This window comes from Sinomonas sp. RB5 (genome assembly GCF_054063535.1).
The window spans coordinates 113,219-153,732 of sequence record NZ_JBSSGJ010000010.1; the positions used below are offsets into that span (position 1 = coordinate 113,219).

The following is a 40,514-nucleotide window of genomic DNA, read 5'->3' on the forward strand; positions in this document are numbered from 1 at the left end:
CGACGGGCACAGCCTCGACGGCAGCGCAACGTCCGGCGGCACAGCATGCAGGTTTCCCCGAACGTCGCGCCGCGGCGGTATCCTCGCAATGGGTGTCCCGGTACTGCCCGGGACGCCCGTACCGACCGTTTCCCGTTCCCCCGTTCCCTGGAGCCTCCATGCTCGCGCGCCGACGTGTGCTCACCGCCCTGCCAGCACTGGCACTGGCCGCGTGCGCGCCCGCGCCGACCGCCTCGCTGTCCGCCGGCGCTCCCGACAGAGCGTCCGGTGCGGCCCCGGGCGGCGCGGCGCCGACCGGCCCCGCGGTCCGTCCGCGTCCCACCGCCGAGCAGATCGGCCGGCAGTTCGCCGGGCGCCTGCCGAAGGCGTGGGGGCTCCAGGTGCCCGGCGTCGTGACCCGCGGCGCCGTCGCGTCCGTCGCCCTCACCTTCGACGCCTGCGGAGGCCGCGGGGGCGGGGGATACGACGCCCGCCTCATCGCCGCCCTGAGGAAGCACCGCGTCCCTGCGACGCTGTTCCTCAACGCCCGCTGGATCGCGGCGAATCCCGGGCCTGCCGCCGAGCTGGCGGCCGACCCGCTGTTCGAGCTCGCGGACCACGGCACGGCGCACCGCCCGCTCTCGGTGACCGGGCGGGCGGCCTACGGCATCCCCGGCACGGCCTCCCTCGCCGCCGTCTATGAGGAGCTCCTCTCCAACAGGGCACATCTCGAGTCGCTCATGGGCACTCCCCGCCCTTGGTACCGGCCCGGCACCGCCTACTACGACGACGTGGCCGCGGATGTGGTCCGGGCCGTCGGCCTCGTCCCGGTCGGCTTCTCCCTCAATGGCGACGGCGGCGCGACCTTCTCGCCTGGGCAGGTGGCCACGGAGGTCGGGAAGGCGCGCGCCGGAGACATCGTGATCAGCCACATGAACCATCCCGAGGGCGGCACCGCGCGGGGCTACGAGGCGGCGCTGCCGCGGCTGACAGGGCAGGGGACCACCTTCACCACCCTCTCGAGGGCGGGCCTGCCCTGGGAATAGCGTCGGCCCGGAATCGGCTGCGCCATCTGCCCGGCACGTTTTGACCCCTGTTGGGACCGCCAATTAGACTGGTGGGGCGCGTAGTGCGCAGCACCACCACCAACACTTCAGCCGGACCGTGCGGCCGCACGCGTCTGGGTGACCGACCAACTATCCACATCGGAGCCCCTACTACATGACCATCACCTCCACGACCTCCTCCACGCCGCAGGTCGCCATCAACGACATCGGCACGCCCGAGGAGTTCCTCGCCGCCGTCGACGCCACCATCAAGTACTTCAACGACGGCGACCTTGTCGAGGGCACCGTTGTCAAGGTCGACCGCGACGAGGTCCTCCTTGACATCGGGTACAAGACGGAGGGTGTCATCCCCTCCCGCGAGCTCTCCATCAAGCACGACGTCGACCCGTCCGAGGTCGTCGCCGTCGGTGATCAGGTCGAGGCCCTCGTTCTCACCAAGGAGGACAAGGAAGGCCGCCTGATCCTGTCCAAGAAGCGCGCCCAGTACGAGCGCGCCTGGGGCGACATCGAGAAGATCAAGGAGGAGGACGGCGTCGTCACCGGCACTGTCATCGAGGTGGTCAAGGGTGGCCTCATCCTCGACATCGGCCTCCGTGGCTTCCTCCCGGCCTCGCTGGTCGAGATGCGCCGCGTCCGCGACCTGGCGCCGTACATCGGCCAGAAGCTCGAGGCGAAGATCATCGAGCTGGACAAGAACCGCAACAACGTGGTCCTGTCCCGCCGTGCGTGGCTCGAGCAGACCCAGTCCGAGGTCCGCTCCTCCTTCCTCAACAAGCTCGAGAAGGGCCAGGTCCGCACGGGCGTCGTGTCCTCGATCGTCAACTTCGGTGCGTTCGTGGACCTCGGCGGCGTCGACGGCCTCGTCCACGTCTCGGAGCTGTCCTGGAAGCACATCGACCACCCGTCCGAGGTCGTCGAGGTCGGCCAGGAGGTCACGGTCGAGGTGCTCGAGGTGGATCTGGACCGCGAGCGTGTCTCCCTGTCGCTCAAGGCGACGCAGGAGGATCCGTGGCAGACCTTCGCCCGCACGCACGCGCTGGGCCAGGTCGTCCCGGGCAAGGTCACGAAGCTCGTTCCGTTCGGCGCGTTCGTCCGCGTCGAGGACGGCATCGAGGGCCTCGTGCACATCTCGGAGCTGGCGGTCCGCCACGTGGACCTCGCCGAGCAGGTTGTCTCCGTCGGCGACGAGCTCTTCGTCAAGGTCATCGACATCGACCTCGAGCGTCGCCGCATCTCCCTGTCGCTCAAGCAGGCCAACGAGGGCGTGGACCCGGACTCGACCGAGTTCGACCCGGCGCTCTACGGCATGGCTGCCGAGTACGACGAGGAGGGCAACTACAAGTACCCGGAGGGCTTCGACCCGGAGTCCAACGAGTGGCTCGAGGGCTACGAGACGCAGCGCGCCGCGTGGGAGCAGCAGTACGCCGACGCCCAGGCCCGCTGGGAGGCGCACAAGAAGCAGGTCGCGCAGCACCTTGCCGACGACGCGGCCGCCGCGTCCGGCGGCCACGAGTCGGCGCCGACCACGTACTCCTCCGAGGCCCCGGCGTCCGAGCACGGCACGCTCGCCTCGGACGAGGCGCTTGCCGCGCTCCGCGAGAAGCTGACCGGCAACTGATCGTGACCGCGGCCCGCTAGGCCGCCGGTACCGACACCGCTGACGAGGGCGGGTCCTGCTCAGGCAGGGCCCGCCCTCGTCATGTCCGCACGTCCACCCACGAGGTCCCGAGCGCGACGGCCGCCGCGGTCCCGGCGGTCAGCCCCGCGAGCCTGGACGCGAACTCCGCGGCTCCCGCCTCGCTGTCCGCGAGCGCCACGCGCACCCTCGCCCCGGCGGCGCCGTAGTCCGTGCCGGCCACGAGCACGCCGCCCGCGCGCAGGTCGTTCTCGAGGCGCGGTGCGGCCGCATGCGGCACGTCGATCCCGACGAGCCGGAGCCTCTCGCGGCGCAGGAGCGGGGCGGTGTCCAGCGCCGCCGAGACCGACTCCGAGTACGCCCGCACGAGCCCTCCAGCGCCCAGGAGGATGCCGCCGAAGTACCTCACCACCACCGCAGCGACGTCGCTGAGGTCGGCCACGCCGTCGTGCGTCTCACGCCGCAGGAGCGCCTCCAGCATCGGGATGCCCGCGGTGCCCGAGGGCTCGCCGTCGTCGCTGCTGCGCTGGGTCGTGCGGTCGGGGCCGAGGACGAACGCGCTGCAGTGGTGGCGGGCGTCGTGGAACTCCCGCCGCAGCCCGGCGACGAGGGCGCGGGCCTCCTCCTCGCTCGCGGCCCGGCGCAGCACCGTGATGAAGCGCGACCGCTTGACCTCGAGCTCGCGGCGGTGCTCCCCGTCCACGGTCGTATAGGTGGTGGCATGGCTGGGCGTCTCGGTCACCGGGCCCAGTCTAGGAGGTCCACTAGGCTGGTGCCGTGCTGAGAGTGGGCCTGACGGGCGGCATCGCCGCAGGGAAGTCGGAGGTGTCGCGGCGGCTCGCCGAGCGCGGCGCCGTGATCGTGGACGCGGACGTCCTGGCGCGCGAGGCCGTGGCGCCCGGCAGCGACGGGCTCGCCGAGGTCGTCGAGGCCTTCGGCGAGGACGTGCTCGCACCGGACGGCACGCTCGACCGGGCCGCGCTGGGCGCCATCGTGTTCGCTGACCCCTCCCGCCGCGACATGCTCAACGCCATCATCCACCCCCGTGTGCGGGCCCGTGCCGCGCAGCTCGCCAGGGACGCCGTGGCCGCCGACCCGCACGCCGTCGTGGTCCAGGACATCCCCCTGCTCGTCGAGACGGGCCAGGCGGGCGCGTTCGACGTCGTCGTGGTCGTCGATGCGCCCGACGACGTGCGGCTGGCTCGGCTCCTCGCCCGTAACGGGATGGACGAGGCCGAGGCCAGGTCCCGCATGGCGGCCCAGGCCACCCGGGAACAGCGCCTCGCCGCCGCCGACCACGTGGTGGCGAACACCGGTTCCCTCTCCGCCCTGCACGCCGCCGTGGACCGGCTCTGGGACGATGTGCTCGCGCCCGCCGCCACACGCGAGGACTGAGCCCCGGCAGGCCGGCCCACCCCTGGGGACGCCTGCCGACGCCGGCCTTGTCAGCCCGTGGCGATCGCGCCGCCCTGCGGACACCCGCTGTCCGCAGCCCGGCGTAGATTGGGAGCATGAGCCTTGCCCAGGAGATCAACCGCGTCGTCGCGCCCTTCGAGGTGATCAGCGAGTACCAGCCGGCGGGTGATCAGCCGACCGCGATCGCCGAGATCGCCGAGCGCATCCAGAACGGCGAGAAGGACGTGGTGCTCCTCGGCGCCACCGGCACCGGCAAGAGCGCCACGACAGCCTGGGTGATCGAGAAGCTCCAGCGCCCGACCCTCGTGATGGTGCAGAACAAGACCCTCGCGGCGCAGCTCGCCAACGAATTCCGCGAGCTCCTGCCCAACAACGCCGTCGAGTACTTCGTCTCCTACTACGACTACTACCAGCCCGAGGCCTACGTGCCGCAGTCGGACACCTACATCGAGAAGGACTCCTCGATCAACGAGGAGGTCGAGCGGCTGCGCCACTCGGCGACGAACGCGCTGCTCACGCGCCGCGATGTGGTCGTCGTCGCGACCGTCTCGTGCATCTACGGCCTGGGCACGCCCGAGGAGTACGTCGCCGGGATGGTCACCCTGCGGCGCGGGATGGAGATGGACCGGGATGCGCTCCTGCGGCGGTTCGTCGCGATGCAGTACGTGCGCAACGACATGGACTTCCACCGCGGCACGTTCCGCGTGCGGGGCGACACCGTCGAGATCATCCCGATGTACGAGGAGCAGGCGCTGCGGATCGAGTTCTTCGGCGACGAGATCGAGTCGATCCACACCCTGCACCCCCTCACGGGCGAGGTGATCCGCGAGGAGACGGAGATGTACGTCTTCCCCGCGAGCCACTACGTCGCCGGACCCGAGCGGATGGCCAAGGCGATCCAGGGCATCGAGGACGAGCTCGCCGAGCGGCTGCAGCTGCTCGAGTCGCAGAACAAGCTCGTCGAAGCCCAGCGGCTGCGCATGCGCACCACCTACGACCTCGAGATGATGCAGCAGATGGGGTTCTGCAACGGCATCGAGAACTACTCCCGGCACATCGACGGCCGTGGCCCCGGCACCGCGCCGCACTGCCTCCTGGACTACTTCCCCGACGACTTCCTGCTCGTCATCGACGAGTCCCATGTGACCGTTCCGCAGATCGGAGCCATGTACGAGGGAGACATGTCGCGCAAGCGCACTCTGGTCGAGCATGGCTTCCGCCTGCCCTCCGCGATGGACAACCGTCCGCTGAAGTGGGACGAGTTCCTCGAGCGGATCGGCCAGACGATCTACCTTTCCGCCACCCCGGGCAAGTACGAGCTCGGTAAAGCGGACGGCGTGGTGCAGCAGATCATCCGGCCCACCGGCCTCGTGGACCCGGAGGTGGTGGTCAAGCCCACGAAGGGGCAGATCGACGACCTCCTCGGGGAGATCCGCGACAGGGTCGAGCGGGACGAGCGCGTGCTCGTCACGACCCTCACGAAGAGGATGGCCGAGGACCTCACCGAGTACCTGCTCGGCCACGGCGTCAAGGTCCAGTACCTCCATTCCGACGTCGACACGCTCCGGCGCGTCGAGCTCCTGCGGGAGCTGCGGCTCGGCACCTTCGACGTCCTCGTGGGCATCAACCTCCTCCGCGAGGGCCTGGACCTGCCGGAGGTCTCGCTCGTGAGCATCCTGGACGCCGACAAGGAGGGCTTCCTGCGCTCCGCGACGTCCCTCATCCAGACGATCGGCCGCGCGGCCCGCAACGTCTCCGGCCAGGTCCACATGTACGCGGACAGGATCACCGACTCCATGGCGCAGGCCATCGACGAGACGAACCGACGCCGGGAGATCCAGATGGCGTTCAACAAGGAGCGGGGCATCGATCCCCAGCCGCTGCGCAAGCGCATCGCCGACATCACCGATCAGCTCGCCCGGGAGGACCAGGACACCGAGAAGCTGATCAAGCAGTTCGACTACGGCAAGGGCAAGCGCGGGTACTCCGCCGCGAAGGTCGTCGCGACCGGGCAGGAGACCGTCCGCAAGGACGGGGTCGCGGCCGCCCCCGCCGAGGATCTGATCGGGCTCATCGAGCAGCTCACCGAGCAGATGCACGGGGCCGCCGCCGAACTCCAGTTCGAGCTCGCGGCCAGGCTCCGGGACGAGGTGGCGGACCTGAAGAAGGAACTGCGGCAGATGCAGGCCGCCGGCCATGCGTGAGGCAGCCCTGCCTGAGGCCGGCGTGCTGGAACCCTCCACGGCGCAGCGCCGCATGCAGCGCAGGACGGTCGGCGTCCTGGCCAGCGCTCAGCTCCTGAGCGGTCTCGGGAACGGGGCCACGCTCGCGATCGGGTCGCTGCTCGCCGTCCAGTACGGCGGCTCCGACGCCTGGGCAGGCTCTGTCACCACCGTGCTCACCCTGACGGCGGCCGTCGCCGCCCTCCCGTTGGCCGGCCTGGCCGCGGCGAAGGGACGTCGGAGGGCGCTCGTCGTGGGACTCGTCCTCGCCATGGCAGGCTCGCTCGCCGTGGTGCTCTCCACGGTCACCACGTCGCTGGCACTCCTGCTGGCCGGTGGGGCGCTGCTCGGGGTGGGGACAGCCGTGAACCTCCAGTCGCGCTTCGCAGCGGTGGACCTCGCCGGCGCGGCCCACCGCGGCCGGGACCTCTCGCTCGTCGTGTGGTCGATCACCGTGGGTGCGGTCGCAGGCCCCAACCTCATCCGGCCGGGCGCCGCCCTCGGCAGGGCCCTCCACCTGCCCGAGACCGCCGGGCCGTTCGTCATCTCGGTCACGGGCATGGCACTGGCCGCAGTGATCCTGCTCGTCGGCCTGCGCCCCGATCCGCTGCTCGAAGCCCGCCGCCGCGCCGGGATCCAGGACGCTGCCCACCAACCCGCTGCCGCAGGGCGTGCAGGGGCCCCGTGGGGTGCGGCGTTCAGGGGCGGCGTGCACGCGATCCGCACGTCACCCGACGCCGTCCTCGGCGTCCTGGGCGTCGTGGCGGCGCACGCCGTCATGGTCTCCGTCATGTCGATGACACCGCTTCACCTCCAGCAGGTCACGGTGGGCCCGATGGCAGCCATGGGGCACGAGGGCCACGTGAGCACCGATTCGTTCGCGCTGATCGGCTTCACGATCTCGCTGCACATCGCCGGGATGTATGCGCTCTCGCCGCTCATGGGCTGGCTCTCGGACCGGTACGGGCGCCGCCGCGTGCTCGCCGGGGGCCACGTGGTGCTCGTGCTCGCCGTCGCTGTCGCGGCAGTTGGCGCGCCCAGCCCACCGGCCGTTGCTGTGGGCCTCGTGCTGCTCGGGCTCGGATGGTCCGCGGCGACGATCGCCGGCTCCGCGCTGCTCGCCGAGAGCGTCGAGCCCGTGCACCGAGTCCAGGCGCAGGGTGCGAGCGACACCGCCATGGGCCTCGCCGGCGCCGCCGGCGGTGCGCTCTCCGGGGTCGCGATGGCGCTCATCGGGTTCGAGGGGCTCGCCCTGGCAGCCGGTGTCCTCAGCGTCGCCGTGCTCGTACTTGCCGTGACGCGGTCCATGGCGGGGCGCCGACGCTTCGATCCGGCCTGACGGACTGGCTGGCTCATGCCTTGACAAACCGGCTCGTGGGGACGGACCAGCTCATCGGGCGGGCCAGCTCATCGAGGGGCCTCCGGAGTGGGAACCGGCCAGCGCTCTCTCTGCCTCCTGCAGCTCAGAACCTCCTGCAGCTCAGCACCTCCTGCAGCTCAGAACGGGGGCGGTTGCGGAGGCCGGGGTGGTGGCGCCAGGGGCGTGCCGCGCGTGACATGGGTGCGGCCGAGGCGCGAGGTCCACACCGTGGTGCCCGCCGCGGCGTCGTGCTCCGCTCTCCAGTGCCCGAGCGTCTTGATGCGGTGGTGCTCGGGGCAGAGAAGGGCGAGGTTGTCCGGACCCGTGCTGCCGCCGCGTGACCACCCATGGATATGGTCTGCCTCTGTGCGGGGGTGCGGGGCGTCGCACCCGGGGAACGTGCAGCCAGTGTCTCTGAACGCGAGGTAGCGGCGCAGCGCGGCTGGGGGCGTGTAGCGGGTGCGGCCGAGCGCCAAGGGGACGCCGGAGTCCGGGTCGACGACAGCGCCCACCCAGGTGGCCGCGTGGGCCGCCAGCGACCGCGCCGTCTCGGCATCGACGAGCCCGTAGCCCTGGATCTCGGCGGGGGCTTCCGCGAGATTCAGCCCAGCGGCCGTGGAACCGAGCGCGTCGGGGCCGGGTGCGGCGGGACCGGGGGCGGGCAGCACGGTGCCGTACGGGATGGTCACGACGATCTCCGTGCGGACGCCGCCACGTGGCTCGCCCATGCCCCCCGGCCTCTCCGCCGCCGTATCCATGGGCGCCCTGCCGCGTCCCTTCACCGGCCCCAGGAGGAGGCCCGTGAATGCGTCCACGCGCTTCTGGGCCGTGGTGCGGGGGTCGTCGGCGGCCTGCGCACGGGCGATGGCCTGCAGCCGCGTGTCGATCATGGCGCCGTCGGCGAGCGGAAGATAGGCGGTGAGGCAGCACATCCCGTCGTCGCAGGGATCGATCTCGACACGGCGATGGTCGCGTGCCGCACGCGACCGCACAGCGAGGGTGTCGGCGGAGTATTCCTCGGCGAGCCGCCGCAGGGAACGGCGGAGCGCGGGCACCGATGGCCGCACCGCACAGTGGGCCGCAGCCCCGCCCGGCGAGCGCTCCGCCGAGGCGAGGCGGACGGCCCGCCCGATGAACTCCGCGGCCGCTGCTTCGGGCACCGAGCCCGCCGCGCCCAGGACTGTCCGAGCCCGCTCCCGGTCGAGCCGGCCATCCTCGAGCCCGGCCAGCACAGGGGCAGCCATGGGCTCGGTCAGGGCGAGGCACTCGGCGACCAGTGCCCGGGCGGCGCGCGCGGGCAGGGACAGCTCGGCGGCGACCTCGGCCGCGGTGAGCGAGAGTGCCTCAAGCCGTTCCAGGGGGCTGGCCGAGCCCGCGCCCAGCAGCAGGGCGATCCGCCGGATGCCCTTGGCCCGGTCGGCGTGCAGCTGGGACTCCATCGCCCGGCACACCGAGAGCCCGTCCACGAGCGAGTCGACCCGGAAGAGCCGCTCGGCCGCCCGACGCGCGGGCTCGCTCAGGGGCTCCGCGTCGGCTGCAGCGGGGTCCCACGCCTCCACCCAGCTCAGCGGAGCGTCCCCGGCCTTCTCCGTGGGGACAGCCCACGGCGCGCCGTCCGCCGACGGCGACCACTCGCCGTCGTGCGCCGAACCGCGGTATTCCCCCATGCACTGATCCCATCACAGGGGTCCGACAGTTCTCGCACCCCCCGTCAGCCGCCGGGCGCGCGGTCCGGGTCGGCCATCGCCAGGAGGCGCGCGAAGATGGCCTCGCCGTCGTCCGAGATCCCGTCGTGGTGGAAGTCGCCGGTCTCCCAGACGTTGAGCCCCCGCACCCGGCCGGCCGTCTCGAGGGAGAGGCCGCGGTCCACGAAGATGTCGTCGCGGTAGACGGCCGCGGCGACCGGCACCTCGTTCGCCGCGAGGCGGCCCGGATCGTACAGCGGCCCCCAGTCCGCCGTCTCGGTCAGGAGGCGCGCGGTCTCGGCGAGCGGCACGAGCGCGGGGTCCTGCTCGAAGTACCACGGCATGACCATCTCGCCGAGCAGCAGGGGCTCGGCGGCGTCGGGCCGGAACTCGGGGTGCTCGTCCAGGACCCGCCACGCGGCCCAGTCGGTGGCCTCGCCCTGGGCGTAGATGGCCTCGTGGAGCACGGCGTAGAGCGGGTTCGGGGCCCGCGTCACGAGGGTGTGCACCTGGGCCAGGAACCCGTCGGAGAGGTGCGGACCGTCCGTGCCGAGGGTGAAGGCGTCCTCGAGCAGGTAGTGCAGCTGGTCCACACGGGTGTTGCCGCCCAGCAGGCTCCCGACGAGCTGGAAGCGCTCCGGCGTGAGCCGCTCCCCGGACGGGAGGCGCTCGTCCGCCGCGTCCAGATGGGCCATCACCTCGGCCACCCGCGCCCGGTCGTCCGGATACCAGCCGAAGTACTCGGCATTGCGCGCGGCGACCCGAGCGTAGGTGGCGCGGTAGACGCGCTCCGCCGGGCCGTCGAGGGGCGCGAGTCCGCCGGTGATGATCGCGCGCCGGAGGCCCTGCGGGGCGAGGGAGAGATAGCTGAGGGCGCAGAACCCGCCGAAGCTCTGTCCGAACACGGTCCAGGGCCCGGACCCGAGCTCGCGCCGGATCACCTCGCAGTCGAGGACGATCGAGTCGGCCCTGAAATGCGCGAGGTACGCGGCCTGCGCGGCCGGGCCTCCACGGCGGGGGAGGGTGGTCCGGTCCGCTGGGGTCGACAGGCCGGTGCCGCGCTGGTCGAGCATGAGGATGCGGAAGTCCTGGGCCGCGGCCTTCATCCAGCCGCTCAGGCTCGTCACCCGGCCGCCGCGGCCACCGGGACCGCCCTGGAGGAAGACGAGCCAGGGCAGCCGCTCCACGGCGTCGGCGGGGTGGGCGGCGGCGACGTACTCCCGCGCGAACACCTCGATGAGCTCGCCGTCGGGGCGCCCGTGGTCGAGCGGCACCGCGAAGAGGTGCTCCACGGTGCGCATCCCGCGGAACTCGTGCGCTCCGACGATCCGGTGGGCGGACGACGGCGCCGCACCCGTCGTGCGCAACCGGCCGCCCGGCGTCGTGCTCACCCCGCCGACCCTGCCGCCGAGGCTCCGAACTCCGCGAGCGCCCCGCCGGTGAGGCGGAACGTGTCCCATTCCTCCATCGGCACCGCCCCGAGGCTGCGGTAGAAGCCGATCGAGGGCTCATTCCACTTCAGGACCGCCCACTCGACCCGTGCGTAGCCGCGCTCCACGGCGATGCGGGCGAGCTCGGCCAGCAGGGCCTTCCCGTAGCCGCGGCCGCGCGCGGCGGGGCGCACGTAGAGGTCCTCGAGGTAGATCCCGTGGGTGCCCTCCCACGTCGAGTAATTCAGGAACCACAGCGCGAAGCCCATGACCTCGCCGGCGCCGGCGCGGTCCTCCTCGATCACATGGGCGAAGATCGCCGGGTTCTCGCCGAACAGCTGGGCCGTGAGCGCCTCCACGGTGTTCTTCACCGCGTCCGGCTCCTTCTCGTAGACCGCGAGCTCGTGGATGAGGTCGAGGATCACGGGGACGTCGGCAGGCTCGGCGGCCCGGAGCAGTGCGGTGGTGGAAAGGCCCATGCCTTCCAACTTAGCCCCCGAGCCTGCCCACCGCGGTCAGACGGATCACGGCGCTGCCCGCGGCATCGCTCGCGGCGAGGTCCACGTCGGCGGAGAACCCCCAGTCGCGGTTCCCGGCAGGGTCGTCGAAGATCTGCCGCACGTGCCACACGCCCGGCTGCTCGTCGATGATGAGCAGCTGCGGCCCGCGCGCGTCGGGGCCGGTGCCGATGTCCTCGTGCTCCTCGAAGTAGGCATCGAGCGCGTCCTCCCACGCGGCGACCCCGAACCCTTCGTCGCCGTCCAGCGCGGCGAGCGCGTCGGAGTCCTCGTCCGCGAAGAGCTCGACCCGGCGGAACAGCTCGTTGCGGACCATGACCCGGAAGGCCCGCACGTTGGCGGTGAGCGCCGGCGGGGGAGGGGGTGGCGCGTCGTGGGCGTGCAGGTCCTTCCCGCTCGTGAGTTCCTCCCACTCGTCCAGCAGCGAGGAGTCGACCTGGCGCACCAGCTCGCCGAGCCACGCGACGAGGTCCTCGAGGTCCTCGCGCAGGGCGTCCTGCGGGACGGTCTGGCGCAGCGCCTTGAACGCGTCGGTCAGGTAGCGGAGCACGATCCCCTCGCTGCGGGCGAGGCCGTAGAACTGGACGAACTCGCCGAAGTCCATGGCCCGCTCGTACATGTCCCGGACCACAGACTTGGGGGCGAGCTCGAAGTCGCCCACCCAGGGTGCGTGCCGGCGGTACGTCTCGAAGGCGGCCTCGAGCAGTTCCTTGAGGGGCTCGGGGTAGGTGACGGCATCGAGCGCGTTCATCCGCTCGGTGTACTCCATCCCCTCGGCCTTCATGGCGGCGACCGCCTCGGTCTTGGCGCGCTTGAGCTGGGCCGAGAGGATCTGCCGCGGCTTCTCGAGGGTGGCCTCGATCACGGAGACGACGTCGAGGGCGTACGAGGGCGACTCCGGGTCCAGGAGGTCCAGGGCCGCGAGCGCGAAGGGGGAGAGCGGCTGGTTGAGCGCGAAGTTCTCCTGCAGGTCCACGGTCAGGCGCAGGGTGTGCCCGCTCGCGCGCTGCTCGGGGGTGAGCTCGGCGTCGGGAATCCGCTCGACCACGTCGGCGGCCATGAGCTCTCGCAGGATGCCGAGGGCCCGGCGCATGAGGCGCAGCTGGACGGGCCGGGGCTCGTGGTTCTCGGTGAGGAGCCGGTGTGCGGCGGTGAAGGGATTGCCGGGACGCGCCATGAGGTTCAGGAGCATCGCGTGCGTCACGGTGAAGCTCGAGCTCAGCGGCTCGGGGGAGGCCTCGACGAGCTTCTCGAACGTGGGCCGGCCCCAGGACACGAACCCCTCGGGCGGCTTCTTCTTCACGACCTGCCGCAGCTTGCGCGCGTCGTCGCCGAACTTGGCCCGTGCCTTCTCCATGGCCCGGTTGTTCTCCACGACATGCTCGGGTGCCTGCACGACGACGGTCCCCGCGGTGTCGTACCCGGCCCGGCCCGCGCGCCCGGCGATCTGGTGGAACTCCCGGGCGTTGAGGTGGCGGGTGCGCGTCCCGTCGAACTTGCTCAGGGCGGTGAGCAGGACGGTGCGGATGGGCACGTTGATCCCGACGCCGAGGGTGTCCGTGCCGCAGATGACCTTGAGCAGGCCCGCCTGCGCGAGCTGCTCGACGAGGCGGCGGTACTTGGGCAGCATGCCCGCATGGTGCACCCCGATGCCGTGCCGGACGAGCCGGTTGAGGGCCTTGCCGAACCCGGCGGCGAACCGGAACCCGGCGATCAGCTCGGCGATCCGGTCCTTCTCCTCCCGCGTGCACATGTTCACGCTCATGAGCTGCTGGGCCCGCTCGATCGCCTCGAGCTGGCTGAAGTGCACCACGTAGACGGGGACCTGCTTCGTCGCGAGCAGTTCCTCGAGGGTCTCGTGGACGGGCTTCTCCTCGTAGTAGTAGTGCAGCGGGATGGGCCGTTCCGCGTGGGCGACCACCGTCGTCGTCCGCCCCGTGCGCTCGGTGAGCTCGCGCTCGAACCGGCTCACGTCCCCGAGCGTGGCGCTCATGAGGAGGAACTGCGCCTGGGGGAGCTCGAGGAGCGGGACCTGCCACGCCCAGCCGCGCTGCGGGTCGGAGTAGAAGTGGAACTCGTCCATGATCACCGGCCCGAGCTCGGCGGCGTCGCCGAGGCGGAGGGCATGGTTGGCGAGGATCTCGGCGGTGCAGCAGATGATCGGCGCGTCGGGGTTCACCGAGGAGTCGCCCGTGACCATGCCGACGTTCTCGGCGCCGAAGATCTCGCATAGCGCGAAGAACTTCTCCGACACGAGCGCCTTGATCGGGGCGGTGTAGTAGCTGCGCTGGCCCGTCGCGAGCCCGTGGAAGTGCGCCGCGACCGCCACGAGGGACTTGCCCGAGCCGGTCGGCGTCGCCAGGATCACGTTCGAGCCGGAGACGATCTCGAGCACCGCCTCGTCCTGGGCGGGGTAGAGGGAGAGTCCGCGGGCCTCGGCCCAGCCGACGAACGCGTCGTAGACCTCGTCCTGCAAGGACCCTCGGGAGTCGGAAGGGGAGGACGGCGCGGGGATCAGGGTGTCGAGTCGCATGGCGCCCCCAGACTATCCGGATTAGCGTGGTCCCATGAGTTCGCCCACGTGGGACCCGGCCCTCTACACCGCGTTCGGGGACCATCGGTCGCGGCCGTTCTACGACCTCACCGGACGCATCGCCGCCGAGGCGCCCCGCCGCGTCGTCGACCTCGGCTGCGGCCCGGGGGAGCTCACCGCCACGCTGGCCGAGCGCTGGCCGGGCGCCCTCGTGGAGGGGCTGGACAGCTCGGAGGAGATGCTCGACGCCGCCCGCTCGCGGTTCGCCGGTCGCGACCGGCTCTCGTTCCGGCACGGTGACATCCTCCATTGGGAGCCGGAGGACGACGTCGACGTGGTCGTCTCGAACGCTGCCCTCCAGTGGGTGCCCGGGCACCAGGGCCTCATGGGCCGCTGGCTCGAGCAGCTCGCCCCCGGGGCGTGGCTGGCGGTCCAGGTGCCGGGCAACTTCTCGGCCCCCTCCCATGCCCTCATGCGCGAGCTCGCCGAGTCCTCCCAGTGGGACCACCGGCTGCGCGGCGTCCTCCGCCACACCGACCCCGTGTCCGAGCCGCGCGCCTACCTCGAGCTCCTGCTCGACGCCGGCTGGGACGCCGATGTCTGGGAGACCACGTACTGCCAGGTCCTCACCGGGGAGGACGCCGTCCTCACCTGGGTGCGCGGAACGGGTCTGCGCCCCGTGCTCGACGCCCTCTCTCCCGCTGAGGCCGCCCAGTTCGAGGAGCAGTACAACCAGCTCCTCTACGACGCATACCCGTCCGCCGAACGGGACGGAGTCCTCACGACCGTCTACCCCTTCCGCCGGATCTTCTGCGTGGGGCGCAAGCCGGAGCGGGCCTAGCCCGCGGCCGGCTCCTCGAGGCTGAGGAGCCGGGCCCCGTTGTGCCACAGGACCTTGCGCATCCACTCGTCGCCGAGGCCGAGCCGCGCGAGCGCGGCGAGCTGGTGGGCGTAGGGGTACGGGATGTTCGGGAAGTCCGAGCCGAGGACCACGCGGTCCGCCAACTCCGCGAGGCGGCCAGGGAAGCCGTCCGGCAGGGGCGCGAACCGCTCGGTGAAGTCGGTCGCCGACATGGTGGTGTCGAGGTGCACGTTCGGGTACGCCGCGGCGAGGTCGGGGAACTCCCAGTACTCGGGCATGCCGAGGTGCGCGATCACCAGGGTGAGCCGGGGGTGGAGGTCCAGGAGGGCCCGGACCCGCTGCGGGCCGGTGAACTGCCCGGGGAGCGGCTTGGACCCGGCGTGCATGACCACGGGGACGGCGGCGTCCTCGAGCAGGGCCCACGCCGGCTCGAGCAGCGGATCGTCCGGGCCGAACCCGCCCACCTGCAGGTGGACCTTGAAGAGGCGTGCCCCCGAGGCCAGGGCGTGCCCGACGTAGTCGGCGGCGTCGGGTTCCGGGTACATCGTGCCGCAGTGGACCGCGTCGGGGACCCGCCGGGCGAACTCGGCGCACCAGGCGTTGAGCCAGGCGGCCATGCCCGGCTTGTGGGGATACGTGAGCGCGGGGATCGCCGCGAGGCCGAAGCTGCGCGCGAGCCGCAGCCGTTCCTCCTCGCTGACGCGGTAGGCGATGGGCCACGGCCAGCCGTACCGGTCCTCCGCCGCGTCGAAGTAGGCCCAGACCTTCTCCAGCATGGCCGACGGGAGGAAGTGCACGTGGATGTCCGCGAGCGCCGGGATGCCGAGGCGTTCCAGGTAGGCGGGGATCTCGGCGTCCGAGGCCGGGCCGGCAGTGGTCCGCACGTCGGCTACCAGCCCCGCTCCTTCCACTCGGCGAGGTGCGGGCGCTCTGCCCCGAGCGTGGTGGGCCTGCCGTGCCCGGGGTGGACCTCGGACTCGTCCGGGTAGGCGCCGAAGAGACGCTCGACGACGTCGCCGTAGAGCAGCGCGAAGCGGTCGCGGTCCTTCTGGGTGTTGCCGACGCCCCCGGGGAAGAGGGAGTCGCCGGAGAAGATGAGGGGCGCGGAATCGGGCTCGGACAGCACGTAGGCAATCGATCCGGGCGTGTGCCCGCGCAGGTGGACGGCGGTGAGCTCGAACCCGTCGAAGGTGCCCACGTCGCCGTGGTCGAGGACCATCCCCACGGGCGCCGGGATGCCGGAGACATCCTGCCGGCCCGCGGCGACCGGTGCGCCCGTCTCCTCGACGAGCCCCTCGAGCGCCCGGACATGGTCCCAGTGCTGGTGCGTCGTCGCGATCAGGGCGAGCTTCGCCGGGGCATGCGCGTCGGCCGCGCCCTCGGCGAGCAGCGCGCGGATGGCCGGAAGGTCGTCGGCGGCATCGATGAGGACCTGGGCCCCCGAGGACTTGGAGGTGATGAGGTAGACGTTGTTGTCCATGTCGCTCACGGAGATCCGGCGCACCGTGACGCGCCCGAGGTCTTTCACGAGGGTGCTCATGGACGCCACCCTAGGCGGCTTGGTTACGCTGGGCCAATGGCAGTGGGTGATTTCCCGGGGCGCTGGCGCCCGAACGCGGAGCTGGCAGTGCCGCTCTTCGAGCAGCTTCGGCGGCGCATCCTGGAGCTCGTGGAGAGCGGGAGCCTGGAGGTCGGCGCGAAGCTGCCGTCGGTGCGGGCTCTCGCGGGGGAGCTGGGGGTCGCGCCCCATACCGTGGCGCGCGCCTACCGCGAGCTCGAGGAGGCGGGCGTCCTCGCGACGGCCGGGCGCGCGGGTACCACGGTGGCCCCGAGGGACCAGCGCGACTCGGAGCTCGCGGCGGCTGCGGCGGCGTTCGCCGGCGCCGCGGCGGCCCGGGGGTGCTCGCTCGAGGAGGCCGTGGCCCTCGTGACCGCGGCGTACGCCCGGGAGCGTCCGCAGGCCGGGTGAGCCCAAGGTCACATCGAAGACATTTTCGAATTTCGATCCTGTCCACTAGCATAGACAGGTGCAGAGTCTGCCCACACTCAACGAGTCCATGTCCGAGCAGGAGAACGTCCTGGATGGCGAGCGGCCGGGGCCGGCCACGGCCGCTGCCGTGCTCCAGGACACGCTGATGCCGCATGACCAGTCCCGCCTCGTCGTCAAGGGGGCGCGCGAGCACAACCTCCGCAACGTCGACCTGGACCTGCCGCGCGATGCGATGATCGTCTTCACCGGGCTCTCGGGTTCGGGGAAGTCCTCGCTCGCGTTCGACACGATCTTCGCGGAGGGCCAGCGCCGGTACGTCGAGTCCCTCTCGGCCTACGCCCGCCAGTTCCTCGGCCAGGTGGACAAGCCCGATGTCGACTTCATCGAGGGCCTCTCCCCGGCCGTCTCGATCGACCAGAAGTCCACGAGCAAGAACCCGCGCTCGACCGTGGGCACGATCACCGAGATCTACGACTACATGCGCCTCCTCTGGGCGCGCGTGGGCCGCCCGCACTGCCCAATCTGCCATGAGCCGGTGACCCGCCAGACCCCGCAGCAGATCGTCGACCAGCTCCTCGAGATGCCGGAGGGCACCCGCTTCCAGCTGCTCGCCCCGGTGGTGCGGGGCCGCAAGGGCGAGTTCGTGGACCTGTTCAAGGAGCTCGCCGCCAAGGGCTATTCCCGGGCCAGGGTCGACGGCTCGCTCGTGCAGCTCTCCGAGCCGCCCAAGCTCGGCAAGCAGTTCAAGCACACCATCGAGGTCGTCGTCGACCGGCTCGTGGTGAAGGAGGGGATCCGCCAGCGCCTCGCCGATTCGGTGGAGACGGCGCTCGGCCTCGCCGAGGGCCGGGTCCTCGCAGACTTCGTGGACCTCGACGAGGACGACGACGTGCGGCTGCGGGCGTTCTCGGAGCACCTGGCGTGCCCCAACGAGCACCCCCTCGCGATCGACGAGATCGAGCCGCGGTCCTTCTCCTTCAACAACCCGTTCGGCGCGTGCCCGGCGTGCACCGGCATCGGCACGAAGCTCGAGGTGGACGTCGACCTCGTCGTGCCCGACGCCCAGCTGAGCCTCTCCGAGGGCGCCATCGCCCCCTGGTCGCTCGGGACCGCGACCCAGGAGTACTGGACCAGGCTCCTCGCGGGCCTCGCCGACGACCTCGGGTTCTCGATGACCACCCCGTGGCACAGCCTCCCGGAGTACGCCCGGGACGCGGTGCTGTACGGCAAGGACCACAAGGTCGTCGTCCAGTACCGCAACCGGTTCGGCCGCGAGCGCAAGTACAGCACCGGGTTCGAGGGCGCGATCGCCTACATCCAGCGCAAGCACCTCGAGACCGAGTCGGACTCCGCCCGCGACCGGTACGAGGAGTACATGCGGGAGATCCCGTGCCCCGAGTGCGGCGGCGCGCGCCTGAACCCCGCCTCGCTCTCGGTCCTGGTCGGCGGACGCTCCATCGCGGACGTCAGCAGGCTGCCACTGCAGGAGGCGAGGACCTTCCTGGCCACGCTCGAGCTCACGCGCCGCGAGGAGCAGATCGCCGCGCAGGTCCTCAAGGAGATCGACGCGCGCCTGCGCTTCCTGCTCGATGTGGGCCTCGAGTACCTCAACCTCGAGCGGGCGGCCGGCACGCTCTCCGGCGGCGAGGCCCAGCGGATCAGGCTCGCGACCCAGATCGGATCCGGCCTCGTCGGCGTCCTGTACGTCCTGGACGAGCCGAGCATCGGCCTGCACCAGCGCGACAACCGCCGCCTGATCGAGACCCTGACCCGCCTGCGCGACCTCGGCAACACGCTCATCGTCGTCGAGCACGACGAGGACACCATCCATGAGGCGGACTGGATCGTCGACATCGGTCCGGGCGCGGGCGAGCACGGGGGAGAGGTCGTCCACTCGGGCACGCTCGAGGACCTCAAGGCGAACACCGCCTCGCTCACCGGTGACTACCTGTCGGGGCGGCGTTCCATCGAGGTGCCGGCCAAGCGCCGCAAGGTGGACCGCAAGCGCCAGCTCAAGGTCGTCGGGGCCCGCGAGCACAACCTGCAGGGTGTCGACGTGACCTTCCCCCTCGGGGTGCTCACCGCCGTGACCGGCGTGAGCGGCTCCGGGAAGTCCACGCTGGTCAACGACATCCTGTACAAGGTGCTCGCGAACCGCCTGAACGGTGCCAAGCAGGTGGCGGGGCGCCACACGCGCATCGAGGGCCTCGAGCACCTCGACAAGGTCATCCACGTCGACCAGAGCCCGATCGGACGCACTCCGCGGTCCAACCCGGCGACCTACACCGGGGTGTTCGACCACATCCGCAAGCTCTTCGCGGAGACGAACGAGGCGAAGGTCCGCGGCTACATGCCGGGCCGCTTCTCGTTCAACGTCAAGGGCGGCCGCTGCGAGGCGTGCAGCGGTGACGGCACGCTCAAGATCGAGATGAACTTCCTCCCGGACGTGTACGTCCCCTGCGAGGTGTGCCACGGGGCACGCTACAACCGCGAGACCCTCGAGGTGCACTACAAGGGCAAGACGATCGCGGACGTGCTGAACATGCCGATCGACGAGGCGGCCGAGTTCTTCGCGGCGTTCAGCCCGATCGCCCGGCACCTGAACACCCTCGTCGACGTGGGCCTCGGCTACGTCCGGCTCGGGCAGCCGGCCACCACCCTGTCCGGCGGGGAGGCCCAGCGCGTCAAGCTCGCCGCGGAACTGCAGAAGCGCTCCAACGGCCGCAGCGCCTACGTCCTGGACGAGCCGACCACGGGCCTGCACTTCGAGGACATCCGCAAGCTGCTCCTCGTCCTGCAGTCCCTGGTCGAGAAGGGCAACACCGTGATCACCATCGAGCACAACCTCGACGTGATCAAGAGCGCCGACTGGATCATCGACCTCGGCCCGAACGGCGGCTCCGGCGGCGGCCGGATCGTGGCCACCGGAACGCCCGAGCAGGTCTCGCGGGCGGAGGGCAGCTACACGGGCATGTTCCTCGCCGAGATCCTCGGCAGCGAAGGGTAGCCCCCGGCCGCCCGAACATGAGCGCCGCGGCATGGATCGACCGATCCATGCCGCGGCGTTCATGCCCTGCCCGTGTCCGTTTCGGTCCCGCGCGGGCGATGTGCGAGACTGTCCCGGTGACTGACAGCCCCGCGCTCGCGATCTTCGATCTGGACGGAACCCTCATCGACCCGGCGGGGAGCATCACCGGCGGCATCGCGTTCGCGCTGCAGGCTCACGGGCTGCCCGTCCCCGACGGCGAGACGCTCTCGAGCATGGTGGGACCACCGCTCCTGGAGTCGCTGCACCGGCTCGCAGACGTGCCCGAGGAGACGCTCTCGGCGGTCGTGCACACCTACCGCCAGCGCTACATCTCGCACGGGATGGGCCAGAGCCGGCCCTACCCGGGCATCCCCGAGCTGCTCGGCCGCCTCCGGGCCGAGGGGGTGCACCTCGCCGTCGCGACCCAGAAGCCGCAGAACCTCGCCGAGCGCCTCCTGCGCACGCACGGGCTCGACGTCCACTTCCACAGCATCCACGGCGCCCCCGACGACGAGACGCTGCCGCCTGCCCAAGACGGGAAGGCGGGGATCGTCCGCGCCGCCCTCGTGACGAACCACGGCCGGGCCGAGCGCTCGGTCATGATCGGCGACCGGCGGCACGACGCCGCCGGTGCCGCGGCGAACGGGCTCCCCTGCATCGGCGTGCGGTGGGGCTTCGCGCCCGCGGGCGAGTTCGCGTCCCTCGACCTGGCCGCCGCCGTCGGCGACGCAGACGAGCTCGGGCGCGCCATCGACGTCGTGCTCCACCGCGCACCGGAGGCTGCAGCATGCTGATCTACTCCATGACCCGGCAGAGCATCCGCGGCCTGATCGGCGGCCTTTGCCGTCCCACCGTGACAGGGCTCGAGAACGTGCCCGAGAGCGGCCCCTTCATCGTCGCCTCGAACCACCTCTCGTTCCTCGACTCCGTGATCATCCAGGCGCTCATGCCCCGCGGCGTCGCGTTCTTCGCGAAGGCCGAGTACTTCACCGGCAAGGGAGTCAAGGGCAAGCTCATGAAGGCCTTCTTCGAAGGCGTGGGGTCCATCCCCGTGGAGCGCGGCGAGCAGGCCGCGAGCGTGGCGGCCCTCAAGACGCTGCTCGACATCCTCGATGAGGGCAAGGGGATCGGGATCTACCCTGAGGGGACCCGCTCCCGCGACGGCCTGCTCTACCGGGGCCGGACCGGCGTCGGCTGGCTGGCGCTCACCACCGGTGCCCCCGTGGTCCCCGTCGGGCTCGTCGGCACGGAGAACCTCCAGCCCGCCGACACGAACTCCATCAGGCCCCAGCACTTCGAGATGCGCGTGGGCGAGCCGCTGTGGTTCGAGAAGACCGGCCCGGACCACTCGCTCCCGCTCCGGCGCGAGGCCACCGATCGGATCATGGATGCCATCGCGGCCCTCACGGGGCAGGAGCGGGCGGCCGGCTACAACAAGCCGCCCTCGCACTAGCGCCGGCGGCGGGCCCGAGGGCCGTCGCCGCGGACGGGAGGCCCCGCGGACTCTCCTAGACTGGAGCGGTGGCAGATCCAGCGAGCTACCGTCCCAGGACCGGGGACATTCCGACCGACCCTGGCGTCTACCGCTTCCGGGACCCGCACGGGAGGGTCATCTATGTCGGCAAGGCCAAGAACCTCCGCCAGCGCCTGACGTCCTACTTCGCGCGGCCGGCGACGCTCCTGCCCAAGACCTATGCGATGGTGCACACGGCCGCCAGCGTCGAGTGGACCGTGGTCGGGAGCGAGCTCGAGGCGCTCCAGCTCGAGTACACCTGGATCAAGGAGTTCAGGCCGCGGTACAACCTCGCCTTCCGCGACGACAAGACCTACCCGTACCTCGCCGTCACGATGGGGGAGAAGTACCCCAGGGTGATGGTGATGCGCGGCGAGCGGCGCAAGGGCACCCGCTACTTCGGGCCCTACACGGCCGGGGCCATCCGGGAGACCATGGACACCCTCCTGCGCGTCTTCCCGGTCCGTTCCTGCAGCGCGGGCGTGTTCCGGCGGGCCGAGCAGAGCGGACGGCCGTGCCTCCTCGGCTACATTGACAAGTGCTCCGCGCCCTGCGTGGGCCGCATCAGCGAGGAGGACCACCGCGCCCTCGCCGATGACTTCTGCGCCTTCATGGGCGGGGAGGCCAGGCGCTTCATCACGGGCCTCGAGCGGAAGATGGCGGACGCGGTCTCGGACCTCGACTATGAGAACGCCGCGCGGCTGCGGGACGACATCGTGGCCATGCGGAAGGTCTTCGAGCGCAACGCCGTGGTCCTCTCCGAAGAGACCGACGCGGACGTCTTCGCCGTCGAGGAGGACGAGCTCGAGGCCGCGGTGCAGGTGTTCCACGTCCGCGGCGGCCGCATCCGCGGCCAGCGCGGGTGGATCGTGGAGAAGGTCGAGGACACCACCCCCGAGGCCCTCGTGGGCCACCTGCTCCAGCAGGTCTACGGCGACCAGGAGGAGACCAACGGGAGGCTCCCGCGCGAGGTGCTCGTCCCGGTCCTGCCCGAGGACGCGGACGATCTCGGCATCTGGCTCACGGGCCTGCGCGGGGCGCGGGTCGAGCTCCGCGTGCCGCAGCGGGGCGACAAGGCGGCCCTGCTCAAGACCGTGCACGAGAACGCGGTCCAGGCCCTGCGGCTGCACAAGAGCCGCCGCGCGGGGGACATCACGACCCGCTCGCTCGCCCTGCAGGAGCTGCAGGAGGCGCTCGAACTGCCCGAACCGCCGCTGCGCATCGAGTCCTTCGACATCTCCCACGTCCAGGGCACCAACGTCGTGGCCTCGATGGTCGTGGTCGAGGACGGGCTCACCAAGAAGAGCGAGTACCGCAAGTTCACCATCACGGGCGAGGCCGCCCGCGACGACACGGCGGCGATGCACGACGTCCTCACCCGCCGCTTCCGCAACTACCTCGCCGAGCGCGAGCGCCCGGTCGAGGAGCGGGACAGCGGAAAGTTCGCCTACCCGCCGAACCTCGTGGTGGTGGACGGCGGCCAGCCCCAGGTGACGGCCGCGGTCCGGGCCCTCGCGGAGCTCGGCATCGGGGACGAGGTCCGCGTGGTGGGCCTCGCGAAGCGGCTCGAGGAGGTCTGGCTCCCGGAAGGCGACTTCCCGGTCATCCTGCCGCGCGCCTCGCAGGGCCTGTACCTGCTCCAGCGCATCCGCGACGAGGCGCACCGCTTCGCCATCACCTTCCACCGCCAGCGGCGCGCGAAGTCGATGACCGCCTCCATCCTCGACGAGGTCCCCGGGCTCGGCCCGGCACGGCAGAAGGCCGTCCTGGCCCACTTCGGCTCGCTCAAGCGGCTCCGCGCCGCGTCGGTGACGGAGATCACGGATGTCAGCGGGGTGGGCCCGTCCCTCGCGGCCGCCATCCACGCCCGCCTCCATGGGGTGGATCAGCCCGCCCCGGCCGTCAACTACGCCACCGGCGAAATCGTGGAGTCTTAGCTAGGCTGGCACCATGACCGAGACGAGCGCCGCCGAGACCGGCCACGAGACAGACCTGACCCCGGTCAGGCCGCCCGCCTCCGAGCTGCTCATCGTCACGGGCATGTCCGGCGCCGGCCGCAGCACCGCGGCGAACGCCCTCGAGGACCACGGGTGGTACGTCGTGGAGAACCTCCCCCCGCAGCTGCTCGGGACCCTCTCGGACCTCGTGCGCCACTCGCCGGACCGGATCCCCAAGCTCGCGGTCGTCATGGATGTGCGCGGCAAGGCGCTGTTCGCCGACATCCGCGATGCGCTCGCCCAGCTCACCTCGAGCGGCACCGAGTACCGCCTGCTGTTCCTCGACGCGAGCGACGACGTGCTCATCCGCCGGTTCGAGCAGGGCCGCCGGCCCCACCCCCTCCAGGAGGGCGGCCGCATCTCGGACGGCATCGCAGAGGAGCGGACCCTCCTGCGCGAGCTCAAGGACCACGCGACGATCGTGCTGGACACCTCGGACTTCAACGTGCACGGCCTCGCGACGGCCATCACGGAGCTCTTCTCCGAGAAGGGCCCGGTGACGGTGCGGCTGAACGTCATGAGCTTCGGCTTCAAGTACGGCCTCCCGGCCGACGCCAACTTCGTCGCCGACGTGCGCTTCCTCCCCAATCCGCACTGGGTGCCCCAGCTGCGGCCCCACACCGGCCTGGACCCGGACGTGCGGGACTACGTGCTCGTGGCCAACGGGGCGCAGGAGTTCGTGGAGCGGTACGTCAACGCGCTCGAGCCCGTCCTGGCGGGCTACCGCCGCGAGAACAAGCACTACGCGACGATCGCGATCGGCTGCACCGGCGGCAAGCACCGCTCGGTCGCGATCGCCGAGGAGATCTCCAAGCGCCTCGCCCAGCAGCCCCGGGTCACGGTCACCACCGCGCACCGGGACCTCGGCCGCGAGTGAGCACGCTGTTCACAGGGCCGCTGCCCCTCATCCGTCCGGGCGCGGGCACCGACGGCGGCAAGCCCAAGGGTCCCTCCGTCGTCGCCCTCGGCGGAGGCCACGGCCTCGCCGCGTCGCTGTCCGCCCTGCGCCTGCTCACGACCGAGCTCACCGCCGTGGTGACCGTCGCGGACGACGGCGGCTCCTCCGGCCGCCTCCGGGCCGACTTCGGCGTCCTCCCGCCCGGCGATCTCCGGATGGCCCTGGCCGCGCTGTGCGACGACACCGACTGGGGGAGGACCTGGCGGGACGTCATGCAGCACCGGTTCCGCTCGCCGGCCGGAACGAGCGGGCTCGACAACCACGCCATGGGCAATCTGCTCATCGTCACCCTGTGGGAGCTGCTCGGAGACGTCGTCGACGGCCTGCGCTGGGCCGGTGCCCTGCTCGGCGCGCGCGGCCAGGTGCTGCCGATGTCCAGGGTGCCCCTCACCATCGAGGGCGACGTCGTCGTCACCGGCGGGGGAGCCCACGGCGGCCCCGCGCGGGTGGAGACCATCCGCGGGCAGGCCGCGTGCGCGGTCGCCGGCCGCCTCGAGGACGTCCGGCTCGAGCCTGACGACGCCCCCGCGTGCCCCGAGACCCTCAGCGCGATCGAGCTCGCCGACTGGGTCGTGCTCGGCCCCGGCTCGTGGTACACCTCGGTGCTGCCGCACCTGCTCCTGCCGCAGCTGCGCCAGGCCCTCGTCGACACCCCGGCCCGGCGCTGCCTGACGATGAACCTCGCGGTCGACACCAAGGAGACCACGGGCATGAGCGCGGCCGACCACCTCCGGGCCATCCAGCGCGTCGCACCCGGGTTCCGGGTGGACGCGGTGATCGCGGACCACGCCTCCGTGGCGGACCGGGCCGAGTTCGAGCGGGTGGCCGGTGAACTCGGGGCGCAGGTCCTCTTCGATAGAGTGAGGTCCTCCGGCCGACGGCCGGTACACGACGCGCTCCGGCTGGCCGGTGCGTACCATGAGGTCTTCACCGGGGGCGGAGCCCCCGCTGCGGGCCGTTGAGCGTGGGTCCGGTGCGGACGCCGCGGGAGCAGGAAGGACCGCCATGGCATTGACCCAGAGCGTCAAGGACGAGCTGTCGCGGCTGACGGTGAAGAAGTCCTCCGAGCGCAAGGCAGAGGTCTCGGCCATCCTGCGGTTCGCCGGCGGCCTCCACATCATCTCGGGCCGGATCGTCATCGAGGCCGAGGTCGACCTCGCCGCGACGGCCCGGAGGCTCCGGGCCGCCATCGCGGAGGTCTACGGGCACCCCAGCGAGATCATTGTCGTCTCCGGGGGCGGGATCCGGCGCGGGAGCCGGTACGTGGTGCGCGTGGTGCGCGACGGCGAGGCGCTCGCCCGCCAGACCGGGCTCCTCGACAACCGCGGGCGCCCGGTCCGGGGCCTGCCCTCCACGGTCGTCAACGGGTCCGCGGCGGACGCGGAGGCCGTCTGGCGCGGGGCCTTCCTCGCCCACGGCTCGCTCACCGAGCCCGGCCGTTCGAGCTCGCTCGAGGTGACCTGCCCCGGCCCGGAGGCCGCGCTCGCCCTCGTGGGTGCCGCACGCCGGCTGGGGATCGCCGCGAAGGCGCGCGAAGTGCGGGGGGTGGACCGCGTCGTCGTGCGCGACGGCGATGCCATCGCCGCGCTGCTGACGCGCATGGGCGCTCACGACGCGCTCATGGCGTGGGAGGAGCGGCGCATGCGCAAGGAGGTCCGTGCGACGGCGAACCGGCTGGCCAACTTCGACGACGCCAACCTCCGCCGGTCCGCGCAGGCCGCCGTGGCCGCGGGCGCCCGCGTGGAGCGTGCCCTCGAGATCCTCGGCACAGACGTCCCGGAGCACCTGCGCTATGCGGGCGAGCTGCGGGTCGCCCACAAGCAGGCCAGCCTCGACGAGCTGGGCCGGCTCGCCGACCCGCCCATGACCAAGGACGCGATCGCGGGACGGATCCGGCGCCTGCTGGCCATGGCCGACAAGAAGGCGGCCGAGGAGGGGGTCCCCGGAACAGAGGCCAATGTGACCCCGGAGATGCTCGACGGTTGACCGGCCCTGGACGCGGGTACCGCAATGATCGGTATCCCATCCGGCGCATCTGCTTAGGATGGAGCCGTCACCAGCCCGCGCGCCGCGACCAGCGCGTGCGGGGAGCCAACCGATGGAGGATGTTGTGACCTACGTACTGCCCGAGCTCCCGTACGACTACGCCGCCCTCGAGCCGCACATCTCGGCCCGGATCATGGAGCTCCACCACGACAAGCACCACGCTGCGTACGTCGCCGGCGCCAACACGGCCCTCGAGAAGATGGCCGAGGCGCGGTCCAACGGCGACGGCGCGGCCGCGGCCAAGCTCTCGAAGGACCTCCAGTTCAACCTTGGCGGCCACCTCAACCACTCGATCTTCTGGAACAACCTCTCCCCGGACGGCGGCGACAAGCCCGAGGGCGAGCTGGCCTCCGCGGTCGACGAGTTCTTCGGCTCGTTCGACGCCTTCCGCAGCCACTTCACGGCGGCGGCCACCACGATCCAGGGCTCGGGCTGGGCCATCCTCGCGTACGAGCCCATCGGCGGGAACCTGGTCATCGAGCAGATGTACGACCAGCAGAACGGCGTGCCGGTCGCGACCACCCCGCTCCTCCAGCTGGACATGTGGGAGCACGCCTTCTACCTCGACTACCAGAACGTCAAGGCTGACTACGTCAAGGCCTTCTGGAACATCGTCAACTGGGCCGACGTGGCCCGCCGCTTCGAGGCCGCCCGCTCCGGCGCCAAGGGCCTCGTCACCTTCTCCTGATCGGAGACCTGCGTCACATTTTGTGACTTTCGGTGCGAAAGGGTCCGTCTGTTCCCGGACGGGCCCTTTCGCCGTAGGATGGGGGACGGAAAGGCCCGTGCGGCCTTTCAGCCATGACAATGGAGACTTGGGCTGTCGGCCTTTCCCTGTGCAAAATCTCTGCCCAACGGCGTGCGGGACCGTCTAACAGTTCGAGCAGTCCTCGCGGATGCTCGACTGAGCATCAAGGAGATCGACCAGAGTGACCACTCGAATTGGCATCAACGGCTTCGGCCGCATCGGGCGCAACTTCTTCCGCGCAGCTCTCTCCCAGGGCGCAGACCTCGAGATCGTGGCCGTCAACGACCTGACGAACCCCGAGACGCTCGCCCACCTGCTCAAGTACGACTCGATCACCGGCCGCCTGGCCGAGTCGGTCGAGGTCCGCGAGGGGATCATCGTCGTCGGCGGCAAGGAGATCAAGGTCCTGGCGGAGCGCGACCCGGCCAACCTCCCGTGGGGCGAGCTCGGCGTGGACATCGTCATCGAGTCCACCGGCTTCTTCACGAAGGCGGAGGGTGCCAAGAAGCACATCGCCGCGGGCGCCAAGAAGGTCATCATCTCCGCCCCGGCCACGGACGAGGACGTCACGATCGTCATGGGCGTGAACGACGGCCTCTACGACCCGGCGAACCACAACATCATCTCCAACGCCTCCTGCACCACGAACTGCCTCGGCCCGCTGGCCAAGGCGATCAACGACGCGTTCGGGATCGAGCGGGGCCTCATGACCACGGTCCACGCGTACACGGCCGACCAGAACCTCCAGGACGGCCCGCACCGCGACCTCCGCCGCGCCCGCGCCGCCGCCGTCAACATGGTCCCCACGTCCACCGGCGCCGCCAAGGCCATCGGCCTGGTCCTGCCGGAGCTCAAGGGCAAGCTCGACGGCTACGCGATCCGCGTGCCCGTCCCCACCGGCTCCGCCACCGACCTGACCGTCACGGTCTCCCGCGAGGTCACCAAGGACGAGGTCAACGCAGCCGTCAAGGCCGCCTCCGAGTCCGGCCCGCTCGCCGGCTTCCTCACCTACACCGAGGACCCGATCGTCTCCTCCGACATCGTCGGGGATCCGGCGTCGTCGATCTTCGACTCCGGCCTCACCAAGGTCATCGGCAACCAGGTCAAGGTCGTCTCCTGGTACGACAACGAGTGGGGCTACTCGAACCGCCTCGTCGACCTGACCGAGCTCGTCGCGTCCAAGCTCTGACCCGCGCCGTAACGCACGCAGAACTCGGATAGCCTGAGTCCATGACTGCACGCACTCTCGACGACCTGCTCGCCGATGGTGTCCGTGGGCGGCACGTTCTGGTCCGTTCGGATCTGAACGTGCCGCTCGACGGTTCCACCGTGACCGACGACGGACGCGTCCGCGCCTCCCTGCCCGTGATCCAGAAGCTCGCCGAAGCCGGCGCCCGCGTCCTGGTGATGGCCCACCTGGGCCGCCCCAAGGGTGCCCCGGACCCGAAGTACACGATCAAGCCCGCCGCCGACCGCCTGGCCGAGCTCGCCGCGGCCGCCGGCGTGACCGTGCTGCGCGCCGAGGACACCGTGGGGGAGCGCGCCAAGGCGCTCGCCGCCTCGCTCGAGGACGGACAGGTGCTCGTCCTCGAGAACGTCCGGTTCGACCCCCGCGAGACGAGCAAGGACGACGCCGAGCGCGCCGCCTTTGCCCGCGAGCTCGCCTCCCTCACGGGGGAGCGCGGCGCCTACGTGGACGACGCGTTCGGCGCCGTGCACCGCAAGCACGCCTCCGTGTACGACATCGCGGGCGTCCTGCCGGCCTACCTCGGCGAGCTCGTCCGGACCGAGGTCGAGGTGCTCCGGCGCCTCACCGACGGCGCCGAGCGTCCCTACGTCGTGGTCCTGGGCGGTTCCAAGGTCTCCGACAAGCTCGCCGTCATCGCCAACCTCATCGGCAAGGCGGACAAGCTCCTGGTCGGCGGCGGCATGCTCTTCACCTTCCTCGCGGCCCAGGGGCACAAGGTCGGTGCGAGCCTGCTCGAGCAGGACCAGATCGCCACGGTGCAGGACTACCTCGACCGCGCCACCGCCGCCGGGACGGAGTTCGTGCTCCCGACCGACGTGGTGGTCGCCTCGAAGTTCGCCGCCGACGCCGACCACGAGGTGGCCGCGGCCGACGCCATCGAGGACACGTCCTTCGGCGCGGCCGGCATCGGCCTCGACATCGGGCCCGACACCGCCGCGGCCTTCGCGAAGGAGATCGCCGGAGCGAAGACGGTGTTCTGGAACGGCCCGATGGGCGTCTTCGAGTTCCCGGCCTTCGCGGCGGGCACGAAGGCCGTCGCCCAGGGCCTCGTCGACGCGACCGCCGCGGGCGCCCTGACCGTCGTCGGCGGCGGAGACTCCGCGGCAGCGGTCCGCACCCTCGGCTTCGACGACGCCCAGTTCGGCCACATCTCGACCGGCGGCGGCGCAAGCCTCGAGTACCTCGAAGGCAAGGAGCTCCCCGGCCTCACGGCCCTCGGAGCCTGAGCCCCCGGCCCCGCCGCCCCCACAGGCGGCGGGGCCTCCCTGTGCCCACCACACCACCTCGTCAGGAGCCACCCACCGTGACCACCTCCGCGAACGGCGCCTTCGAGCGCACCCCCCTCATCGCCGGCAACTGGAAGATGAACATGGACCACGTCCAGGCCATCACCCTGCTCCAGAAGCTCGCCTGGACCCTCGACGACGCCAAGCACGACTACGCGCGCGTCGAGGTCGCGGTGTTCCCGCCCTTCACCGACCTCCGCGGCGTGCAGACCCTCGTGGCCGGCGACGACCTCGCCATCGCCTACGGCGGCCAGGACCTCTCCCAGTTCGACTCCGGCGCCTACACCGGCGACATCAGCGGCGCCTTCCTGGCCAAGCTCGGCTGCCGCTACGTCCTCGTGGGCCACTCCGAGCGGCGCACCGTCCACGGCGAGACGGACGAGACCCTCAACGCGAAGGTGAAGGCCGCCTACAAGCACGGGCTCGTACCGATCCTCTGCGTCGGCGAGGGGCTCGAGGTCCGGCAGGCGGGGACCCACGTCGAGCACACCCTGGCCCAGCTCAGGGCAGACGTCGAGGGCCTCACCGCCGACCAGGCCGCCCAGCTCGTCGTGGCCTACGAGCCCGTGTGGGCCATCGGCACCGGCGAGGTCGCCGGCCCCGGCGACGCGCAGGAGATGTGTGCCGCGCTGCGCGCCGAGCTCGCCGCGCTCTTCGGCGAGGAGTCCGCCCGCGCGACGCGCCTCCTCTACGGCGGCTCGGTCAAGGCGGCCAACGCCGCGGCGATCCTCGCCGAGCAGGACGCCGACGGCGTGCTCGTGGGCGGTGCGAGCCTCGACGTCGCCGAATTTGCTAGCATTGTCAGGTTCGAGAGCCACGCCGGCGCCTAGCAGCGCCAGCCGCGCCGCGACCACGCACGACAGCTGACGGAAGGCCACGAGGCAAACCTGTGCAAGTACTCCAGATCATCCTCCAGATCATCCTGGGCATCACGAGCCTTCTGCTCACCATGCTGATCCTCATGCACAAGGGCCGCGGCGGCGGCCTGTCGGACATGTTCGGCGGCGGAATGTCCTCCGGTCTGGCGTCCTCCGGCGTCGCGGAGAGGAACCTCAACCGCTTCACCATCATCCTGGGCGTCACCTGGGGCGTTGTCATCATCGCGCTCGGGCTCATCATGCGCTTCTCGAACGCCGGCGGTTCCTGACCGCCGCAGCGCGCTTTCGACCTCAGCAGAGAAGGAGGCCGGGACCAGCATCTGCTGGTCCCGGCCTCCTTCTCTGCGCTGTCGCGTCGGCGTCAGGCCGACGCGGGCTCCTTGCGGACCAGCTCCTGGGGCACCTTCGCGGCGGCGGCGGCGTCGATGAGCCAGAGCGTGCGGGTGCGGCCCCTCGCTCCCGCGGCCGGCACGTGCACGGCGCCGGCCCCGGCCAGGGCGAGACCGACGGCGCCCGCCTTGTCCTCGCCCGCCACGAGCATCCACACCTCGTCCGCGGACTTGATCGCCGGCAGCGTCAGCGAGATGCGGGCTGGAGGCGGCTTGGGCGCGTTCTCGACGCCGACCACGGTGCGCTCGGTCTCCCGGATTCCCGCCATCTCGGGGAATAGGGACGCGACGTGCGCGTCGGGCCCAACCCCGAGGAGCAGCACGTCGAACCGCGGCACGCCGCGCACGCCGCCGGGCAGCTCGGACTCGTGCTCGGCGGACGCGGCCTCGGCCAGCCTGCGCGCGTAGTCCGCCGCCGCGTCGTCGGCCGTGGCGAAGTCTCCCGCCGCACCGGGGCGGTGCACCCGCGCCGGGTCGAGCGGCAGCCGCCCCAGCAGCGCCTCCTCGGCCTGGACCGTGTTGCGGTCGGAGGAGTCGGCCTCGACGAAGCGCTCGTCGCCCCACCACACGTTGACCTTCGACCAGTCCACGGCACGGCACGCGGGCGAGTCGGCGACGGCGCGGAGGGTGCCGATGCCCATCGTCCCCCCGGTGAGCACGATCGTCGCCTCCCCGTACCGGTCCTGGGTGTCCACGAGCTTCGTGATGAGGCGGGCCGCGATCGCGGCGAGCAGCACGGACGAGTCGGGATGGATGCTCACACGGGGATCAGCGCTCACTCGGCTGCACACTCCTCAGGTTCGTGCGCGGCAGCCCGGCGGTGAGGACTTCGCCGAAGACCTCATCCGGGTCGAGCCTGCGCAGCTCTTCGGTGAGGCAGTCTTGCAGACTCCGCCGCGGCAGGGCAATCCGCTGCGCGGGCTGGTCCGGCTGGGTCAGCTCGGCCACCGTGAACCCGGGGCGGTGCAGCTGGATGTCTCCCGTGGACCGCTGGAGGCGGACCCTCCGGATCCCCGTGCCCGCCGGATCGGCCACGATCGTCACCGGAGCGTCGAGCGTGAGCCCGAGCCACGCCGCGAGCAACACGGTGCTGGGTGAGTCCGAGGCACCTTCGACTGTGACGGCGGAGACCGGCTCGGGATCGACCTGGTCCAGGGCCGCCGCGAGCTGGATGCGCCAGTTCGTCAGCCGCGTCCACGCGAGGTCGGTGTCGCCGGGGCGGTACGTCTCGCGCAGGTGGAAGAGCGCCGCGGTGGGGTCGGGCTCGTTGCCCGAGTCCGTGATGCGCCGGTGCGCGATGCAGCCGATCGAGGTGGCGCTCGCGTTGTCCGGGGCGCCGTGGGGCCACCAGGCCACGATCGGCGCGTCCGGGAGGAGCAGCGCCGCGACGAGCGACTCGCTCTCCTCGGCCAGCCGGCCGTAGCCGCGCAGCACGATCACCTCCGAGGCGCCGGCGTCGCCGCCGACCCGGATCTGGCCGTCGATGCGGTCCGCCGCGTCGCGGCCCGAGTCGACGAGCACGATGATGCGGCAGGGATGCTCGCGGCTGGCCTGGTTGGCGGCCTCGATCGCCTCCTCCTCGAACCCGTGCTTGGTGATGACCACGAGGGTGAGGACCCGCCCGAGGGCGACGACGCCGCCCCGGTGGCGCAGGTTCGTGATCTCCTTGGAGATCCGCGAGGTCGTGGTGTTCGGCAGGTCGATGATCATGGTCGCCTCCAGGTGCGTCCGTCGCGGGCGAGCAGCTCGTCGGCGCTGCGGGGGCCCCAGCTGCCCGGCTCGTACGGTTCGGGCTGCTCGCCCGTGCTGGCCCAGTGCTCCTCGTACGGGTCGAGGATCTTCCAGGACAGCTCCACTTCCTCGTGCCGGGGGAAGAGCGGAGGCTCGCCGAGGAGCACATCGAGGATCAGGCGCTCGTACGCCTCGGGCGAGGACTCGGTGAAGGAGTGCCCGTAGCCGAAGTCCATGCTCACGTCCCGGACCTCCATCTGCGTCCCCGGGACCTTGGAGCCGAACCGGATCGTGGCGCCCTCGTCGGGCTGGACGCGGATGACCACGGCGTTCTGGCCGAATTCGGCCTCCTCCTGGTCCTGGAACAGCAGGTTGGGGGCGCGCTTGAACACCACGGCGATCTCCGTCACGCGGCGGCCGAGGCGCTTGCCCGCCCGCAGGTAGAACGGGACGCCCGCCCAGCGGCGGGTGTTGATGTCCACGCGGATCGCGGCATAGGTCTCCGTCGTCGAGTCGGCCGGGATGCCGTCCTCCTCGAGGTACCCCTTGACGAGCTCGCCGCCCTGCCACCCGCCGAGGTACTGGCCGCGGGCCGAATGGGTCGAGAGGTCCTCGGGCAGCCTCACTGCGGCCAGGACCTTCTCCTTCTCGGCCCGCAGGTCGTCGGCGTTGAAGGAGATCGGCTCCTCCATGGCCGTCAGGGCGAGGAGCTGGAGGAGGTGGTTCTGGATGACGTCGCGCGCCGCCCCGACCCCGTCGTAGTACCCTGCACGGCCGCCGGTGCCGATGTCCTCCGCCATGGTGATCTGCACGTGGTCCACGTAGTTGGCGTTCCAGATCGGCTCGAACAGCATGTTCGCGAACCGCAGGGCAAGGATGTTCTGGACCGTCTCCTTGCCGAGGTAGTGGTCGATGCGGAAGACGGCATCGGGCGGGAAGACGGACTCCACGATGTCGTTCAGGGCGCGGGCCGAGGCGAGGTCATGGCCGAACGGCTTCTCGATGACGACCCTGCGCCACTTGCCCTGCTCGGGCTGGGCGAGGCCGTGGGCGGAGAGCTGCCGGCACACCTGCTCGAACGCCTTGGGCGGGATCGAGAGGTAGAACGCGTGGTTGCCGCGCGTGCCGCGCTTCGCGTCGAGCTCCTCGAGGGTGGCCTTGAGGTTCTCGAAGGCCTCGTCGTCGTCGAAGGAACCCTGGACGAAACGGACGCCCTCGTTGAGCTGGGCCCAGACGGTCTCGTCGAAGGGCGTGCGGGCGTACTGCTTGACGGAGGCCTTGACCTCCTCCGCGAAGTCCTCGTGCTCCCATTCGCGGCGGGCGAAGCCCACCAGGGCGAAGCTCGGCGGCAGGAGGCCCCGGTTGGCGAGGTCGTACACGGCGGGCATGAGCTTCTTGCGCGCGAGGTCGCCGGTCACCCCGAAGAGCACGAGGGACGAGGGTCCCGCAATACGGTTCAGGCGCCGGTCCCGCGGGTCGCGCAGCGGATTCGAGCGCCGCTTGGTCCCGTTCGCGCCGTTGTCGTTCTCTGGCATGATGCCTTTCTAGTCCATCGGATGCGGTCCGCGCAGCGGACACGAGCGGCCGGCCCGGAGCGGTCCGGGCCGGCCGCTCGTGGGCGTCAGCGCGCCAGCGCCGAGATGAGACCGGTCAGCTGCGCGACGCCTGCCGCGCGGTCGGTGAGGTGGAGCTGCAGCACGGGGCGCCCGTGCTCGCGCAGCACCTGGGCGTCGCCGGCGGCCTGCGCGGCGATGAGCCGCCCGAAGGTGAACGGGCGCTCGGGGACGTCGACATCCTGCGCGGCGTCCGCCGTGACCTGGAGGAAGACGCCGACGGCGGGGCCCCCCTTGTGGAACTGCCCCGTGGAGTGCAGGAAGCGCGGGCCCCAGCCGAACGTCGTCGGGCGTCCCGTGGCCGCGGCGAGCTCATCGCGGACGGCCTCGAGCTTCGGGTACGCAAGCCGGTCGAGGTAGGCCTGCACGCTCAGGTAGCCCCGGGGGCCGAGCTGCCCCAGGAGCGCCTTGAGGGCCTCCTCGACCGTCGAGGAGCCCTCGAGCCAGTCGCCGCCCCGCACCTCGACGGCACCCTCGGTGAAGAGCGCCGGGGTGGGCTCCGGCTGGGCATCCAGCAGGCCGCGTGCCGCCGCCTTGGCGGCCTCCACATCGGGCTGGTCGAACGGATTGATGCCGAGCAGGCGCCCGGCCACGGCCGTCGCGAACTCCCATACGAGCATCTGCGTCGCGAGCGAGCCGCCGACCGCCGCCTCGTTGGCCCCGAGGGAGGGCTCGCCGTCCGCGGAGACGAGCCGCACCACGAGCACGTCCTCCGCTCCCGAGGTGACCTCGGGGGCGTCGGCGCCGGCGACGACGGGGAGCACCCCGCGGCCGATCTTGCCGGTCGACTCGGCGATGAGCTGCTCGGCCCAGTCCGCGAAGCCGGCGATGCCGGAGCCGTCCTCGACGATGACGATCTTGTCCCGCAGCGGGGACGTGCCCCCGAGCGCCGCGCCCAGCTGCAGGCCGATGTTGTCCTCGGAGTCGTCCCGCAGGAGCTCCGCGGCCTCCTCGGCCTCGTCGAGGAGCGCCTGGAGGTCGACGCCGGCCAGCCCCGCCGGCACGAGCCCGAAGGCGGTCAGCGCCGAGTAGCGGCCGCCGACGGTCGGGTCGGCCTTGAACACGGCCCGGTACCCGGCCTCGCGGGAGGCGCTCTCGAGCGGGGATCCGGGATCGGTCACGACGACGATCCGCGACGCCGCGTCGATGCCGGCCTCGGTGAAGGCCGCCTCGAAGGCCCGTCGCTGCGAGTCGGTCTCGACCGTGGAGCCCGACTTGGAGGAGACGACGATGGCCGTGTTCGCCAGACGCTCGCCGAGGGCCGCGGCGACCTGCTCGGGGTCGGTCGAGTCGAGCACCACGAGGGGAACCCCGGCGGTGCCGGCGATCACCTCGGGGGCCAGGGAGGACCCGCCCATGCCGCACAGGACGATGCGGTCCACACCCTCGGAGCGGAACGCGTCGCGCAGCGCGGTGATCTCCGCGACGAGAGGCTGGGAGACGGTGGCCGCCTCCGTCCACCCCAGGCGCTTGGCCGACTCCTCCTCCGCGTCCGGCCCCCACAGGGTGGCGTCCTTGGCGAAGATGCGGCTGGCCACCGAGTCGGCCACGAGCTGCTTCACGTGCGCGTCGACGGCCGCTTGGGCGGCGCCGGTCGACGCGAAGGTCAGGGCGCTCATGCGCGGGCCCCGTGCGCGGTCTCGGAGAGGGTGCGCTCGACGTCGGCGAGGAGGTCCTTCCAGGAGGCGACGAACTTGTCCAGGCCCTCGGATTCGAGGACGGCGACGACGTCGTTGTAGTCGATGCCGAGCTCGGCCAGGGCATCGAGGTGGGCGTTGGCCTCGGCGTAGGTGCCGGTCACCGTGTCGCCGGTGACCTCGGCGTGGTCGAAGGTCGCCTCGAGGGTCTTCTCCGGCATCGTGTTCACCACGCCGGGGGCGACGAGGCCCGTGACGTAGAGGGTGTCAGGGAGCGAGGGGTCCTTGACCCCGGTCGAGGCCCACAGCGGGCGCTGGGGCAGGGCCCCGGCGTCGGCGAGGAGCTTCCACCGCTCGGTGGTGAACTCCTCCTCGTAGATCTGGTAGGCGAGGCGGGCGTTGGCCAGGCCGGCCTTGCCCTTGAGGGCCGCAGCCTGCTCGGTGCCGATCTTCTCGAGGCGCTTGTCGATCTCGGTGTCCACGCGGGAGACGAAGAACGAGGCGACGGAGTGGATCTTCGACAGGTCGTGGCCCGCGGCCTTGGCCTTCTCGAGGCCGGTCATGAACGCGTTGATCACCGCGCGGTAGCGGGTGAGGGAGAAGATCAGCGTCACGTTGACGCTGATGCCCTCGGCGAGGGTCGCGGAGATCGCCTCGAGTCCCTCGAGCGTCGCGGGGATCTTGATGTGCACGTTCGGCTGCGCGACCTTGGCGTGCAGGCGCTTGGCCTCCGCGATCGTGCCGGCGGTGTCCCAGGCGAGGCGGGGGTCGACCTCGATGGAGACCCGGCCGTCCACGCCGCGGGTCGCCTCGGCGACGGGGGCGAAGAGCTGGCAGGCGTCGGCGACGTCCGCGGTGGTGATCTCGAAGACGGTCTTCTCGGCGTCGGCGCCCTCGGCGACGAGCTCGCGCAGCTGGCCGTCATAGCCGTGGCCCTTGGTGATCGCGGCCTGGAAGATGGTCGGGTTGGTGGTCACGCCGACGACGTTCTTCTCGGAGATGAGCGCGGCCAGGGAGCCGTCCTCGAGGCGCTGGCGGGAGAGGTCGTCGAGCCAGATGGACACGCCCGCGTCGGAGAGGGCCTGGGTGGGGGTAGTCATGGGAGGTGCTCCTCGTGGGGTCAGGCCGCGGCGGCGGCGATGGAGTCCTTGGCGGCGGCGGCGACCGCCTCGGCGGTGATGCCGAACTCGGTGAAGAGGGTCTTGTAGTCGGCGGAGGCGCCGTAGTGCTCGAGGCTGACCGAGCGGCCGGCGTCGCCGACGAAGCGGTGCCAGGTCAGCGCCAGGCCGGCCTCGACCGAGACGCGGGCCCTGACGGCCGCGGGCAGGACCGACTCGCGGTACTCCTCGTCCTGGGCGTCGAACCACTCGACGCAGGGCATGGAGACCACGCGGGCCGCGACGCCCTCGCCGGCCAGCGCCTCGCGGGCTGCGACCGCGAGCTGGACCTCGGAGCCGGTGGCGATGAGGATGACGTCCGGGGCGACGTCGGCGCCGTCCCGCTGCGCCTCGGCCAGGACGTAGCCGCCCTTGGAGACGTTGGAGGCGGAGGCGAAGCCGCCCTCGCCGCGCTCCCAGGTGGGGAGGTTCTGCCGGGTCAGGACGATCCCTGCCGGGTGGGAGGTGTTCTCCAGGATGGCCTTCCACGCCTGGGCGGTCTCGTTGGCGTCGGCGGGGCGGACCACGTGCAGGCCGGGGATCGCGCGCAGGGAGGCGAGCTGCTCGACGGGCTGGTGGGTGGGGCCGTCCTCGCCCAGGCCGATCGAGTCGTGCGTCCATACGTAGGTGGACGGGATGCCCATGAGCGCGGAGAGGCGGATGGCCGGGCGCTGGTAGTCGGAGAAGATCAGGAACGTTCCGGAGAACGCGCGGGTCTTCCCGCCGAGGGTGATGCCGTTGACGATCGCGGCGGCGGCGTGCTCGCGGATGCCGAAGTGGAGCACGCGGCCGTAGGGGTTGCCCTCCCACGCGTGGGTCGAGCGCGAGGCCGGGATGAACGAGGGCGAGCCCTCGATCGTGGTGTTGTTCGACTCCGCGAGGTCCGCGGACCCGCCCCAGAGCTCGGGCAGGACCGGGCCGATCGCGTTGAGGACCTTGCCCGAGGCGGCGCGGGTGGAGACGTCCTTCCCGGCGGGGAACTCGGGCAAGGACTCGGCCCAGCCCTCGGGGAGGCGGCGGGCCTCGATGCGCTCGTGCAGCTTCGCCGCGTCTGGGTTGGCGGCCTTCCACGCGTCGAAGGACTCCTGCCAGGCGGCCTTGGCCTCCTCGCCGCGCTCCACGGCCTTGCGCGTGTGCTCGAGGACCTCGGGGTCGATGTCGAAGGACTTGGCGGGGTTGAAGCCCAGGATCTCCTTCAGGGCCGCGATCTCCTCGGCGCCCAGGGCCGAGCCGTGGATCTTGCCGGTGTTCTGCTTGGTCGGGGCGGGCCAGCCGATGACCGTGCGCAGGGAGATGATCGAGGGCCGGCCGGTCTCGGCCTTGGCGGCCAGGAGGGCGTCGTAGAGGGCGGGGACGTCCTCCTTGTATTCGCCCGTGGCGGTCCAGTCGACGCGCTGGGTGTGCCAGCCGTAGGCCTCGTAGCGCTTCAGGACGTCCTCGGTGAAGGCGACGTCGGTGTCGTCCTCGATCGAGATGTGGTTCTCGTCGTAGATCACCACGAGGTTGCCCAGCTCCTGGTGGCCGGCGAGGGAGGAGGCCTCGGAGGTCACGCCCTCCTGCAGGTCGCCGTCGGAGGCGATGACCCACACCGTGTGGTCGAACGGGGACTCGCCGGTGGCGGCCTGGGGGTCGTAGAGGCCCCGCTCGCGGCGGCCGGAGTAGGCGAACCCGACCGAGGAGGCCAGGCCCTGCCCGAGCGGGCCGGTAGTGATCTCCACGCCCTTGGTGTGCCCGTACTCCGGGTGGCCCGGGGTCAGGGACCCCCAGGTGCGCAGGGACTCGAGGTCCTCCAGCTCGAGCCCGTAGCCGGACAGGAACAGCTGGATGTACAGGGTCAGGGACGAGTGGCCGGGGGAGAGGATGAACCGGTCACGGCCGATCCACGTCGGGTCCGCCGGGTCGTGGCGCATGAGCTTCTGGAACAGCAGGTACGCGGCCGGGGCCAGGCTCATCGCGGTGCCCGGGTGTCCGTTGCCCACCTTCTGCACCGCGTCCGCCGCGAGCACGCGGATCGTGTCGACGGCCTTGCGATCCAGGTCGGTCCAGGTCAGTTCTTGCACATCCACAGCAGGCACGTACACGGCCCCTCTCCATTGCTGGCGGCAGGCAGCCTACGGGGCACGCGAATGGTGGGCCCTGCAATGCATCCTGCCAGCCGTTCACCATCGAAACGTTTGTCGGTGTCTGCCCACTGCCCTCATGCGCCTTTCCCCACACATCTCCGGCCACCGGTCTGGCTGGCCGTTCGTCCCGGGGGCGCGTCCCAGCAGCAGGTCATCCAACCTCATACTAGCCACGGCGCGCGGCCGGGGGTGAGGTGTTTCAGGAAATTGCCACTGATATTCCGCTCTGTGAACACGCCGGGGGCGGATGTCCGGGCGGCGCCGCCGGTGGTCCCGGCGAACCGGGTGGCGCACGGGCGGCGGGTATCATGGAGGCGGTCCCCGAGCACCCCTTGCGGGGACCGACGATCCCGAGTAGAAGAGTCGCGCATCCGTGAGCACAGCAGACGCCCCCGCCACAGCACCGTCCAGGCCAGCGAAGCTCGGCCTGCGACGCAAGATCAAGGCGTACGTCGCCCTCACCAAGCCCCGGGTCATCGAGCTGCTGCTCGTGAGCACGCTGCCGACCATGATCTACGCCGAGCGCGGCTTCCCGTCGATCGGGCTCATCCTCGCCACCCTCGTGGGCGGGGCGTTCGCGGCGGGCAGCGCCGGAGCCTTCAACTGCTACATCGACCGGGACATCGACCGGCTCATGCGGCGCACTGAGAACCGCCCGCTCGTGACGGGAGAGGTGACGCCGCGGGAGGCGCTCGTCTTCTCCTGGGTCCTGGGCATCGCATCGCTCGCCATCCTGTGGTTCGGCGCCAACCCGCTCTCGGCGGTGCTCGGCGCCGGTGCCATCTTCTTCTACGTGGTGGTCTACACCCTCGTCCTCAAGCGCAGGACCGCCCAGAACATCGTCTGGGGCGGTGCCGCCGGCTGCTTCCCCGTGCTCATCGCCTGGTCGGCGGTGACCAACACCATCGAGTGGCCCGCCGTCATCCTCTTCCTCGTGATCTTCCTGTGGACCCCGCCGCACTACTGGCCGCTGTCCATGCGGTACGGCGAGGACTACCGCAATGCGCAGGTGCCGATGCTCGGCGCGGTCGCCGGGGCGAAGATCGTGGCCGTGCAGGTGGTCCTGTACGCCTGGGCCATGGTGATGGCCTCGCTCCTGCTCGTCCCGCTCGGCCACGCCGGCTGGGTGTACACGCTCACCGCGCTCGCCTCGGGGGCATGGTTCCTGTACGAGTCGCACGCGCTCTACGCCCGCGCCCAGCGCGAGGAGATCCAGGACAAGAAGGCCATGAAGGTCTTCCACGGGTCCATCAGCTACCTGACGCTGCTCTTCCTCGCGCTCGCCGTCGACCCCTTCGTGGGAGGCCCGCTCCTGGGCTGAGCGGGGCGAGCACAGCCGCCAGACGCGAAGGAGGCCCGCAGCACGGATGAACTGCTCCCCTGGAGTTGGACTGAGAAATTCAGTTCCGATTGCAGGGGAGCAGTTTTGTGTATGCATGGAGTTCGTTGTCAGAGGATGAGCG

33 protein-coding genes are annotated in these 40,514 nt (G+C 71.4%); 20 read left to right on the forward strand and 13 right to left on the reverse strand.

Annotated features, from left to right (window positions below; translation table 11 throughout):
- Positions 1 to 158: 158 nt before the first annotated feature.
- The gene (locus ACVWWH_RS13040) at positions 159 to 1,025 is read left to right on the forward strand and encodes a polysaccharide deacetylase family protein (protein ID WP_066497609.1); all 867 of its coding nucleotides are present in this window, start codon (positions 159 to 161) and stop codon (positions 1,023 to 1,025) included.
- Between the two features lie 175 nt (positions 1,026 to 1,200).
- Positions 1,201 to 2,664: a 30S ribosomal protein S1 gene (rpsA, locus tag ACVWWH_RS13045; protein WP_066497610.1), complete on the forward strand. Its 1,464-nt coding sequence runs from the start codon at positions 1,201 to 1,203 to the stop codon at positions 2,662 to 2,664.
- A 79-nt stretch (positions 2,665 to 2,743) separates the two neighbouring features.
- On the opposite strand, the gene ACVWWH_RS13050 is transcribed toward rpsA, so the two are convergent.
- Positions 2,744 to 3,424 (reverse strand): IMPACT family protein, encoded by a 681-nt coding sequence (locus ACVWWH_RS13050; protein WP_457316857.1) that lies wholly within the window; start codon positions 3,422 to 3,424, stop codon positions 2,744 to 2,746.
- Positions 3,425 to 3,459: 35 nt separating this feature from the next.
- Here ACVWWH_RS13050 and coaE point away from each other — a divergent pair, with 35 nt between their 5' ends.
- From coaE to ACVWWH_RS13065, 3 genes are all read left to right on the forward strand, one after another.
- On the forward strand, positions 3,460 to 4,077 hold the full coding sequence (coaE, locus tag ACVWWH_RS13055; RefSeq protein ID WP_457316858.1) for a dephospho-CoA kinase: 618 nt from the start codon (positions 3,460 to 3,462) through the stop codon (positions 4,075 to 4,077).
- A 116-nt stretch (positions 4,078 to 4,193) separates the two neighbouring features.
- Positions 4,194 to 6,302 (forward strand): excinuclease ABC subunit UvrB, encoded by a 2,109-nt coding sequence (gene uvrB, locus ACVWWH_RS13060; RefSeq protein ID WP_457316859.1) that lies wholly within the window; start codon positions 4,194 to 4,196, stop codon positions 6,300 to 6,302.
- Positions 6,295 to 7,659 (forward strand): MFS transporter, encoded by a 1,365-nt coding sequence (locus ACVWWH_RS13065; RefSeq protein WP_457316860.1) that lies wholly within the window; start codon positions 6,295 to 6,297, stop codon positions 7,657 to 7,659. Before uvrB ends, ACVWWH_RS13065 begins: the two co-directional genes overlap by 8 nt.
- 158 nt (positions 7,660 to 7,817) lie before the next feature.
- On the opposite strand, the gene ACVWWH_RS13070 is transcribed toward ACVWWH_RS13065, so the two are convergent.
- The 4 genes from ACVWWH_RS13070 to ACVWWH_RS13085 form a co-directional block, all read right to left on the reverse strand.
- Positions 7,818 to 9,347: a DUF222 domain-containing protein gene (locus ACVWWH_RS13070; RefSeq protein WP_457316861.1), complete on the reverse strand. Its 1,530-nt coding sequence runs from the start codon at positions 9,345 to 9,347 to the stop codon at positions 7,818 to 7,820.
- A gap of 44 nt (positions 9,348 to 9,391) precedes the next feature.
- A complete protein-coding gene (locus ACVWWH_RS13075) occupies positions 9,392 to 10,666 on the reverse strand; it encodes an alpha/beta fold hydrolase (protein WP_457316874.1) in 1,275 nt (424 codons plus the stop codon).
- A gap of 86 nt (positions 10,667 to 10,752) precedes the next feature.
- A complete protein-coding gene (locus ACVWWH_RS13080; protein WP_457316862.1) occupies positions 10,753 to 11,274 on the reverse strand; it encodes an N-acetyltransferase family protein in 522 nt (173 codons plus the stop codon).
- 10 nt (positions 11,275 to 11,284) lie between these two features.
- Positions 11,285 to 13,846: a DEAD/DEAH box helicase gene (locus ACVWWH_RS13085; protein ID WP_457316863.1), complete on the reverse strand. Its 2,562-nt coding sequence runs from the start codon at positions 13,844 to 13,846 to the stop codon at positions 11,285 to 11,287.
- Between the two features lie 34 nt (positions 13,847 to 13,880).
- Here ACVWWH_RS13085 and ACVWWH_RS13090 point away from each other — a divergent pair, with 34 nt between their 5' ends.
- The gene (locus ACVWWH_RS13090; RefSeq protein ID WP_066497624.1) at positions 13,881 to 14,687 is read left to right on the forward strand and encodes a trans-aconitate 2-methyltransferase; all 807 of its coding nucleotides are present in this window, start codon (positions 13,881 to 13,883) and stop codon (positions 14,685 to 14,687) included.
- On the opposite strand, the gene ACVWWH_RS13095 is transcribed toward ACVWWH_RS13090, so the two are convergent.
- Together ACVWWH_RS13095 and ACVWWH_RS13100 are read right to left on the reverse strand one after the other, a co-directional pair.
- The gene (locus ACVWWH_RS13095) at positions 14,684 to 15,592 is read right to left on the reverse strand and encodes an amidohydrolase family protein (RefSeq protein ID WP_457316864.1); all 909 of its coding nucleotides are present in this window, start codon (positions 15,590 to 15,592) and stop codon (positions 14,684 to 14,686) included. The two genes, ACVWWH_RS13090 and ACVWWH_RS13095, sit on opposite strands and share 4 nt — an antisense overlap.
- Positions 15,593 to 15,597: 5 nt before the next feature.
- On the reverse strand, positions 15,598 to 16,248 hold the full coding sequence (locus tag ACVWWH_RS13100; protein WP_066497625.1) for an MBL fold metallo-hydrolase: 651 nt from the start codon (positions 16,246 to 16,248) through the stop codon (positions 15,598 to 15,600).
- Between the two features lie 36 nt (positions 16,249 to 16,284).
- Between ACVWWH_RS13100 and ACVWWH_RS13105 the strand changes: the two genes are divergently transcribed.
- The 13 genes from ACVWWH_RS13105 (at position 16,285) to secG (ending at position 30,670) form a co-directional block, all read left to right on the forward strand.
- Entirely contained in the window at positions 16,285 to 16,677 is a 393-nt protein-coding gene (locus ACVWWH_RS13105; protein ID WP_457316865.1) for a GntR family transcriptional regulator, read from the forward strand.
- Positions 16,678 to 16,843: 166 nt separating this feature from the next.
- Complete coding sequence (uvrA, locus tag ACVWWH_RS13110; protein ID WP_457316875.1) at positions 16,844 to 19,705, forward strand: excinuclease ABC subunit UvrA; 2,862 nt, start codon at positions 16,844 to 16,846, stop codon at positions 19,703 to 19,705.
- A 116-nt stretch (positions 19,706 to 19,821) separates the two neighbouring features.
- Positions 19,822 to 20,520, forward strand: coding sequence for an HAD hydrolase-like protein (locus tag ACVWWH_RS13115; RefSeq protein WP_457316866.1), 699 nt, complete (start codon positions 19,822 to 19,824; stop codon positions 20,518 to 20,520).
- Positions 20,514 to 21,179: a lysophospholipid acyltransferase family protein gene (locus tag ACVWWH_RS13120; protein ID WP_447418826.1), complete on the forward strand. Its 666-nt coding sequence runs from the start codon at positions 20,514 to 20,516 to the stop codon at positions 21,177 to 21,179. Before ACVWWH_RS13115 ends, ACVWWH_RS13120 begins: the two co-directional genes overlap by 7 nt.
- A 68-nt stretch (positions 21,180 to 21,247) precedes the next feature.
- Positions 21,248 to 23,176 (forward strand): excinuclease ABC subunit UvrC, encoded by a 1,929-nt coding sequence (uvrC, locus tag ACVWWH_RS13125; RefSeq protein WP_066497630.1) that lies wholly within the window; start codon positions 21,248 to 21,250, stop codon positions 23,174 to 23,176.
- A 13-nt stretch (positions 23,177 to 23,189) separates the two neighbouring features.
- A complete protein-coding gene (gene rapZ, locus ACVWWH_RS13130; RefSeq protein ID WP_066497631.1) occupies positions 23,190 to 24,113 on the forward strand; it encodes an RNase adapter RapZ in 924 nt (307 codons plus the stop codon).
- Entirely contained in the window at positions 24,110 to 25,156 is a 1,047-nt protein-coding gene (locus ACVWWH_RS13135) for a gluconeogenesis factor YvcK family protein (RefSeq protein ID WP_457316867.1), read from the forward strand. The genes rapZ and ACVWWH_RS13135 overlap by 4 nt, the downstream gene beginning before the upstream one ends.
- Before the next feature lie 43 nt (positions 25,157 to 25,199).
- A complete protein-coding gene (gene whiA / locus ACVWWH_RS13140) occupies positions 25,200 to 26,180 on the forward strand; it encodes a DNA-binding protein WhiA (protein ID WP_457316868.1) in 981 nt (326 codons plus the stop codon).
- Between the two features lie 124 nt (positions 26,181 to 26,304).
- Positions 26,305 to 26,928, forward strand: coding sequence for a superoxide dismutase (locus tag ACVWWH_RS13145; protein ID WP_447418828.1), 624 nt, complete (start codon positions 26,305 to 26,307; stop codon positions 26,926 to 26,928).
- 241 nt (positions 26,929 to 27,169) lie between these two features.
- Positions 27,170 to 28,177 carry a type I glyceraldehyde-3-phosphate dehydrogenase gene (gene gap / locus ACVWWH_RS13150; protein WP_066497635.1) on the forward strand — a complete coding sequence of 336 codons (1,008 nt, stop codon included), beginning with the start codon at positions 27,170 to 27,172 and terminating at the stop codon, positions 28,175 to 28,177.
- A gap of 41 nt (positions 28,178 to 28,218) precedes the next feature.
- Positions 28,219 to 29,463 carry a phosphoglycerate kinase gene (locus ACVWWH_RS13155; RefSeq protein WP_447418829.1) on the forward strand — a complete coding sequence of 415 codons (1,245 nt, stop codon included), beginning with the start codon at positions 28,219 to 28,221 and terminating at the stop codon, positions 29,461 to 29,463.
- A 77-nt stretch (positions 29,464 to 29,540) separates the two neighbouring features.
- A complete protein-coding gene (gene tpiA, locus ACVWWH_RS13160; protein WP_457316869.1) occupies positions 29,541 to 30,353 on the forward strand; it encodes a triose-phosphate isomerase in 813 nt (270 codons plus the stop codon).
- A gap of 59 nt (positions 30,354 to 30,412) precedes the next feature.
- Positions 30,413 to 30,670, forward strand: coding sequence for a preprotein translocase subunit SecG (gene secG / locus ACVWWH_RS13165; RefSeq protein WP_066497639.1), 258 nt, complete (start codon positions 30,413 to 30,415; stop codon positions 30,668 to 30,670).
- A gap of 92 nt (positions 30,671 to 30,762) precedes the next feature.
- Here secG and pgl read toward each other — a convergent pair whose 3' ends face one another.
- From pgl to tkt, 6 genes are all read right to left on the reverse strand, one after another.
- Positions 30,763 to 31,569, reverse strand: a complete 807-nt coding sequence (gene pgl, locus ACVWWH_RS13170) for a 6-phosphogluconolactonase (RefSeq protein WP_066497640.1) — start codon at positions 31,567 to 31,569, stop codon at positions 30,763 to 30,765.
- Positions 31,559 to 32,500: a glucose-6-phosphate dehydrogenase assembly protein OpcA gene (locus tag ACVWWH_RS13175; protein WP_066497642.1), complete on the reverse strand. Its 942-nt coding sequence runs from the start codon at positions 32,498 to 32,500 to the stop codon at positions 31,559 to 31,561. Before ACVWWH_RS13175 ends, pgl begins: the two co-directional genes overlap by 11 nt.
- Entirely contained in the window at positions 32,497 to 34,056 is a 1,560-nt protein-coding gene (gene zwf, locus ACVWWH_RS13180) for a glucose-6-phosphate dehydrogenase (protein WP_066497643.1), read from the reverse strand. Before zwf ends, ACVWWH_RS13175 begins: the two co-directional genes overlap by 4 nt.
- A gap of 86 nt (positions 34,057 to 34,142) precedes the next feature.
- Positions 34,143 to 35,753 (reverse strand): glucose-6-phosphate isomerase, encoded by a 1,611-nt coding sequence (locus ACVWWH_RS13185; RefSeq protein ID WP_457316870.1) that lies wholly within the window; start codon positions 35,751 to 35,753, stop codon positions 34,143 to 34,145.
- Complete coding sequence (gene tal, locus ACVWWH_RS13190; RefSeq protein ID WP_066497647.1) at positions 35,750 to 36,871, reverse strand: transaldolase; 1,122 nt, start codon at positions 36,869 to 36,871, stop codon at positions 35,750 to 35,752. The genes ACVWWH_RS13185 and tal overlap by 4 nt, the downstream gene beginning before the upstream one ends.
- A gap of 20 nt (positions 36,872 to 36,891) precedes the next feature.
- A complete protein-coding gene (tkt, locus tag ACVWWH_RS13195) occupies positions 36,892 to 38,994 on the reverse strand; it encodes a transketolase (protein ID WP_457316871.1) in 2,103 nt (700 codons plus the stop codon).
- 430 nt (positions 38,995 to 39,424) lie between these two features.
- Here tkt and ACVWWH_RS13200 point away from each other — a divergent pair, with 430 nt between their 5' ends.
- Complete coding sequence (locus ACVWWH_RS13200; RefSeq protein ID WP_066497648.1) at positions 39,425 to 40,372, forward strand: heme o synthase; 948 nt, start codon at positions 39,425 to 39,427, stop codon at positions 40,370 to 40,372.
- The last annotated feature ends 142 nt before the right edge of the window (positions 40,373 to 40,514 follow it).

What these genes read in the sequence shown, in the direction of transcription:
- ACVWWH_RS13040 (WP_066497609.1), top strand. Translation starts at nt 159, where the DNA reads ATGCTCGCGCGCCGACGTGTGCTCACCGCCCTGCCAGCACTGGCACTG.
- rpsA (WP_066497610.1), top strand. Translation starts at nt 1,201, where the DNA reads ATGACCATCACCTCCACGACCTCCTCCACGCCGCAGGTCGCCATCAAC.
- uvrB (WP_457316859.1), top strand. Translation starts at nt 4,194, where the DNA reads ATGAGCCTTGCCCAGGAGATCAACCGCGTCGTCGCGCCCTTCGAGGTG.
- ACVWWH_RS13065 (WP_457316860.1), top strand. Translation starts at nt 6,295, where the DNA reads ATGCGTGAGGCAGCCCTGCCTGAGGCCGGCGTGCTGGAACCCTCCACG.
- ACVWWH_RS13070 (WP_457316861.1), bottom strand. Translation starts at nt 9,347, where the DNA reads ATGGGGGAATACCGCGGTTCGGCGCACGACGGCGAGTGGTCGCCGTCG.
- ACVWWH_RS13075 (WP_457316874.1), bottom strand. Translation starts at nt 10,666, where the DNA reads ATGCGCACCGTGGAGCACCTCTTCGCGGTGCCGCTCGACCACGGGCGC.
- ACVWWH_RS13080 (WP_457316862.1), bottom strand. Translation starts at nt 11,274, where the DNA reads ATGGGCCTTTCCACCACCGCACTGCTCCGGGCCGCCGAGCCTGCCGAC.
- ACVWWH_RS13085 (WP_457316863.1), bottom strand. Translation starts at nt 13,846, where the DNA reads ATGCGACTCGACACCCTGATCCCCGCGCCGTCCTCCCCTTCCGACTCC.
- ACVWWH_RS13090 (WP_066497624.1), top strand. Translation starts at nt 13,881, where the DNA reads ATGAGTTCGCCCACGTGGGACCCGGCCCTCTACACCGCGTTCGGGGAC.
- ACVWWH_RS13100 (WP_066497625.1), bottom strand. Translation starts at nt 16,248, where the DNA reads ATGAGCACCCTCGTGAAAGACCTCGGGCGCGTCACGGTGCGCCGGATC.
- ACVWWH_RS13105 (WP_457316865.1), top strand. Translation starts at nt 16,285, where the DNA reads ATGGCAGTGGGTGATTTCCCGGGGCGCTGGCGCCCGAACGCGGAGCTG.
- uvrA (WP_457316875.1), top strand. Translation starts at nt 16,844, where the DNA reads ATGCCGCATGACCAGTCCCGCCTCGTCGTCAAGGGGGCGCGCGAGCAC.
- ACVWWH_RS13120 (WP_447418826.1), top strand. Translation starts at nt 20,514, where the DNA reads ATGCTGATCTACTCCATGACCCGGCAGAGCATCCGCGGCCTGATCGGC.
- rapZ (WP_066497631.1), top strand. Translation starts at nt 23,190, where the DNA reads ATGACCGAGACGAGCGCCGCCGAGACCGGCCACGAGACAGACCTGACC.
- whiA (WP_457316868.1), top strand. Translation starts at nt 25,200, where the DNA reads ATGGCATTGACCCAGAGCGTCAAGGACGAGCTGTCGCGGCTGACGGTG.
- ACVWWH_RS13155 (WP_447418829.1), top strand. Translation starts at nt 28,219, where the DNA reads ATGACTGCACGCACTCTCGACGACCTGCTCGCCGATGGTGTCCGTGGG.
- ACVWWH_RS13175 (WP_066497642.1), bottom strand. Translation starts at nt 32,500, where the DNA reads ATGATCATCGACCTGCCGAACACCACGACCTCGCGGATCTCCAAGGAG.
- zwf (WP_066497643.1), bottom strand. Translation starts at nt 34,056, where the DNA reads ATGCCAGAGAACGACAACGGCGCGAACGGGACCAAGCGGCGCTCGAAT.
- ACVWWH_RS13185 (WP_457316870.1), bottom strand. Translation starts at nt 35,753, where the DNA reads ATGAGCGCCCTGACCTTCGCGTCGACCGGCGCCGCCCAAGCGGCCGTC.
- tal (WP_066497647.1), bottom strand. Translation starts at nt 36,871, where the DNA reads ATGACTACCCCCACCCAGGCCCTCTCCGACGCGGGCGTGTCCATCTGG.